Source organism: Chloroflexia bacterium SDU3-3, from assembly GCA_009268125.1.
Lineage (GTDB): Bacteria > Chloroflexota > Chloroflexia > Chloroflexales > Roseiflexaceae > SDU3-3.
This window is the reverse complement of record WBOU01000011.1, coordinates 1-57,671: the sequence shown is the minus strand read 5'-3', so window position 1 is coordinate 57,671 and position 57,671 is coordinate 1. Positions and strand designations below refer to the sequence as shown.

Below are 57,671 nucleotides of genomic sequence, written 5' to 3'. Positions count from 1 at the left end.
TGCACGATCAGCGTGCGGGTGGCGTTGTTGCCGCCGGTGGCGCGCACCGCGTTCACGAAGGTCTGCAGGTACGACTGCTGCACGGCGATGTTCTCGGCGGTGGGCGTGCCGTAGCCGTCGTGCACCTCGTTGGTGCCTGCGAACAGCAGCCGCTCGTCGTAGCTCTTGAAGTAGTTGGCGATCTGCGTCCAGTAGGACTGCTGCTTGGCGTTCACCGCTGTCTGGTACGAGTAGAGCGGGTGCTCCTCCAGCCAGCCGCCATCCCAGTGGATGTTGATGATCACGTACATGCCTTGGCCGTGGGCGTAATCTACCACCTCTTTCACGCGGGCCAGCCACGCGGCGTCGATCTGCATGGTGGTCTGGTTGGCGTGGCTATCCCAGGCGGCGGGGATGCGGATGGCGTTAAACCCGGCGGCCTTCACGCTGCTGATCAGCTGCTGGGTGACGGCGGGGTTGCCCCAGTTGGTCTCGCCGCCGGGCACCTCGAGCGAGTTACCGACGTTCCAGCCGACCTTGATCTGGCTGGCCACCTGCGCGGCGGTGGGCAGAGTCTGGGTCTGGGCGCTGGCTGCCGCTGGCAGCACCAGCGCCAGCAGGCACAGGCATGTGCGGAAGATTGATAGAAACGACGTTGTTCGCATAGTTGGCTCCTCTTCAACCAGCATAGCGTATCTGCTATCGCTGCTGCGTGCTGCTCTGCGACATGCGGCCACCTGCCCGCGCATAGCTCGCGCAGGTGGCCGCATGTCGCATGATAGGCACAGCGTAACGAGCGGATCTTAGCGATGGGGCGTCACGGCAGCGTCACGGCAGCGTCACGGCTGGGGTGGCATGCAGAAGGGCTGAAGGGCGGGCAACGGAACTAGGTGCGGGCTAGCGAGGGGGGCGGCGGCAGGCTTGTGGGGCGAGCCGCTGCTGACCGCCTTTATCTCGGGTGTTGCTGGAATGTTGTTAGGTAGTTGACATGCGTCGCCATAACGTGTAGATTCAAAAAGCCTTCCATACTAGGACAAGATGTAGCATCAACCTATCGTTTTCCTACGAGCGGCGTATTAGAAAGAGCGCTTTTCGCTCGTTCATGGAGCAAAGCGTGTGCTCTGATCTATGGGGCAGGGTGATGCTGTGAGGCTATGCCCCCAGCCACCCCGCTGCGCGCTTCGCGCGTGCGCCCACCACCGGGGGATGGTATAGCACCGCATAGCGAATCTGGCCATACTTGAGCGTTATAGCCGCAGATTCGCATCGTTTACGCGGCAGCATTGGATCATTTTGCCCCACCCGCCGCAGAAACCACTTGCAGAGCACGAGGCGGCTGATGTCTTTCGCCGCAGCAGCAAAGGAAGTAGACACAGGTATGTGTCTTCGTGGTAAGGGGGCCGAGGATGGCTGAGCTGTGTGTGCGACTGTTTGGCAGGATGCTTGTCCAATACTGCGGGGCGACGATCGCCGGCTTCGAGCATCGTAAGGTTCAGGAGCTGTTCTGCTACCTGGTGCTGAACCACCAGCAGATCCACGCGCGCGAGGTGCTGGCCACGCTGCTGTGGTGCGACAGCCCCACCGCGCAGGCGCGCAAGCAGCTGCGCCACACGCTATGGCAGCTGCAGACAGCGCTTGAGCAGGCGGGCACGGCGGGCACGGCGCTGCTGCTGGTTGAGCCAGAGTGGGTGCAGGTGAAGATCACGCCGCTGGTGTGGGTGGATGCGCTGGACTTTGGCGCTGCCGACGCGCGGGTGAAAGATACCGCGCCAGCGCAGCTGAGCGCCGCCGACGCACAGCTGCTCGATCAGTCGGTCCGGCTGTACCAGGGCGACCTGCTGGAGGGCTGCTACCAGGAGTGGTGCCTGTACGAGCGCGAGCGCGAGGTGATGCGCCTGCTGGGCATGCTCGACCGCCTGGTGCAGCACTGCCTGGCGCACGGGCGCTACGAGGCCGGGGTCGGCTACGGCGAGCGTATTCTGCGCCACGACCGCACGCGCGAGCGCACGCACCGCCACCTGATGCAGCTGCACTACCTCGCCGGGGATCGCAGCGAAGCGCTGCGCCAGTTCCAGCGCTGCTCGTCGGCGCTGGCCGATGAGCTTGGCATCGAGCCATCGCAGCAGACGCTGCACCTTGCCGACCAGATCCGCGCCGAGCGTCTGGAGGTGGAGCGCCCCGCCCCCATCGGTGCAGCGGCCCCGATCGGCCAGATCGTCGGCGATCTGCGCCAGATGTGGTCGGCGCTGAATGTGCTGCAGCAGCAGATCAAAACCTACATCGACGCTATCGAGCGCGCCCCGCGCGACCCACACTGACCATGGTGCAGGCGCTGGCCGCGGTATACTCGGGCAGGGCTGGCCCGAGCAGAGCCTGGATCTGCTGGGGTGCGCGGCGCTGCCAGCCCGCGCTGGCGGTGCGCTTCGGCGCGGTGTTGCCGCCGTGGATGAGGCCCACGTACAGGTGCAGGTCGGCCAGCGGCAGCAGGCTCCCCGGCGGCAGCCCCCACAGGAAGCGGGTGTCCTCGCCGATGCCGATCGGCGCGAAGGGGCGCTGCTGCCAGAGCGAGCGCTGGTAGAGCAGCGTGTTGCCCGCGACCCAGCGGCGGCCCGGCGCGGTGTGGCGGTAGATCCAGGCCGCCTCGCTCTGCGGGTCGTAGTAGAGCAGCTGGCTCATGCCGCAGGCCCCGGCCCCCTGGCGCAGCAGCGCGGCGACTTGAACCCCCAGCCGCTCGGGCGACATCCAGTCGTCGTCATCCCAGTGGCAGATCAGCTCGCCTTGGGCGGCCTGGCAAGCGATGTTGCGCTTCTGGCCCAGCACGGTGCGCTGCGGCAGGCGGATATAGCAGATCTGCGGATCGCCCCGCACAAGGTCGTCGATCGGATCATCGCCATCATCCACCACGATCAGCTCGCGGTGGGGGTAGCGCTGCCGCTGGAAGCTACGGATGGCCAGCGCCGCGAGGCCGCGCCGATCGGCGGTGGGCATGATGCAGCTGACCAGCGGGGTCGGCCCCGCCGCACCGGCCTGGGCGCGGGCCTGGTAGAAGGCGCGATCGGGCGCGAGCTGGGCTGGCTCGGCGGCGGGCAGCCAGCCGCCATCCTCGGGCGCGCCGCAGCGGAACGACCAGCTGTTGCTGCCGTGGCGCAGGTAGATGAACAGGCGCTCGCCATCAACGCGCTGCAGTCGCGCCCCATAGCGGATGGCCTGGCGCAGCAGCGCGGCATCCTCGGCCAGCGAGCGGTCGGGGTAGCGGGCGGTGCGCTCCCAGATCTGGCGGCGGTAGACCAGGGTGCCGCCGTGCACATCCTCGATAAACATGCTGCGGTGCAGGTCGGGCGAGCAGCGCCAGAACGACCATGTGCCTAGGTCGAAGACCTCGGCGGTGAGCAGCGCGGTGATGTCGGCCCGGCCAGCCGCCAGCGGGGCCACCTGGGCGCTCAGGCGGTCGGGGCTGTACCAGTCGTCATCATCCCAGTGTGCGATATACTCGCCGCTGGCCAGCGCGCAGGCGTGGTTGCGCTTGGCCCCAATGCTGCGCTGCTGGCTGTGGTGCTGGTAGCGGATGCGCGGGTCGTCAGGCAGCTGCTCGGCCAGGCCCGGCGCGCCGTCGTCGATGATGATCAGCTCGCTCTCGGGGTAGCTCTGGCGCTGGAAGTAGCGCACCGACTGCAGCACGTACTCGGGGCGGTTGCGCGTGGGCATGATGCAGCTGACCATGGGATGTGAGGGTGCCGATATGATCGCGCTCGCGCGGGCGGGCGGCGTGGCTGGGCCGGGCTGCGCGCCCTGGTGCCCAAAGAGCGCGTGCGGGGCGAAGTGCTCGCAGCTGTCGCCCCGGCAGTGCGGCTCGTAGTCGGCGCGCCGCCCGCTGAGCCGCAGCGCGCAGAAGGAGTCTTGGTAGCGGCGACGGCTCTCGACCATCCTGCGGTGGTCCTCGCGCTGCCTGCGCGGGGTGGGGGGCAGGCGGTGGACGTAGGCCCCGCGCACCCAGACGCCCTGGAAGCCCAGCCGCGCCGCCCGCACGTTGTAGTCCATCTCCCAGCAGGGGCCGAGGCCGTAGCCCTCGTCGGCGGGGCCGACCGCCCGCACGGTGGCGCGAGTGACGGCGTAGCAGAAGTCGGCGAGGCTGTAGAGCGGCTCCAGGGTGCTGGTGGCGCTGCCAAACTGCCGCTGGGCCGCCCGCGCGGCGTCGGCGATGGCCTGCGGGGTGGGCTGGGTGTTGGGGAAGGCGGCCTGCTCGTTCCAGCAGCGGTTGGTGGATGGCCCAGCGAGGCCGTGGCCGGGGCTGGCTTCGAGCGCGGCCAGCAGGTGATCGAGCCAGCCGGGGCCCACCAGCGCGCCGCTCTCGATTAGCACTAGCACGTCGGCCTGCGTCGCGGCGATCAGGCGGTTGAAGCAGGCGGCGGCGCCCAGCGGCTCGGCGGTGGCGTGCTGGGGGATGCCGCCCAGCCGGGCCAGCAGCGCCCTGGCGGGGGCGTCGGGGCCATCGGGCAGCAGCAGCAGCTGGGCGGCGGCGGGCGTGTGGGCGCAGAGCGCCCGCAGAGTGGCCTGCAGCTGATCGGGCTGGGCGTGAACCATCACGCCAATGCAGACGGTGCGCATAGGCGCTGCTCCTATCATCGCTATGTATCTATGTCGTGGCTACAGAAAGGTATCGGTGCCATACCACGCGAACGGGTGGACGAGGTGCAGGCAGCGCAGCCCAGGCACCTGGGCGGGTCGCAGGCCATGCTTCTCGCACTGCTCGATAAACAGGCTGTCGGCGTGGGCGAAGTGGTTGATATGCTGCGGGTAGGGCACGCGCTCAAGCAGGCGGCGCGGCACCACCTGCAGGTAGCCCCACGGCGCGCGGTCGACCCAGCTGCGGTGCGCGTGGCGAAAGAGCTGCGGGAAGTCGTGCAGGCCATCGGCCCGCCCGGCGAGCAGCGCGTCGGTCTGGGCCTCGCTCAGGTGGTAGCGCTCGCCGTAGTGCAGCGCTGGCCGGGCGGAGCGCAGGTGGGCGTGCAGGGTGGCCAGGGCGCTCGGCTCAAATAGGCAGTCGGCGTCGGTGAACAGCACCCAGCGCCCCCGGCTGCTGGCGACGGCGCGGTTGAGCATGGCCCCTTTGTTCATGGCCATCGCCTCATCGATAGGCACCTCGCGCAGGGCCACGTGGGGGTGGCTGCGGGCCACCGCGCCCAGGTGCTGGTAGCAGCCGTCGTCGCTAGGCGGGGCGGCCACCAGCACCTCGTAGCTGCCCATGGGCATGTGCTGGGCGCACCAGTTGCGCAGCGTCACCCGCAGGCGCTGCAGGAAGCGGTTGCACGTGAGGATGACCGAGATCTCGCAGGCCGTGGCGGGCAGCTGCTCGACCCGCACCTGCGAGAATTCGGCCTCGGCAGCGTTGTAGGCCTTGAGGCACAGCTCGCCATCTAGCAGGTCGGCCACACCAGCGATCTTCGCATCCCACCAGCCGCGCAGCTGCAGCTCGCCATCCACCAGAAACCGCCAGCAGCCGCTGCCCTGCTCCACCTCAAGCCGCAGGCGGTGCGAGCCACCATCCAGCGGGGTGAGGAAATCTTTGTAGGGGCCGAGGCTTAGCCCGGCTAGCTGAGCGTGGCCCGAGGCCGTGGCCTCGATGGCGAAGCTGCCAAGCGCGGCCATAGTCTGGGGGCCGCAGCTGCGCCAGGCCAGCGCGCTCCACTCGGCACCGCGCGCGGTGAGGCGGTCGCCGCGCCACTCCCACCCGCCGCCCTCGGCCACCTGCCAGCGCTGCTGGGCCTCGGGGTCGCCGTGGGTGGCGCGCCCCCAGGACTGGGCCAGCTGGTCGAATGTGCTTTCTCTGCTCAGGGCAAGGGCCATGGGCGGTGCTCCATTCTAGAAATCGCGCGATTGGCCGGGCCTGCGGTAGTCGCTGCCCACCACCGTGAAGCCAGAGAACATCGACTCGAACACCCGCATGTAGAGGGCTGTCTTCAGGTGGTGGCGTGGATCATTGTATGCCTGGGTGATGTCGGTGATCGCGATCCGCCGCGCTGCCAGGTCGATCTCTACAATATCGGGCTGCTTGTTGCCGATAGCGCCAGTCGTATCGCCAAACATGGCCATCCGCCCGCCCCGCTCGAACTGCCGCCAGTCGTTGGGAAATCGGCTCTTGATCTCATTGATGATAGGTGTGATCAGCGGGTCGTTGCTGGCTATGAGCTGCCGCAGATAGGTGCCAGTGTCGGTGTTGAGCACGTTGCCGTTGCCGGGCGGCAGGCTGGTATGGGCGGCGATAGCGCGGTTGATATAGCGGAGCAGCGAGCGCATGCTGATCGATGCGCGTGCGAAGGCGAACGCGGTGCCGCTAGCCCGGCTGCGCAGATCGGTCACGGGGCCGCCGAGCGCCTGCCACTGGTGCGCTAGCTCGGCCAAGTTCAGCGCCTCAAGCCAGCGCCAGTTCTGCGCAAGCTCGTGGGATAGTTCGGCATCGCTCATCGTGGCTGTGGATCGGCTGCCGGTCTGGGTTGCGCGCTCGAAGTGGCTGCGCAGGAATGCCGCGCCCGCTGCGGTGATCTGGCCGAGCGGATCGACGTAGCGGGCTGTCCCGCTCTGCACCATGCTCGCGTTGGTGCGCGGCGGCCTTTGTGGCGCGGGCGCGGCCTGTGCGGGTGCCGCCTGTGGCGCGGGCGCGGGCTGTGGCGCGGGCTGTGGTGCGGGCGCGGCCTGTGCGGGTGCGGGCTGCTGCGGTGCCTGTGGCGCAGCAGGTCGTGGTGCGGTCGACTCGATCAGGTGCAGCCGTATAACCGCCTGCGGTGCCCAAGTCTGCACGCCCGCGATAAATGCCTCGCGCACGGTATCGCGCACCCCGGTGGCCCGGCCCGCCGTATCGCGGATCACCTGATGCGCCATACCATTTGTCATGGCATAGTGAATCAGCATGCGGCTGATCAGGAGATCGGGCATGGCGCTGCCCTCGAACGCCGACCAGCGGCTTGAGGTAAACAGCCCGATCAGCGCCTGAATCTCGGGCGAGCTAGTGCCGAGCCCGGCCAGATGCTCGGCCAGCAGGATGCGGCCCCCATACTTGCAGGCGATCTTCACCCGTGCGCCGAGGGTGGTGCCACTGGCGGCCAGATGATGCTGCATCATGCCGAGGTTCTCCGAGGCCGCCGCAGCCGAGGAGGCGAGCCGATCGGTCGGCTGGGGGGCGTGTCGCTGATCGACCTGATCCAGCAGGGCGAAATCGGCGCGCACCTCGTCGAAGAGCTGCCGCTCAAGGTTTTCAAGATGATCGCGCGCACGCTGGCGCTCGGCCTCGGGGGCGGGTGGCGACTGGGCGTTCAGGTCGGCCAGGGCCTGCCGCGCCGCAGTGAGGCGCTGCTCAAGATCCTGGCGGCTGCGCTGGGAGGCCGCATCGCCCGCGTTCGCCGCTGCGGCGCTGCTGCCAGCGGCGCGGCGACCCTGCTGGTGCGTGACCGCCTGATCGATCGCCCCGCTGCTGACATAGGCATCGGTCTGGAACCAGCGGATCTGGGCCTGAAGCTCGGCGATGCGGGCCAGATCGGGCGGGGTGCGCGCAAACTCGCTGGCAAGCTCCGCCGAGTGTTGGCGGATGAGCGCCTCGCGGGTCATCCGATCGATCACGGCGCTGGTGGCGTCGGGGTGGGTGGCCTGTGTGGCCTCGCGGGTGCGGCTGTACTCGCCCTCGCGGGCGGCGGCGAAGCTGCGGGCCGACTCGACCAGGCCGCGCAGGCGGGCGGCGGCGGCCTGTCCCTCGGGCGTGGTGTCGCTGGCGAAGCGGGCGTTTAGCTCGCTGAGGAAGCGCGCCCATGCCTCTGGCCCCTGGCCGCGCAGCTGCGCGGCAAACCCGGCGACGCTGCTGGCGTCGGCCAGCGTGGCGCGGCCCTGGGGTGTGCTGGCCGCAGCCCCCATGTTGCCCTCGCCAGCATAGCCATAGATGTTGGTGTCGATCACATGGTCGATCTCGCCGCCCACGGTGGCGCGCAGCTGATCGGCGAAGAACTGCGCCGCCTCGGCGGCTGAGCGCAGCTGGGCTGCGGGATCGCGGGGCGTGCCCTGAAAGTCGGCGCGCTGCTCGATCGGCTTGATGGTGATGTCGATATCGCTGGTGAGCGCTATGGTGCCCGCATTGGTCATGTAGACATCGGGGTAGGCGCGAAGCACACGCTCGTAGACGTAGTCGATGATGCGCTGGCGGGCCTCGACCAGGGCGCTCGCCGCACGAGCGCGCTCGCCGCTATGCTCTATCCCCGCTAGCATGCGCCCGATGCCGCTGCGCCAGTCGCCGACGCTGCGGATGATCTCGCGCGCGGCGGCGTGCACAGGCGAAAGCCCAGCTGGCGGGTGCGGGCGGGCGGGCTGCTGCAGCTGGTAGAGCAGATCGGCGAGGGCGTGCTGGGCCGCCGGGGCCTCGGGGCCGGTGGCCGCGCCTGCCGGATGCTGCGCGGCGCTTGGCGGCGCTGCCGCAGGCGTGTCGCTATGGGGCTGCGCATGGCCTGGCTCGGGGGGCAATGTTCCCGCTGCGGTGCGCACGCCCGCATCGCGTCGCCGCGCATTGTAGTAGTCATCCAGGTCGTGGATCATCCAGCGATACGCGCTGCTCTCCGGGTCGATCGCGCGGTCGCGGCTGGTATACTCGGCCACATAGGCGTCGATCGAGTCGAATGTCTGGCGTCTCACCTCGCCCTCAGGCGTGTGATACTCTAGCGTGACCGCGCGCGTGCTCGGGTCGACGGTGACGGCGGTGGTGCGCCGCGAGCCATCGGGCAGCTGGGCCTCGACAAACTCGGTGGTCGGCCTGCCGTTGCGCAGTGCCGCCATCACCGTGTTCCAGACATCGGCGGGCGCTGGGTTGCGCAGGGTTAGGATGTTCTCGGGGTTGCGGTGGATGTGTAGCGTGCCCTGCCAGCCCTCGCCATCGGGCGAACGTACGGCGTGCTCGCTGCCGACGGTCACAGCGTACTCGCCGGTGTTGGGGTTGAACCACAGCCCAACCTCGCGGTCGCCCGCCCGCGCTACCGCCTGCTCGTATGCCTGATAGGCGTTGTCTGGGGTTAGGTTGCGCTGCTCATGGCCGCTCGGAAGCTCGGGCTGGCTTGAGCGTGCGGTCGGGCGCGACTCGCGCAGGCGCGCCCGACCGGCCTCGACAAAGCGCTGGTGGTCGGCCAGCCGCGCCGCGCGGGCTGGGTCGGCGGTGTCGGCGGGGGCCGCTGGCGGTCGGCTGGGGCTGGCCCCGGATGCCGTCCGCTGGTCGGCGGGCTGGGCGCTCTCACTCTGCGGCGCGGCCTGCTGGGGGGGCGGCTCTGCGGCGCTGTCGTGGGCGGGGGCGGGGTGGCCTGGCTCGCCATGGGGCTGGCTATCCTGCGGGGCGGGGTGGCCTGGCTCGCCATGGGGCTGGCCTGTGTCGGGGCGCTGGCGGCGCGGGTCGATATGCGGGCCGACCGAATCTGGTGCGTTGATCCGCTGGTGCATGCCCACGGCGAACTGGATAGCCCCTGGGATGGCCCCGGCGATGATGCTCGCGCGCTGGCCTGCGGCGGCGGCGTGGGTTAGCTCGCCCCGTGCCTCGGCGGCGTTGATCGCCATGATCTGGTCGAGCGTCACCAGGTTGCCCCAGACAAAGCCCACGTCGCCGATCAGGTTTTCCACACGCTGCATCGCATCCACAAAGCTTATCGCGCGGGTCATGGTCTGCTCGGCCTGCAGTATGCGCTCGGCCCCCACGCCCATATCGACCATAGTGAAGAACCGCGCGCTGGTGACGATCCGGATGCGATTCCCGATCATGCTCACGCCCATGGCTACCCCGCCCAGCACCGCCAGCAGATCGTTGATGCATGTCGCATCGAAGCGCAGCCGATGCTCGCGCCAGCGGCGCAGCAGGTTGTCGCCGCCCTGCACCGCGCCCAGGATTCCCGATGCCGCGCCCAGGACCGTGCCAGCGGTGGTGAGCGTTGCGCCAATCGCCAGCCCCGCCCCGGTGGCCAGCAGCCCGATAGCGGCCAGGGCCGCCACCACATCGCCGATGCGGCTGCGGGCGATGTTCTCGTCGCCGGGCCGGTTGCTAAAGTTGGTGCGGCTGAGCTGAAGCGAGGCCCCGCTTGGCATCACCACCACAAGCAGGCCGCGCCCATACTCGTTCTGCTGCGCGAAGTTGGCGACCGCCGCCGTGGCCGCAGCTGCCGCGCTGGACCCGGTGCCATGGCCCACCTGGCCATCCGGCGTGGTCACATCCGAGACCATGTACGCGAAGGCGGCCCCATTTTCGGCTGGGGTGTTCGATGGGCCGATCTGTAGCAGCAGCGGGAAGGTCTGGCCGGTCACGCGGCTGGTGAAGACCGCGCGGGGCCGGATGATCTGGCCTGCCACCATATCGCCGCCACGGTCTCTCAGCAGCTCAATCTGCTCGTCTAGGCGATCGATCCGGCTGGCCGTATCCCGTAGCTCGTGGCGTAGGATGAAGTCGACATGGTTCCCGCTCGCGATGATCGCGTCGATGTTCCTGCTGGTCATGCCGAGGTCGGCAAGCTGGCGCTTGATGTTGGTGATGGCTTCAGCGCTCAGGTTTTCGCGCTTGAGGTCATTGAGCAGCGAAAGCACCATCCGCGCATCCGCCAGCTCGGCATCGAGCATAGAGGCAAGATCGCCGCTGGTGCGCAGCACGGCTCGGGCGCGATAGCGACCCATCTGGGCCAGCTGCTCTACCAGCGCAGGCCGCAGCGGGTCGTCGGCGCTCATATGGCTCAGCCGGTCCTCCAGCTGGTGGATCTGGGCATCGCGCTGTTTGATGTCTGCATCAGGACGATCCAGCTCCTCCTGGGCCAGCCGCTGCTGCGAGCGCACCTCGACCAGCTTGACCTGCACGCTGGCCGCGCGGCGGTACTCGCCGCTAGCCTCGGGCTGGGCCACGCAGCGCACCACATACCAGCCCTCGCGGCGCGGCCAGGGGATGTCGCGCTCGGAGCTATCGTCGCCGATCATCGCGCCCAGATCCGAGGCGTAGGCCAAGAGGTGCTGCCAACCAGTTGAGATGGTGATCTCATTCTGGAGCAGCACCCGCCACACCGCGTGATTGCGCTCGACCGTGCGCATGTCCTCGCGGTGCGACCGGCTGATCTCGGCATGGCGGTAGTCGCTGCCCTCGGAGCGGTCGACCCGGCGCGGCGAGAGCGCGCCACGCCGGGCATCCTGCTGCAGCTCTTCGAGCGTGCGGGTTGCGTCGGTCTGCAGCGGCTCGGCGGGCGAGGGAGGCTGGATGCTCTGGTTCTGGTCGATCGACATCTGCTGCGAGATCCGCTGATCAGTGCGCCTGATGATCTCCTCGGGGATTCTGATCAGCTCCCAGCGGTAGTCGACAGAGCGCATCGCCTCGGCGACGCCGCCGATCGGCGTTGGGTCGAAGGTGTTGAAGGCGAGCTGCATGCGGTAGCTGCCCAGCCCCCCCGCTGGCTGCATGGCTGGGCCGATAATCTCGGCTGGGAAGGGCGGCAGGTTGGCCGTGCGGCTGCCGCCGCTGAACTGGCCATCGGCGCTGGCGTGCCGAGGCCGCGAGCGCCGGGGCGGCCCCTCCTGCCCACTGCCCTGCGCTCCCGAGTCGGCGATCGGATGGCCGGGCACCACCACCATGCCACGCTCGCCCAGCGCGCTCGCAAAGGTCTGTGCGTCAGCGCTGCTCAGCTGCTCGTTCAGGAATAGGTGCTGGCTGGCCTGCCCCTCGGCCCCCTGGATGGATGCGACTGCGGGGTCAATGAATGGCCGCCCATCGTTATGATGGTAGACGCGGTGCAGCAGATAGCGCTCGTGCTGCACATCGCCGAGGCCGTAGACATAGGTTCCGGCGGGTATCGAGCGCGGCGCACGAAATGGCATGCGCTGCGTGATCGGGCTGCCATTGCCGTTATAGACGCGGATCGCGGTGCCGTCGGTGATCGTGATGGCGGTGTTGGCCCGGCTATTGGGCAGGAGCAGCGCTGATGCCTGTGTGGCGGCGCTTTCGAAATCTGCGGCGATGATCTCGGTCGGGTGGACGGCGGAGCTGCCCTGCCCGGTGTCGCGCTGCACGCTGACCTGCTGGCTGGCTGGCGCGGCGGCAGGCGCGCAGGCCGCTGGCGCAAGCTGCAGCGCCGCGCGGGCCGCCTGCTCGAACGCGTCGCCGGGGCTGCTGACCGCCACGCCGCCAGGCCCCGGCACGCCTGCGACCGGGCCGCGCGCCTGCTGGATGGTATGGGCGGCTTCGTGGGCGATCAGCTGGCGGCCCGCGACCGTGCCGGGCGACCACGCCCCATGTCGCAAGAAGATATCGTGGCCGCTGGTGAATGCTCGCGCCTCAAGCTGCTGGGCCAGCCTGTCGGCCTCGCTATCGGTGTGGATGCGCACTTGGCCCAGCGGGCTGCCCAGGGCCGCCTCAAGGTGGCTGCGCAGGGCCATGTCGAGCGAGCGCCCGCCGCCACGGGCCTGCTGGATGCGCGTGGCCAGGTCTTCCTCGGGCGGCTGATCGCGCTGGCTGCCATCGGGCGGGGCGGCGCTGGCGCTGCCAACATCCACACGGCTGGCCCACGGCGGCCTGCTGGCTTCGATATGCGGCTCGCCCGCCTTGGCAGGTACAGCATGCGCCTGGCTGTGCGGTGCGGCAGCGGGCGACTGGGTCGGCTTTGCTGGTGCGGCTGTACGGGCAGGTGCGCTGGCTTTTTCCATAGCTGTTCTACCCAACGAAATATCAAGCCCGGCTAGACATAACCGGTACGGCGGTCTAGAACCTCACCGTGATCGTAAGCTGTAGCTCCTGGCCCTTTGGCACATCGGGCGCGCCGGGCGTGGAAAATGGCCCAGGCCCCGATGCCGTGATGCCGGGCACGATCTGAAACGGCTTGGCATCGGCGGCCCCGGCGATGCCCTTGGCCGCCGAGACTGCATCGCTCACGGGCTGGGTGTAGGGCTTGATCGCATCTTGGATACGCGAGATGTCGTTGAGGTTCCTGAACGTCATGCCCTGGGCGACAATCTTGCGCATCGACTGCTCGCCCTCGCTAAAGATCTTGCTGAGGCTGGCGATGCTGGGGATGGGATCTTTGAGCGAGAAAGTTAGCTGCATATCCCAGCGCTGCTCGGAGAGCTTTGCGGAGAAGAAGAGGCCCTTGTACGAGGTCTCGAAGGTCAGATTCATGGGAAAAGCGATCAGGCTAAAGGTCGCGCCCTTGGCCTGCAGCGAGGTGGTGAGGCCTGACACCGAGAGATTGGCGCTGGCTGGCCCTTTGCGGATCGTCACGCCATCGGTCGCGGCGGTGATCGCCTTCTTGACCCCCTCGATCAGGGCGCTGTCGGGCGATGCGGGCAGGGGCGGGATGACCAGCGGAGGTGGAATTGATGGCAGTAGCAGGGGCGGCACGGCGATGCTCTGCAGCAGCGGATTATTGAGCGAGCGCAGCAGCGCCAGCGCTGATTTCCGCTCATCCAGCTGCTTGCGCAGCTCGCTCTGCTGGTCGGTGCTGAGCGCGCTGAACAAGGGGGTGATCTTCTCCTCTTTCTCGCCAGTGACAATATACAGCGCGGCGAGCACCACCTGGTTGGTGCTGCCCTGCTGCCCTTTCAGATGCGCGATCAGCGGCGAAAAAGGGTAGGTGATATACAGGCTGTGGAGCATCGCGACCATGGCGCTGATCGAAAGCGTCGACAGCTGCGCGACGGCGCTGGGGTACTGCTGGTTGAGCAGGGCATCGCCGATACGCTCGCGCAGCTTGTCGGTGCCGGATGTCTGTGGCGTGCTGGCCGGGCTGCTGGTCGCCTGATCTTGCTCATGGTCGGTGGTCATAGCTTCCTCGTTTGTTTATCCCAGATCGCCAGCGAACTGCTGCAGCCGCCCAAGCTGCTTGGCCTGCGCGCTCGCGCCGCGCAGCGGGTAGGCCGCGCCCGCCTTGCGATACTCGCGCAGCAGCCCGGCCTCAAGGTGGGCATCCCCCAGCGGCGCGCCCTCGCCGATGGCGAGCAGGGTTGCGTGCAGGGCGGCGTTGCGGATCTGGCCGCCGGTGAGCGCGCAGCGCACCGCCACCTCGCCCAGCAGTGCGGCGCTCAGGGCGTGCTGCGCTGGCAGGTGCAGCCGCCAGATCGCGGCGCGCTCGCTGGCCTCGGGCGGGGCGAACTCGATGGTGGCATCTAGGCGGCGCAGGAAGGCCTGGTCGATCCGGCTGCTGGCATTGGTGGTGATGATCACGATGCCCTGGTAGCTCTCCAGCCGCTGCAGCAGATAGTTGGTCTCCAGGTTGGCGTAGCGGTCGTTGGCGCTGCGCACATCGGTGCGCGCGGCCATCAGGGCGTCGCCCTCGTCGAGCAGCAGCAGCACATCCAGCTCCTCGGCCCGGCTCAGCACCATGTTGAGGTTGCGCTCGGTCTCGCCGATGTACTTGTTTACCACTGCAGCCAGGTCGACGCGGTAGAGATCCATCTGCAGCGCGCCCGCCAGCGCCCGCGCCGCCAGGGTCTTGCCGGTGCCGCTGGGGCCGGTGAACATGGCGCGCACGCCGCGGTTGAGGCTGCTGGCGAAGGCTGGCCCGGCGGTGTCGCACAGCAGCTCGCGGGCGCGGCAGCGCGCCAGCAGCGCGCGCAGGTCGTCGCTGGCGCTGCTGGCGGCCACCACCGCATCCAGCCCCGCTATCGGCTCAAGGGCGGTGGCCAGGGTCTCTAGCTCCTGGCGGTTGAGCGTGCGCGCGGCCTGCTGCACGTCGGGCAGGTCGACGGATGTGCGGCCAGCCAGCGTGGCGTAGGCGCGGGCCAGCGGCGCGGCGCGGGCGATATGCCCGCCGTTGAGCAGGAAGCGCTGAGAGAGCTCGTCGAGCGTGGTTTCCGGCATGGGTAGGGCGGTGCGCACCCAGAAGCTGCGGCGGGCAGCGGCATCCGGCATGGGCAGGCTGAGGCCTAGGCTCTGGGCGACCAGCAGCCCGCAGATGCCGCCGCCCGCGCCGAGGGTGAGCGCCACCGGCCCACGGTAGCCGGGCAGCAGCGGCAGATCGAGCGCCACGCCTGGGCCGGGGTCGCAGCGCAGCAGCGGCAGCGCACCGGCGATGCTAGCCAGCGGCCCGATCAGCTGCCAGGCCGCGCTGTCTGGCGCGGCGCTCTCGCACACCAGCAGGTCGCGCCCGATCGCCCGCGCCACCGACCCGGCCAGGGTGCGCCGCCCGCTGCCGCGCATGCCGCGCAGGGCCAGCGCGCCCACCTGCCCCTGGGCCAGCAGCGCGGGCAGGCGGAAGACCTGCTGGTGGAGGGCCGGGGGCAGCACCATGTCGGCCAGGTCGGGGAACTGGCTGGCAGGGTGGCTGGCGACGCCTACGGCGGCCTGGCTGCCCGGCTGGCCGCGCAGCGCATCCCAGAGCGGCAGCGGCACCTGCAGCGCCCACTCGGCGCGCGGGCTGTCGCGGTTGGCCACGCTCAGCAGTCCGTGGTCGATCAGCGTGCGGCTGGCTGGCCATAGGTCGCGGGCGAGAGCGCCAGGTGTGGCCAGCAGCCAGCCAAGCATGCCTATCGATGGCCGCCGGATGTGGCTGGTCGGCTGGAGCGCAGTGAACAGCGAGCCGAATCGCACGTCCTCCTCGATCAGTCCGACAGCTAGCAGCAGCAGGCGCTCCTCATCATCCAGACTGAGCGCCTCGGCGAGGTTGCGCAGCGGCAGCTGGCACCGCTCGCCCTGCTCGTAGGCTGCGATCTGCTGCTGCCACCACAGGTCGCCATCCTCGGGGCCGAGCGCGGGCGGCATGATGCTGGCCAGCGCTGACTCGTACTGCGCCAGAAAAGGGAAGCTCTCCAAGGCGTTTGCGTCGTCGATGGCGCGCAGATTGGCGAGCATGCGGCTGATCGCGCGGTACATCCACAGGCGGAAATGGCCATCTGGCCCACTGGGCGCGGCTGGCTCGATCAGGATCTCGCGAGCTTCGCTAAACCGTTCGCTCATGGCAGCCAACTTTCAGTCATAGTGGAAGCGCACCAGCCGCCCCAGCTCGGCGACCCAGCCGGGGTCGCGGTCGAGCCCGACGCGGCGCGCGGCGATGTCGATGCTGTCGAGGGCCATGAACATGTCGACGTGGGTCGGCCCTGCTACCAGCCTGCCCGGCACGCGCAGGTGGGCGTATGCCCGCTCTTGATCTTGCTCATCCAGACGCGCCGCCAGCAGATCGCCCACCAGCCGCAGTTGGGCCTGCAGCCAGGCCTCCTGCGCGGCGTCGGCGGGCGGGTGGCCGCCCTCGGGCGGCGGGGCGAGCTGCTCCAGCGCATCCCAGAGCGGATCGGCGGCGGGTGCGGCGGGCAGCATGGCCCGCGCGAGCATGGCCAGCAGCCGCCAGCCGCCGATGGTCGCGGGGCCGCATGGATCGGGCGCATAGCTGGGCCAGCCAAGCTCGCCCAGCAGGTTGATCAGGTAGAGCACGCCGCCCAGCCGCGTGGCCACGCCCTCGTAGGCGTGGGGCGGCGCAGCTTCTGCGGCCATGGTCGGCATGGCCCCTGCTGCGGGCGGCGCGGCCTGGGCCGCAGGCGGTCGCGGCTTTTGCTTCAGCTCCGGCGGGCGAGCCGCGCTGGGCAGATGCGTCTGCCCTGGCCTGCCTACCCCCACCTGCGCGGCCTGCCACGCGGCGGCCTGGGCTGCGAAGCCCTGGCTGCGGGCCAGCTGCGGCGCGTGCCAGAGCGCCAGCGCGGTGCCGAGCAGCCGCTCGGCGGCGGGCGCGAGCTGGGCGGGCGCGGGCGGAGCCAGCCACTGCCGCCAGGGCGCAGGCGTGCTTGGGGCATCGCTCGGCGGTGTATCGTTGAAAGTTAGGCGGTAGGCCGCATTAAGCGCGGCAGCCACTGTGGCGACCTCCTCGCGGGGCAGCATGGCGACCGCGCGCGTGGCGGTGCTGCCAAGCTGGGCCATGGCAGCGGGCAGCGCATAGGCGTGCTGCCGCCACAGCTGGGCCATAGCCTGGCCGGGCCGCGTAGTGCCCGGCCCAAGGATCGCCCGCCAGTACCAGCGCTGCGCCGCCGATCCATCGGCCATGTCGCGCGCGAGGGTGGCCAGCAGCTCGGCGTGGTCGGCGAAGGCCACGTATGGCTGGGCCGGGGCCAGGCCACCAGCGGCGGGCCGTGCGGCGGCGTGGTAGCAGCGGGCGATATGCTGGCGGAAGGCCTCGACCTGCGCGTGGGGCATCACCAGCGCGCTCAGGTCGAGCCGGATGCGCAGCGTATCGATGATCAGCACGAGGCCGCTGGGCAGACCGGCGGGCAGCAGATCGGCGCTGCCCAGCAGGTGCTCCACGCGCATCTGCTGGGCGATCTGCTGGCCGGGGCGGGCGCGCAGCCGCAGCCGCTGGATCGTCAGGCTGGGGTCGGCCTGGCTCATTGCTCACCGCTTATCTGGCTGATCAGATCACGCTTGACAAACAGGGTTATCGGCTGAATCGGTGTGAGATTCACGCTTTCGACCGGCACCCTGCGCAGCTCGGCGATCTCCTGCAGCAGGATGGGCGTGGCCAGGCTTTGGATGAGCGCGGCGCTGATGCCAAACCGGCTAAGATCGGCGGTGACGATGCCGACGCCGTAGAGGATCTCGGGCGCGAGCAGCTGGGCGACGTCGGTATAGGCCACATACAGATCGATCGGCGCGCTAGACGAAAAGGCATTGTGGTACCACGACGCACGCAGCTTGTCGTCGATCGTGTCGGGGTCGACCAGGGTGTAGAAGATATTTTCGCGCCCGAAGAAGCTGTAGTGGCTTAGCCCGCTCTGGTTGGTGTGCTCGCTCGCCAGCTGCGCGCACTGGCTGATCATATGCTCGTTCCAGGGGATCTGGGTCGAGAAAAACGGGAACATCGCATTCACTACGCCGCTCAGCTGCCAGATCAGCCGCTGCGCGAGGCGGTAGGCCACCTGGTAGAGGGTGCCGTATGGGATCTGCAGCTGGACCAGCCCGGCTGGCGGCAGCATGGGGAACACGCTGGCCGCACTGACCGTGCCGTTCACGCTGTCGGCGATCACCGCCTGCAGGTGGCTCTGGAACTGGGCGAGGCGGGCCTGGCCCTCGGCGGTGCGCCTGTCGCCGAGCAGCGGGGCGTACATGCTGAGCGCGCCCGACTGCACCAGCCTGCGGCGCACGCTCCACAGGTCGAGGTCGCGGATGCTGCCGCCTGTCCAGTAGAACACGGCGAGCGGCAGGTCGCAGCCCGACACATCCTGCCCGCCGAGCTGGGCCAGCAGGCCGTACTCCTGCGGCTCGGCGAGGTAGGCGCTCTCGATCTGCTGGAAGGTGAGGCTGCCGAGGCACCAGTGGGCCAGGCGGTTGCGGCGGTTGGTGTCATTCACACCCTGCTGTGCGTCGAAGCCATCCAGCCGGATGGCGCGGAACTGCAGGCCCTCCACCTCCCACTGGGCGGCGCACGCGGGTGCGGCGGCGCTGCCCGCAGCGGCTTTGAGCGGCGCGCTGCCCTCCAGCCGCGAGATCGGCGCGGCCACCAGCAGGTATGCGCCCTGCACCGGCGTGCCCGCCGCCCCACCGCCCAGCGCGACGGCGCAGTCTTGGAAGCGCCCGCCGTCGATGGCCGCCGCGCCAGCGCTGCTGGGCGTGGTGAAGGTCAGCTGGGTGGCCTGCGGCAGCCGCACCGGCTGGCCGCCCTTGGTGAACCCCAGCCCGGCGGCGACCCGCAGCGTGGCTCCACCCAGCAGCTCGACCCCCAGCCCGTGCACCACGCCGTAGCCCACCGCCTGGCCCAGCAGGGCCAGCCGCGCCAGCGCGGCCTGCTGATCGGCGTGCAGATCCTCGGCGGTGAGCAGGCGGCGGTTGGTGTAGTGCGGGGCCTTCAGTCCTTCCTCATAGGTGCTGCCGAGAATCTGGCTAGCGGTCATTGTTGGCCTCCTGATCGGGCAGACGGTAGTAGATGACCACGCGCTGATCTTCACCCGCCCTGCCGTAGCTGCCCGCGAAGGTGAAGGGCAGCTGCTCGCCGAGCTTGCTGAGCGAGGTCTGCTCGTCGCCGACGTTGACCATGATCTGCTCGCTGAAGAAAATGAAGCGCAGCCAGCGCGATCCTCTGCTGATATCTCTCCAGCTATTCTGGTTGATAAACAGATGGAAGACATTCGGCTGCCCTGGCTCAACGCCGATCTGCTGCGTGACGTCACCCATCTCGCCGATCTCGCTGAATTCTGCAAGTATGCGGAACTGCTCGGTGCTGAAGCTGGGGTCGATCGCCACCTTGTTCGACTCGGGGTCGGGGCTGGGGTGGAACCATAGCTCAAGCACAAAGTAATCGGCGTTGGCGCTCACCTGCGAGATCGTGGCGAGCGGCAGCGCTGGCTTTTGGCTGGCCTGGGGCAGCCTGCTGAGCGCATCCTGGATAAGCCTGCTGACCTCTTCCTCGGAGAGGCCGGGCTGGATGGGCGGCGACACGATGTGGTAGGCGCGGATGCTGCCGATCCCATCGTGGCCAAGGTAGCTGAGGTTATACTCGGCGATCTGGTCGGCCAGCACGCGGCCGTCGCCCAGGTGGATGTCGTAGGTATCGAACTGGAAGGTCAGCACGTCGCCCGCGTTCAGGCGTAGGTTTGTGGGCGGCGCGAGAACCCAGAAGAACTGCATGCCGCTGCGGGTGGTGGTGGGCACCACGCTAAAGCGGTGCTGGGTGGCGCTGTCGCCCACCCCGCGCTGCACGGTGATGGTGTTCGGCAGAATGATCGGCGCAGGAGTGTGGAACCACACCCGGAACCGCAGCGCGCCATCGATCAGCACGCTCTGCACCGTGGCGAACTCCTGGGCGGGCGTGCTGATGGCGGCGGTGTCGCTCACCACGGTGTAGGCGGTGATCAGCCCGCCCGCGCGGCCAAGGTAGTCGACCGCCTGGGTGTCGATCGTCTCGATCAGCGGCAGGCCGAGCGCGGCCACCTCGGCCAGCACAAAGCCGAGCGCCACCAGCGCGCCAGGCCGCAGCGGCGGCCCCTGGGGCGACTCGCTCACCTCGGCTGGCTCGATTAGCAGGTCGAAGATGTTCGGCCCGACCGGCACGATCTCGCGGAGGGACACCGGCCCGCCCTCGACGGTCAGCTCCAGCGCGCTGGCCGCCGGAAGGTCGACGATCTCGGGGTAGTGCAGCCACACCCGCAGCGTCGAGCCATCGCGCGCGGCCAGCGTGGCGAACGGGCGCTTCTCGGTGGCCGCGCCGGGCGTGCGCAGCTCCTGGATGAGCTGGGTGTGGAGCAGGAAGGGCCTGCCCTCGGCGCTGGGCTGGGCGGGCGCTCCGCTGGCATCCAGCGGGTAGGCGATGGCGGGCTGCTGCGGGTCGAACGGCTCCTCGGGCAGGAAGTCGATCTTGGCTAGCAGCACCCCGGCCTCGGCGGGCGGCTCGGGGGCGCTCAGCTCGGGCGGCAGCCCTTGGCGCGGGCGCACCTCGCTGGCCCAGATGGTGTAGAGCCGGTCAAGCGCGGCGCTGGCATCCTCGGCAGGCAGCCGGAACAGCTCGCGCGGCGCGTCGGAGAGCGACCCGGCCAGCATGGTGTCGAGCGCGCTGGCGAAGGCCTCGGGGTCGTCCAGCAGCCGCACCAGGTCGGCCAGCAGGGCCTCGTCGGAGTAGATCGGCGGCAGGCCGGGCACCGCGCGGATCAGGCCGGTGAGCGCCCCGAAGCGGCGCACGGCATCCCATGCGGGCATGGCGGGCGGCTCCCAACGCAGCTCGATCGCGAACGAGTCGCGGATGCGCGAGGGGGCCATACTATCGGCGGCGCTGTCGCAGGGCTGGCCGGGGATGGGCACCAGCGCGTCGGCGCACTCGGCGTAGCGCAGCACCACATACAGCGAGAGATCGCCCGATATGCCCGCCCGCTGCCGCTCGATCAGCCCTGGGTCGGCCTGCACCTGCTTGGCCAGCCACGCGCCCAGCCGGGCGCACTGGCTGCTGCGCACCACGATCGCGCGGCCATACTGGTCGATCGCCATGCCAGGCTCGACCGTGATCTGCAGGTCTTCCTGGCTGCCCTGGGGCGGTGCCACCAGCACCCGCAGCCCGTAGACTGTCCCAAAGCCATGTAGGCCACGGTTGTGCTGATACTCCTTCTCAAGGAAGTAGAGCTGCTCCTGCCGGAAGTCATCCACCCCCAGCACCATGCCGAACTCGTAGCTGACGCGCTGGTCGGGGCTGAGCGCGCCAGACGCCAGCGAGACGCAGCGCTGGGTGACGCCCTGGGTCGCCGCGATGCTCTCCGCCGCCTGGCCGATGCTGACCGATCCTGAACAGTTATTGCACGCGCACATCGCCTTCTCCTCATAGCGCCGGTAGCTCGCCGAGCATGTCGCGGTCGCTGATCATGCGATCTTCTAGGTCAAACGGGTACGAAGCCTCAAGGTAGGTCTCGGCCAGATAGCCCGCGCCGAGCAGCGTGGCGACAAAGCTGCCGCTCTCGCCCAGCGCGGTGTCGACCCCCAGCCGCGCCTCGCCGACGCGGAACAGATCCCAGTAGCGCTTCAGCTCTACCATGGTGTGGGCGGGCTGCTCCAGCGCCACGATCCGCTCGACCATGGCCAGATCTTGGGCGGGCAGGTCGTGGGGCACCAGCAGGGTGAAGCGGTGGGCGCTGGCCGCCACATGCGCGGGCGTCAGCGGCACCAGGGTCGGGTCGCCGCCCTCGGTCGGGTCGCCGTAGGCCAGGCCGCCCACCCCGCGCGTGCGGAAGCGCTCGATCACCCGCACGCGCACGCCCTCGGCCCCAGCTTCGTCAAAGATCCGCTCGTCGACCGCGCAGCCTAGGTAGAGCCGCACCGCGCTGAGCAGCCCGGCCACGGTGCCGCGTGTGCGGTAGAAGCGCTCGGCGTGGCGTATGAAGAAGCGCTGGCGCTGCTCGTTCTGCTGCTCGCTCCACAGCGGGTCGAAGCTGATGCCCAGCCACGACCCGAGCCAGCTGAGCGTCTCGGGCGGGGCGCTGCGCGGGTCGAGCAGGGCGGCGCTGTGCTCGATCTTCTCCTCCAGGGCGGTGTAGAAGCCTTCAAAGTTGGCCAGGAATCGCTCCATGAATGACGCCGAGCTTGGCTCTTCGCGGTAGATGGCGGGCAGGTAGCGCTCGGCGTAGGAGAAGCGCGGGAACCAGGCCCGCAGCGCCCGCAGGGTCGGCGTGGCTCTGCCGCTGCCCAGGATGGTGAGCCGCAGCTGGATGTAGCGCCCGCGCAGCTCCTGAAACAGCAGCTCCCATGTGCCGGCCTGGTCGCGCTCCTCGGCGGCGGCCCCGCGCAGGTCATCCCATGGCGCGTAGAAGGGCAGCTCGGCCCCATCGCCGCGCAGGTAGGGCGTGGGCTGGGGCAGCCAGAGCATCTGCTCCAGCAGGGCCAGGTCGTCGGCGGCCCGCGCCTCGATGCGCACCGCCGTCCCGGCGGGGATCTGGGCGTCGAGGGTGAGCCGGTGCCACACGCAGCCAATGGTGGCGCTATCAAACGGAGCGCCGGGGATGTCGGCTGGCGGGAGCGCGGTCTCGATCACCGCGCGCTGCTCGTAGTGGCACTCGACGAACGGGGCCAGCGGCACCCAGCGGTCGCGGAAGTCGTAGAACACCAGATCGCCCGCCGCCACCAGGGCCTTCGCGCCCCAGCGCCGCAGCGGCAGATACTCGCCGCTGGCGGGCGGCACTTCGGTGGGCGGCGCGGCGGTGTCCCAGTCCTTCTGGTCGAGCGCAAAGGCGAACACCTGGTTGCCGCTCTGCTCGGCCACGTACAGCGGGTAGGCCATGTCGCCCTCGGCCTCACACTGGCCGCAGCCGCAGCCACAGCCCGCGCTGGGCGGCAGGTAGGCCATGTCGTGGCCGCGCACCGAGAAGGCACGGCTGCCATCACCTCCGGGGCTGTCGTCGGCCACCTCCACCGCATCCTCAAGCGAGAGCACCGCCGCCAGCGCACCCTGCTGCAGCACGTAGATCTGCGAGAAGCTGCGCGATGGGTGGCTATCGAGCAGCAGCACGCTGCCGCCCGGCCCTGGCTCGATGCTGATCAGATCCATCGCCACCCCTGGGATAAGCGCATCGACCTGGGTGGGCCTAGGGAAGGCCTGGTCTGGCTGCTCGCTGCGCGGCAGCGCCGGGTCGGCGGGCTGGAACAGGGCCTCGCCGCCATCGATCAGGTCGGCCACGACCCGAAAGTTCGGATCGAGCCGCCAGATCTGCTGGTGCTCGCGGTCGAGGATGAGCAGGCTGCTGTCGGGGGTGGCCGCGATATCCCAGGGGGCGAAGGGCTGGTCGGCAGGCCAGCGCAGCAGCAGCGGCTCGCCGCCCCCGTGCAGGTCGAAGAGCAGCAGGCCGCGCTGGGCTAGGTCGCCCACCACCAGATAGTGGCGGGCAGTCACCGCCAGGCCGGAGAGCAGGCGCGGCACAGGGCTGGCCGGGGTACAGCTGGCGAAATCGGCACCCACCACGCAGCGGGCCGCCTCGGCCTGCGGCTGGCTCCAGAACGCCCGCGACTCGACCGCCCCCGCTGGCAGAAAGCGGATGCCCTGGCGCGCGGGGTCGATCCAGTACCAGTGGCCGTAGCGGTCGCGGGCCGCGCCGCGCCGCGCCTCGGGGGGCAGGGGCGAGCTGGCCCGTGGCGCGCGGAAGTGGCTGACGCGCGAGGCCAGCCGCACCGCCCGCCGCGTCGCATCCCAGGCCAGCGGCGGCGGGGGCGGGCGGCTGGCCGGGTCGCTGGCCTCGCTTTGCTGCGCCCAGCGCTCGCCGAGCGTGGCGGCGTCGCCCGCGATGCGGCAGCGGCCCCAGTCGCCCTGGCCAGCTATCAGGTGAAACTGTGTCTGGTTGATGTCCACTCGCGTCCTCTATCGTGTGAGTCTGCGCGCCTAGCACTTGCGCGGCAGCACGGGCACAGGAAAGATCTTGCCGGTCGGCGCGGGGCGCAGGCCCAGCAGGCTGGCGGGGTCTTCGGGCGCGCCCTCGGTGACGCTCAGCGCCACCATGTAGGGCAGCTGCAGCCCGGCGATCGCCACGCGCTGCACGTCGTTGGCCAGCGGGCCGCCGGGCGGCTGGGCCGCCATCCGCACCCCGGTCACATAGCGCACACCGGGCACGCGTGTCATCGTGGCCTCCAGATCCTGCTGGCGCACCTCCAGCCCCAGCGGCCAGCCAGCACCGCGCTGGGCGCAGGGGCCAGCGTCGGCGTGCCCGCACACCGGCGGGGCATCCTCCACCGGCGGTCCGCCCACCAGCGGCGAGAGGAAGTCGCGCAGGGCCTGCTGGATATCCCGGCGCACCAGCTCGCGCATGCGGCCTGCGGCAAACTGCACGCCCACCGTGACCCAGATCGGGATGTAGGCTGGCCCGCGCACGTAGATCTCGGTGGTGATCAGGCGGCGCGGGTCGATCCAGCGGCAGATCGCATCGAGAAACAGCTTGTCGGCGCGCGGCGCGCTGGGCTGGCCCTGGTCGTAGCAGGGGATGGCCAGCACCGTGACGGTGCCGGGGAACTGCTGCGGCGTGTCGGGCGTGAACGCGTTGGGGTTGAACAGCGGCAGCACCTCGACGCGGCCCACATCCACGCCCGGCGTGCGGCGCACCACATCGCGGAAGTCCTCGGCGGTGACCAGCCGGTCGCGGTGGCGCAGGTAGCGCGGGATGCTGCGCTCGCCCTCGGCCACGCTCTCGCCCGAGTCGGCACCCCATGTGGCCAGCGGGTTGCCGATCGCGAAGCCCGCCGGGATGCCGGGGCTTTTGCTGATCGCCCCGATCGCCACGTTGCCCTCCGGCCCGCCGCCGTACTCGTAGCTGGCGCGGATGCCCGCCCCCAGCGGCGGGCGCAGGCCGCGCAGGCCATCGCCGAAGCGGATGATCCCCGACTCGGGGTCGACCATGTACACCGCGTCCTCGCGGCCCGCCGCAAATAGGTCGTCGATCTGGGCCCATGTGCGCCACGCGCCATCCTGGCCCTGGATCTCGACCACCAGGCTGGCCTCGGGCGGCGCACTGCTGGCCGTGTCCTGGGGCTTCACCACCAGCGGTATGTTGGCCAGGCGGAAGCTCTGATCGGGCGTGCCGGTGCCCACGCCAAGTCGCTCGTTCACCACCGGCAGTGCCTGGATGACCCGCGCGGCGTTGGTGCCCACCCAGGTGATGCGGGCCTGCTGGGCCGATGTGGCCGCCGCCTCGCTGGCCGCCACGTCGGGCAGGCGCACGCGCAGCCAGGCGGCCACCCGCGCAGCGACGCTGGCATCCTCGATCAGGGGCGGGTAGTCGCCGGTGCCCTCCTCCACCGGGTCGAAGTTCAGGTTCTGCGGGCTGTAGCGGGCGATCTCGGCGTAGCCGGGCAGCTGCAGCTGCACCACGCCGGGCGCATCCAGCACGTTCTCGGCATACACCACATCAAGCCTGCGGTAGCTGGCGGGCACGTACTCGCTGGCCGCAGCGGCGTCGGGCACCAGCAGCTCGAACACCAGCCCAGGGTCGGGTATGGCCTTGGGCGCGTAGCTGAAGGGCCGCAGCTCGCGGGCCGCGCCGCTGGGGTCGGGCGCGATGCCCAGCGTGAGGATCTGTCCGGCCAGCGCGGCCTGCACCTCGGTGCCCAGCCGCCCCTCGGGCGCGAGCAGCGCCACCCACAGCGAGCGGTCGATGGTGCCCGCCAGGCTGTCGGCCAGCTCGACGGCGGGCAGCGGCTTGCCGATCTCGGGCTGATCGAGCGGCGTGGTGCGGTAGAACGTGAGGTCGCTATAGTCGGCGGGCTGGCCCGACTCGCCCAGGAACGGCTCGTAGAGCAGCTGGTAGCGGGCTTTCTCGTCGTCGCTAGGCGCGTGCGGGCGCTTGTAGAAGCAGCGCGCCTCCACGGGCAGCACGCACACCGCCGTGCGGGTGCGAAACGGCACGCGGCCCGCCCGCACCTCTAGCCCCACATCCAGCGGCAGCGCCGCCAGCGGGCCGCGCTCGTTGCGCACCGCGATCAGGCCCTGCCCCGGCGCGGCGGCCCGCAGCCCGATCCCCAGCAGGGTGAGGAACTTCTTGTGGTTCAGCTCGGGGATGCGGTTGCTGCGGTAGAGCAGGTTCTCGGTCATGAACGCGAATAGCTCGACGATGGTGATGCCCGGGTCGCTCTCGTTGAAGTTGGTCCACTCGGGCGTGTGCACCGGGATGCGGGCGCGCGCCTCGGCGACAAGCTGCTCGAAGCTGCGGTCATCTAGCTGTGGCACCTGTAGTGGCATTGCGCCCCCCTATACCTGTAGCGCCAGCGTCAGCCCCATCCGCTCGCGGCGCTGGGTGGCGATCAGCGTGTACACAATCGTTATCTCTACGGCGCGCTCATCCTCGGCGCTGGTGGCCACGCGGATGTCGTCGAGGCTGACGCGCGGCTCCCAGCGGGTGATCGCCTGCTTGATCTCCTCCTGGATGAGCCGCAGGGTCGCGACGTTGTTCGGCTCGTAGAGGTAGCGGTCAAGCCCGCAGCCAAAGTCGGGCCGCAGCAGGCGCTCGCCAGGCCGGGTGCGCAGGATGATCGCGATCGACTCGCGCACGTTCAGCTCGCCCGTCGACCAGACCAGCTGGCCATCCGGCGCGATCCGTGGCGGGAAGCCGATCCCGCGCCCATAGAGATCTGCATGGTCCATAGCGTCCCTCATTTCCCTTTGACTGGGATCGGAAAGCAGATTTTCAAGAAGGGCAGCCACCAGAAGATCAGGTTGAAGGCGATCAGGAAGATGAACATCACGATGATGGCGACCAGGAAGATGATCTGCAGCGAGAACGAGCAGATCATGCCCAGCTGCCAGCCAGCCCCGCTGGCCAGCCCCTCGTCGTCGAGCATGCCCTTGTGCACGCGGTTCATCACATCGCGCAGCTCGGGCGACATGGCGATGCCCACCCCGCGCTTGTACTTGCGCAGGTCGCGCGGCTTGATGCTGGGGGCTTCGATCCGGATGTGCCGCGCCGGGGCGTCGGGGTCGTAGAAGGGCGCGAGGCTGACCGGGCCGCTGGGCGCGCTGACCACCGGGCAGCATGGCGCGTGGTCGTAGATCATGCGCAGCACGTAGCTCGGCTCGGGGCCGGTGTCTACCGGCACCACCTGGTCGCGCAGCAGGCCTAGCCGCTCTTCGGTCGGCGGCGGCAGCCAGCTCTCGCCGCGCTCGGCCTTCTCCTCGGCCAGCGCGGCGGAGAAGAGCTGGTGCAGCTGGCCATTCGGCAGCAGGAAGCCCTTGGATGTGTTGCTGGCACCTTTCAGCATGTACCGGCTGGCGTAGTCCTGGTAGGTCGCGTCGCTCACGCTGCTCTCGTCGGCCCCATCCTGTACCAGCGCCAGCAGCCCGTTATCGCGCAGCTGATCGAGGATGTCGGTTAGGTTCTTGCTCGGCGCACTTTTCTCCACGGTGGTGATCGTGCGCAGCCGATCAAACAGCGCGCGGCGCTGGCTGCCGCTGGCGATGCCGCCGCCATCGGTGCCGAGCGCGGTATAGAGGCTGGGCAGATTGCGCCGCAGCACATCGGCCATGTCGAGCAGCAAGTACAGCGAGAACGGCTCAAGCGGCGCGCTGCCGTCGGGCGGCGCGGGCGAGTGGTCGGCCAGGCTCACCGGGTCGGCGTACATGCTCAGCCAGGGCGAGATCACGCGGCTGTCGACCTCATCCATGCGCGGGTCGTGGCCGGGCTCGCCCGAGGCCACCACCGAGTCGACAAAGGCGCGGAACTGCGCTGCCGGGTCGGCCCCGCTGTTGATCGGGATGCGCTCGGCGTACTTGCCACGGTTGCCCACCGGCACATAGCCGTAGTAGACCGACCTGCGGCCACAATCGGCCAGCCCGAAGGCGCAGGCGAACGGGTTCTCGCCCTTGGCGTAGGATGCGCATGCCTCCACTGGGTGCATGGGCAGGCGCTCCTCGCCCTGGTAGGGCTGGGCGGGGCTATCGACCAGGTGCCAGCCGCGCTGCGGGCCGTCGTCGACCCAGGCCTCCTCGCCGCCGGTGAGCGTGCCCTGGGCGCTGCGCTGCAGCCGCCGGATCACGAAGCTCACCCGCTCGCCTGCGGCGCTGGCCACGGCGCGGTCGGGCAGGCCCACCTGCCGACACACCAGCGAGCCGACCAGCAGGTAGTAGCGGCCATGGGCTGGCTGAAACAGCTTCTGTGTGCCCGCCAGCGGCAGCAGCGCCTCGGCCATGGCGCGGGGCGTCTTGCCCGGCGTCTTTCCCTGCATCAGCTCAAGAAAGCTGTCCAGGAAGCTGTCGCCGCTGCACGCCACCAGCCGGGGCCGCAGCGCGGCGGGGCTAGAGATCAGGTCTCGATTCCAGATCGGCGCTGGTGCGCGCCACTCGATTGCGCTCATGCGTACCTCTACCAGATATTGCCCGCGCCCGGCGTGTAGCTCGCGCCCACCACCGTGCTGGCGATCAGGGTGTCGCACTGCACCACCCCGCTGAACCGCGACATGCCCGCGTCGACGGTGACCATGCCCGCGCTCACCGCCACGGTGGCGGCGTTGACCGTGACCTTGGCCGCTGCGGTGATGGTGATGCCCGCGCTGTCGAGCTTGACCGAGTTGCCGTTGCTGTCGACGATCTCGACGCTGCCGGGGCCGTCGCGCAGCGTCACCTTCTGCCCGCCGGGCGTCTCCAGCACCAGCTGCTCCTGGCCGTCGCTGTCGTCCATCGTCACCACCACGCCGTTGCGCGAGCGGATGCGCTTGGTGGTGTTGCGCGACGCGCCATCCATGCTGGCGGGCGGCGCGTCGCTGCCGTTCCAGAGCGCTCCCACCACATAGGGGCGGCGCGGGTTGCCCGCCTCGAAGGCCACCAGTACCTCGTCGTCGATGTCGGGGATGAACCAGCTGCCGCGGTTGTTGCCCGCCATCATGGTGGCCAGCCGCGCCCAGGCCTCGTAGCTGCCGCCGTCGGGGTCGGGCGACCACGGCAGGCGCACGCGCACGCGGCCCTGGCCGTCGGGATCGTTCAGATCGGTCACGAGCGCGGTGTAGACGCCGTAGAAGAGTCCGCCTGGGCCGGTGGCGGCCCGCTCAAGCTGGGCGAAGGTGTCGATCACTGGTCTGCCTTTCCGGATGTCGCTTGCTGCTCGGGCGCGGGCTACGATCCGATCCCGGCGCGCTCGACATCAAACTCGGTCTTGAAGCCTTGGTCGAGGTCGAAGCTGTGGCAGGCGCGCACCACGTAGTAGCGGCCATCGAACATGGCCCCTAGGCCGCTGAGCTCCGCCGTGCAGCCCACGCGGATGCGGGGGTCGCCCTCGGCGAAGCCGTGGCCGCACACGAAACGCCTGGCCCGCTCGCGGTAGCGCACCTGGGCGATGGCCCGCGCCTCGCTGCTGGTGAGCGGCACGGTGTGCACCACCCGCTCGCGGCGCGGCGCGAAGGCCTGCTCAAGGATCTGGCTGCCGCCGGTGTCGCCGCCCAGCTCGCTGCTGATCTCGCTGCGGGCCGCCACCTCGCTGATCGCGGTCTTGCCCGCCACATCCCAGCCGCTCACCCCCACCTCGCTGCGCTGGTGGGCCAGGTCGGCGCGCACCGTGAACTCGATCAGGCCGACGCCGTAGGCCAGCCGCACATTCCCCGCCGCGCGGTCGCTGCGCCGGGCCGCGTGCAGCGTGCTGCCCTCGACCCACACCTCGGTGTCGCAGGCCCGCGCGCGGTCGCGGATGAAGGCCAGGTCGCTCTGGTTGACCTGGGCCACCACGGCGTGGGTCGGCCCATCCAGCTGGATCTGTGGGGTGAGGCTGTGCTCGCCCGCGATCCGCCGCAGGATGTCGCTGTCGCTCATCTGCTCGAAGCTGCGCGTCCGGCGGGTCATGCGCAGATCCTGCAGGCGGTCCTCGGCCAGCACGGTGAGCGTGGAGGTGCCGCCGAGGCTATAGCTGGCCTCCAGCGCGCTGATCCGCCCCTCGAAGATCTTGACATCGGCGCGCGGCGGGCCGAACGAGATAGCCAGCGCTGTGCCGAAGTCGAGCTTCTGGCGGTCGAGGTACAGGTAGTCCATGCGGCTGCGATTGGGGCCGAAGTTGCTGAGCGTGATCTCGCAGCGGTACAGGCCATCGCTAGTTTCCTCGACGATCATCGCGATGATGTTGGCGGCCAGATCGCGATCCTCGCTGCCCGCGATCGCGATGTGCGGCAGCGCGCTGTAGGCGGTGGTCTGAGTCATCGGCTGGCGCTCCTAGTCGGCGTGCAGGCGCTCGCGGCGCTCGTGCTGCCGTCGGATGATCCGCAGCACATCCCTGGCCGACTGCGGCTGGCTGGGCTTGGGGGCCTGCGGCTGGCTGGGCTGCTTCTGCTCGTCGTTGGGCAGAACCTCGACATCGTTGATCACGACTGACATAAGCCCTCGCTATTCGCTGCTGATCTTGGCGGATGCGCGCGCGTTCACATCCAGAACGGTGCCCGCCGCTACCTGGCGCGGGTTATCGATCCCGTTGGCGCTGGCCACGGCCTTCCAGTCGGCCCCGGCCCGCGCGGCGATGCCCTGGATGCTATCGCCCGCCTGGGCCAGCGTGAGCGGCGTGGTGCCGACGCCCGCCGAGAAGCCCGCGCTGACGCCCGCCGAGGCCCCGGCGCTGATGCCCGCCGAGAAGCCCGCGCTGGCACCTGCCGAGAAGCCCGCGCTGACGCCCGCCGAGAAGCCCACGCCTGCGGCAAAGCCGGACCCGGCGGCGGTGTTGCCGCTCAGCTCGGTGCCCGCCATGGCCAGCTGCACCGACGACCGCAGCGGCACGCCCTGGTCGGAAAAATAATCAATCGTCTCGCTGAGGCTGGTGAGCGTGCCGTTGAACAGAAAGGTGCCCCAGCTGAAGCGCACGATCGGCGACTGCTCGCTCGATGGCCGCAGCAGCGCCGCGATCTTCATGGTGGTGTTGCGCACATCCTCGCCGCTCTCGGTGGTGTCGAACACGAGGTCGAAGCGCAGGCTTGAGGTCAGTGTGGTGCGCTGCACCTGCTGGTTCTGCGCCGGGTCGGCGCTGGCCCCGTTCTGCGTGCCTGCGCTGCCCGAGGCGTTGTACGAGAGCGAGAGCGTGGACGGGTTGAACTGGGCCTCGATCGCATCGGCGTCGCGCGGCTGCGGTGGCTGGGCGGCGCTCATCGGTGTGAGTTTTGCTTTGACAAGCCCCATAGCGCATGCTCCTTACAGCAGATCGAGGCTGGCGCTGGCCGAGACCCCGCCGCTCAGGCTCACGCCACCGCTGACGCTGGCCCCCACGCTGACGCCCGCCGAGAAGCCCGCGCTGATGCCAAAGCCCGCGCCCCCGCCAAATGAGAAGCCAATCGTGTCGCCGCCAGCGGGCCGCACCTCCATCGAGGTGTAGATCATGCGCAGCTCCTCGACGGCGATCTCGCCATTTTTAGCGTTGAGCGAGGGGCCGTGCAGGCTGGTGGGCAGGCACTGGCTCAGCACAAAGCTCACCTGCGGCGCGCCCTGGGCGTCCCACATCGTCACCACGCAGTCGGCGCTGCCTCGGCCAGGCTGGCTGGCGGCGGTGAACCAGCGCCACAGGTCGAAGTTGGCGGTCATGCCGCGCTTGAGTGTAAGCGTGCCATACTTAACCGGGCCGATGCGGTGCTGCTGCTGGATGTTATTGCCGCCCTCGGTGATCTGCTTTGGCTCCATGTTCATCTCTAGGCCAGCGCACTCGGAAAATGCCGCGCTGCAGAGCGGGCTTCCGCTTCCTGGTGCGGTGATCACCACCTCGAAGCGGAAGGTGGTGAACGGCGGCGAGGTTGCCTCTAGGGCTGGGTTCGGCATGGCTAGTTCTCCTCTACGGCCAGCAGGCCCTCGCTTGAGCGCAGCAGGGTGACGGTGATGAACTCGACCGGGCTGACCGGCGCGACCTTCAGGGCAATGATAAAGCGGCCATTGTCATAATCGTTGGGCGTGTTGATGCTGCTGTCGGCGAGCACCTGGTAGGCGGCCAGCGCGCCCTGCTGGGCGATGCGCGCCAGCATGCGCTCGAAGCTGCCCTGCACCTGCTGGCGAAACCGCTGGTTGTTGCTCTCGAACACGTACTGCTGGCCGCGCCGCAGGGCCGCCTTGCGCAGCAGAATGAGCAGCCGCCGCACGCCCAGCTGCCAGTAGATCCGCTCGGCGCTGAGCGTGTGGGCGCTCAGTGCCACAAACCGCCCCGGCTGCTGGCGCAGCACGTTGATCTGGGTCGGCATGTCGAACAGGCTTCCGGCCTCGGCCTCGCTGAGCGCTGGCCCCAGGCCCACCGCGCCGCGCAGCGCGATGCCCGCCGGGGCCACCCACACGCCGCGCTCGCGCTCGCGGGCGGCGATCATGCCGCAGACCGCGCCGTCGGGCGGGGTGGCGCGCAGCGGCGCAAGCTCGGGGGTGGCTGGCTCGGTCTGCCGCACCCAGGGGTGGTAGGCCGCCGCATAGCTGAGCGGCTGCGCGGTCGGCAGCCCCACCTCCAGCTCTAGGCGGTCGCGCCACTCGGCGGCCTCGCGCTGGCCGTAGAAGTCGGCCAGGCTGAGCACGGCGGTCATATCGCCACGGGCGGCGCACAGCCGGATCATGGCCGCGTGGGTGCTGGCCAGCTCGTCTGGCAGATACTCCTCGCGCGGGCGCAGCTGGGGCAGCTGGGCCATGCGGCGCTGGGCCTCGGATGGGCTGCTGACGGCCAGCCTGCTCTGCATGGCGGCGATCGCCCAGCGCTCATCCTGCCGCAGCAGCGTGAACTCGGTGTGCAGCTCGACGCCGCTCAGCAGGGTCAGCGTGCCCAGCAGTGCGGTGCTTGCTTCCCCATGGGTGCTGCAGGGCGGCTGGCTGACGCTGAAGCCCACCCCGGCCTCGTCCGCGCCGATGGCGGCGGGCAGGGCGATGCCCTCCAGCTGGGCGCGCAGCTCGGCGGTCAGCAGCAGCCGCGCGCTCTCATCCAGCCCTGGGGCCTGGTCGCCCGCGCTGATCGGCAGCAGGTAGCCGTAGAAGGCCCGCACGATCTCGTCGGGGCTGGCGGATGTGGGCGCAGGCACCGCGCAGTCGCGGAACCCCGACCAGTCGGGCGGCGCGGCGGGCGGTGGCGCGGCGGGCGGCGGGTCGACCGGCGGCGGCAGCGTGGTGGCGGGCCAGCCGCGCTGGGCCAGATCGGGGATGGCCACGATGGCCACCTCCTCCACCGGGATGAGGCTGTGCAGCCCGCGCAGGCGGGCGGGCGGGTTGCTCAGGTAGATCAGGCGCTCGGCCTCGGCCATCAGGGTGCGCTGGCCGAACCCCTGCAGGGCCGGGTCGAGGAATAGCGCCTGCGGGCTGAAGCTGGCCAGCCCTTCGTCGCCCAGCTGGTGCGGCCCGATGAAGGCATCCGGCCCTGGCAGGGCGGGCATGCCGATCGGCAGGTAGCGCTGCGCCGCCGTGGCGGTGCCCCGCAGCAGGGCCGAGCGCCCGGCTGGCAGCAGCGGCGCGCTGGCCGGGCTGCGGTCGGGCCAGTCGCAGAGGATGCTGCGCCAGCCGCCCACGCCTGCGGCGAACCCAAGCGCGTCATAGCGCTCGCGGGTGCGCTCGGCCTCGCGCACGCGCATGGCGAAGCGCACCAGCTCGACCCCGGCCAGCTCGCCGGGCGGCGGCAGGCTTTCCAGCTGCCACACCGGCTCGGCGCATGTCGCGCGGCCCTCGCTGGCCTGGGCTACCGCAAATAGCAGCGTCTGGCCATCTGCGCAGCGGATGCGCAGCAGGTCGCCCGCCCGCACCGCCTGGTCGCTTGGCAGCCCAAGCGTGTAGCCAGCGGCCCCGGTGCTCAGCGGGGCTGGCCCATCCACCAGCGTGGCCGCGCCCGCCTCGCTCAGCCGCTCGACCTTGGTGACGGCGGGCAGGCTCGCCACGCTCTGGCGAAAGCCCCAGAGCGTGGCCTTCGACCCGCTGGCCGCCACCGGCACCCTGGTGAGGGCTGTGCGCAGATCCTGCTGCGCTACCACGCTGTCGATGCTGAAGTAGGCCAGCGCGCCGCCGTGGTAGCGCAGGCGCAGCAGGTCGCCTGGGGCGATGGTGCTGATGCTAGGTAGATCGAGGTTTATCGTTAGGGTTTCGCCGCCGAGCTGCGCCACCGCATCGATCAGCCTGAGCGGGTAGGCCAGCAGCTGGGTCCACAGCGCCAGCCGGTCGCCCCAGCGGCCCGCCCAGGCGGCCTCGACGCTGGCGGGAGCCAGCTGGCCAGCGTTTAGCCCCGCCAGGCCGGGCACCGCCAGCCGCGCCCTGGCCGCCGTAGCCCCGGCCACGCGCACGGCATAGCAGCGCCGCCCGCCGTTGTCGAAGAAGGCCCGCACCGCCGAGGGCAGCGCGGCGTAGATCGGCGTGCCGCCCTCGCGGGCTACGGGCAGATCGCCGCCGAACACCGTCGCGTACTGGGCCACGTCCTCAAGCGCCACGGGCGTGTCCAGCGGGCCGCGCTCGGCGAAGCCCACGAACCCGGCGACATCCAGCCGCAGCGGCGCTGGCTCGTTTGGGAGCGCGGTGTTGACCACCACGCCGGGCAGACGCCCGTTGTAGCGCAGTGAGTTGCTCATTCGATGGTTAGATCCTCGCATGAGAGCACTAGCTCTTCGATCGCGATATCGGTGCCGGTCTTGGCGTTCAGCGATGGCGCGGTGTACTTGATCGGGCGGGCATTGGTGAGCCGCCAGGTCATCACGGTGTTGCTGCCCGCCTCGTCGCGCAGCTGGATGGTGATGTTGCGCCGCACGGTCTGGTCGCCGCTGCGGGTGGCGGTGATCCACTGGTACAGATCCAGCGCGCCGATCATGCCGCGCTTCAGCGTGATGTCGCCAACCTTGTACATGGTGTTGATCTTGCGCACATGGTTGACTTTCTCGTTGCCGTTGCGGTACTCTGCGCTGCTCACCTCGATATTCAGCCCCGAGACCTCTTGGAAGCCCGCCTTGATGCTGCCGGTGTCGCCGGTGCCCAGGTCGACCAGGAAATTGAAGGTGCTATAGGGATTCTCGCGCTCGGTTGCCATAGCGTCTCGCTCCTCGCGTATGCGGCTTCACTAGCCGCGTGCGGTGGCCGTCCACTGGCCGATCCGGAAGATCACAAACTCGGCTGGGCGCACCGCCGCGACGCCGATCAGGCAGACCAGCCGCCCGTTGTCGAGATCGTTTTGGGTCATGGTCGAGAGGTCGCAGCGCACAAAGTAGGCCTGCTCGGGCTTGTCGCCCAGCATCGCGCCCGACTTCCACTCGTTGAACAGGAAATCCTCGATCGTGCGGCGCACGTTATCCCAGAGCGGTCGGCTGTTGTTCTCGAACACGGCCCACTGGGTGCCCTGGTCGATCGAGCGCTCAAGGTAGGCGAAGTAGCGGCGCAGGCTGACATACTTCCACTCGGGGTCGTCGCTGATCGTGCGCGCGCCCCACACCAGGTGGCCGCGCCCGTCAAAGAAGCGCAGGCAGCTCACGCCCTGGGGGTTGAGGGTTTCCTGCTGGGCCTTGTTGAGCCGGATCTCGAAGTCGATGGCGAGCCGCACCGCCTCGTTGGCGGGGGCCTTGAACACGGCGTGCTCGATATCGTTGCGGGCGTAGATGCCTGCGATGAACCCGCTGGGCGGCAGCTTGAGCCGCCCGCTGCCCTGCGGGTCGGCCACCACCACCCAGGGGTAGTAGATCGCGGCGTACTTCGAGGATCGCTGGTTGCGGAAGCTCAGGGCCTGCTCGGGCAGGTAGTTAGGCGGCGTGTCGAGCACGGCGATGCGGTAGCGCAGCTTCTCGGCGTGGCTGATCAGCGCGGCGTGGATGCCTGCCAGCTCGGTGGCGCTGGTGGTGGCCGTGTAGCCCGGCGCGGCCACGATCGAGATGTCCTCAATCGCCTCAAAGGCCACCAGGCCGTTCTTGGGCTTGGCCAGCGCGTCGTTGATGTAGTCGGTCAGCGCGCTGACGCCGGTGTAGTCGCCAGCGGTCGGCTGGCTGCCGTCGTCGCCTTTCGTGAGGGTGATGCTGGTCTGGAGCTTGGCAGCCGCAGGCGAGAGCTTGAGCAGCTCCGTCTTGATCTCGCTGGCCAGCAGCGCGCGGGCCAGCGCCAGGCCCTGCCTTGCTTGGTTGGCCTCGGCCAGCTCGAAGGCGAAGGGCGCGGTCAGCGCATCGAGCCTGGCCCCGGGCTGGCGGGTGAAGGTGGCCAGCAGCGAGGCCGCGCCGCGCGCGTCGAAGCCAAATTCGCCCAGCAGCTCGGGCGGGTTCGGGCGCAGCGGGTCGGCGCTCGGGCGGATGACCTGCACGATCACGCTCAGAGGGCGCACCTCGGCGCTGGCGAACCGGCTGTCGCTGAGCGGCAGATCCTGGTCGGCACTGGCCGCCGAGGGGTCGCTCAGCGTCCATACGCCTGTGACCGTGTTCTGCGAGGCGATGCGCAGCCCATCCGAGCCGGAGATGATTGCGGTGCCTGGGGTCGCATCGTTGGCGGGCGTGGTGCGGATCAGCACCAGATCATAGGGCCGCACCCGCTGGAGCGTGCGTGCGCCCTCGATGGTGGTCACGCTGTTTGGCCCGAGCCGCAGCGAGAACAGGATGGTCATGTTCCCCGCCGCGCCGGGGAAGCGCGCGATGATGCGGTAGGGCGGGGTTTCGCCGCTGGGCACGAACTGGCCGTAGTGGTTGGCCGGGATGCCCGTGGTGAAGCTGAAGGGCGTGCCCCCCACGCCGTACACGCGGCTGACATACAGCCGCCGCCCGCCCTCTTCAAAGAAGGCGCGCACGCCGTGGGCTAGGTAGTTGGGCTGGCGCACGCCGCCCAGCAGCAGGTCATCCAGCCCGCCGAAGATACGCTCGAAGTCGGCGAAGCTGGTGAGCAGCGTCGGCTCGCCGCTGATCGGGCCGTAGCGCGCAGGCCCGACGAATCCCGCCGTGCTGGTGCTCACGCCCTCGATCGATTTCGCGCGGAAGCTCACCTCTTCGACATAGACGCCAGGTGCAAGATATTCAGGCATGTCTGCTCCTCCCAAGTGTGGGCGGGCGTGTGCTCCCGCCGTGTCGGCCATGGTGCGCCCGCGCGCACTATGGTGGGGCGCGCTGCGCTAGGGCGCTGGCTCGATCAGCAGCCGGGCTGCGCTGCCGGTGGCCGCCCGCAGGTCGCTGCCGAAGCGGATCGGTCGGGTGATGCTGGCCACGGCTGCGGCGTCGGGGGCGCTGTCGCGGATGCCCGCCGTCGCCTGCTCAAGGATGGACCGCATGTCGGGCGGGCCGTCGGCGGGGCTTCCGGCCACCGAGCGCTGCACCGACGGCTGGTAGCGCACGCCGATCGCCAGATCCCATGCCAGCTGATCGATAGAGGTGCCGCCCAACGATGGAAGCGCGCTGGCGTAGGGCAGCGAGACCGCGAACATGCCGCGCGCGTCGGCCATGCCCACATAGGTGGTGCCCGGCTCGGGGCTGACGCTCACGATCGCCCAGCTGGCCGGCCCGCCCGCCACCGGGTCGTAGATCTCGCCGCGCACCACGCCGCTGCCCGGCGGCGGCGGGCGGGCCGGTGCCGAGAACAGCGGGACTTCGACCAGGTGCTCCTTGGGCAGGCACATCTGCATCACCTGGGGCAGAAAGCGCCCCAGCGTGTCGCTGATCTCCACCGCAAAGTTGGCCGACACCGGCGTGCTATTGGCCTCCACCAGCGCCAGCAGCGGCGGCAGATCGTGCAGCGCCTCGCCGCTGGGAGTCCCGCCGTCGCCGGGGTCGGCGCACCAGTCGCTGGCGGGGGCCTGGCCCTGCTCGTAGCTGCGCAGGCCCGGCAGCGCCCGAAAGCCGTAGATGCCCGACATCGGCGAGCGCTGGGCGACCCGCCGCAGCGCCGGGCCGCCCAGCGGGTAGGCTGCGACCATCAGGCCGTCGGTCACGTTCAGGCCGCGCGCCAGATCCAGGCAGCGCAGCCCCAGCGGCGCGCGGCGGCTCAGCGCCTCAAGCGGAAGAAATCTCATGGCTCTCTCAATGTTCCGAAGTTCAGATCGCGCTGCAGCACTGGCCCGCCGTCGCTCTCTTCGATCTCCGAGTCGATCCGCACCAGGCGGGCGATATACGGCACCGAGACATGAAACTTCTCGTCGACCACATCCCAGATCCGAAACAGCTCCTCGTTGCTCAGCTCGCTAGGTATCAGCTCTACCGTCTCGTCGGCGTGGAACACGCCATCGGCGGAAGAGTTGAGGATGCCCGAGGGGATGATCGGCGTGCTCTCCAGCGTGCGCAGCATCCACCCCAGGATCTCCTGGGCCAGCGAGGCGTCGGTGGCCCATGGCGTCAGCAGCATGTGCAGCTCCAGCGGCAGCTGGCTGCGGCGCGGGCGGCCATCGGGGCCTGGCCGCGAGGGCGGCGTGCGCTGCACGCGGCTGACGCTCACCCGGTAGAGGAACAGCGAGACCCCAAAGCTCATCGGCGATGTGAAATCGGCGGTCTGGTAGACCTCGAACACCAGATCTTGGTTGTCGAACAGCGGCTTGCTCCACGACTGCTTGAGCAGCCGCATCACCGCCTCGCAGGTCGAGGCGACCGCGCGGTATGTTGCCATCATCACCTCTTGCTGCGGCCCAGCAGCGCTAGCAGCCAGCGCAGCCGCCAGTATGCCGATACGGTGCCGCCCATGCGCTCAAGGTAGGGCACGATGCCGAGCACCAGCTGATCGAGCGTGCGGAACGAGATCTGCGGCGCTTCTGCGAATCGCCGTTCGGGCTGAACCACGGTCAGCCGACCGTGCCAGGGGCGTCGCCCGGCGGCTGCGCTGCGCTCACACCATATCCGCACCACAAACGATAGGCTCGGGGGTGCGGGCGGCTCATCATCACCAGCAGGGAGATCTGATCGCATTTTGCACCACTCAGACGCTATGCGACGCGATCTCCATGGTGGCATGGCACATCGGTGCGCGGATCAGCTGCCATTGGTTGCTCGGATGCAGGGAGTGTAGCAGCCGATCGTCTCGGCGGCGTCTGCTGGCGTGTCGGACTGGCGTCTTTTTTGCGGGGATTTCGCGGAAGCCTAGCCAAAATGAAGCGGCACGCCTTTGTGGGGCGTGCCGCTTATGTGGGCGTAGAAGCGACGCTCTACGCCGCGCTGATGCAGTGGGGGCTACCGCGCCAGCAAGGGCAGGTAGATCACGCTCGTGCCAGCCGCCGGGGCGGGTGTGGCCCGCACCGGGCCGTAGGCGTGGGCCTTGCCGCGGGTGTCCACCTCCACTAGCCAGTAGTATGCGCCCTCGGTCGGCGCGGTATCCAGCCACGTGTAGCTGGCGGGCCGCTGGCCGCCCGTGGCCGGGATGAGCGCGCCGCTCACTTTGGCCGCCGCCGCGAAGCTGCTGGTCGCGCCTCGGTAGATCGAGAACCCGGCGGTATCCTGCTCGGCGCTGGTGGCCCAGCCCACCAGCACGCCGCCAGCGGCCTGGCGCGTGGCCGTGAGCGCGCTGAGCGTGATCGCGGTAGGCGTCTTGAAGGTGACGGGCGTGGGGGTGTCCTCGCCGGGGTCGCCCGGGTTGCTGTTACCGTTGGGGTCGGGGTTGGTGCCGTTTTGCGAGAGATCGGTGGTGGGGATGCCGCCCGAGGTGGTGCCGCTGGCAGTCACCTGGTTGTTATATGGTCCGGCCAGGGTGCCTGGCGTCACGCGCACGGTCAGCTGCACGGTGCCGCTCGCGCCGATGGCCAGGGTGTCGGTGCCCTGCAGCAGGTTGATGTTGGGCGCGCGACCCGTGTAGGCGCTCTGGGTGGCCAGGGTGGGGCTGGATGGCGCGCTCACCACCTGGAAGGCCTGTGCGCCCGCGAAGGTGGTGGCGAGGTTGTCGCTCAGCTGCACCTGCTGCAGCGCCACATTGCCCAGGTTGCGCACCAGCACCTCGTAGGTCACATCAAAGGTACCATCGTGGTTGTCAACATTGGAGAGCACCCGCTTAGCCACGCCGATCTGGGGCGGCGGCGGCAGGGTGAATGTGACAGGGGTGGGGGTGTCCTCGCCGGGGTCGCCGGGGTCGCCGTTGCCGTTGGGATCGGGGGTATTGCCATTCTGCGAAAGGTCGGTGGTGGGCGTGCCGCCCGAGGTGGTGCCGCTGGCGGTCACCTGGTTGTTATACGGCCCGGCCAGGGTGCCCGGCGTCACGCGCACGGTCAGCTGCACGGTGCCGCTCGCGCCGACCGCCAGCGTGTCGGTGCCCTGCAGCAGGTTGATGTTGGGTGCGCTGCCAGTGTAGGCGCCCTGGGTGGCCAGGGTGGGGCTGGATGGTGCGCTCACCACCTGGAAGGCCTGTGCGCCCGCGAAGGTGGTGGCCAGGTTGTCGCTCAGCTGCACCTGCTGCAGCGCCACGTTGCCCAGGTTGCGCACCAGCACCTCGTAGGTCACGTCAAAGGTACCGTCGTTATTATCGATATTGGAGAGCACCCGCTTGGCCACGCCGATCTGCGGGTTCTCGGCCACAGTGGCGATGTCGGTGGCGGTGTTGTTGGTCAGATTCGGGTCGGTCACGTCGTTCGGGCGAGTGACGGTGGCGGTGTTGCTGATCGTGCCAGCGACCGAGGGCGAGAGCGTGCCAACAATAGTGAAGGTCGCAGTTGCGCCCGTGGCCAGATTCACCAGCGTGTCGATCGCGTTGCCGCTGCCGGTGGGCGACGTGCACGCGCCAGTGCCCGTGGTGACCGCGCACGACCAGGTGACCCCGGAGAGCGCGGCGGGGACGGTATCTTGCACCCGCGCGCCGGTCACATCGCTGGGGCCTGCGTTGTGCACCGTCACGGTGTACTGCATCTGCTGGCCGGGCACCACGGTGGCCGGGCTGTGGGTCTTGGTGATCTGCAGATCGGACTCGCGCAGGGCCAAGGGCTGGGCCAGACCGACCTTCTGCGAGGGGTAGTAGACCCAGGTATCAATACCGCGGATGTTGCCGAAGTTGTCGCTGTAGGCCTGCGCGCCAGTGGTGCTCAGCACGCCCGCGCGGGCGCTGCGCGGCGTGGGCGCGATGCCGTAGCAGCCGCCGCTGAAGATGTTGGCCGCCGCAGGTGCGCTGGGCGTCTGCCCCTGCGCGCAGAGGCTGTAGTCGTAGGTGTTGGTGCCGTCGTAGTAGTAGGTGTCGTCGTAGTACACCTGGTAGGGGTCGGGCGGGCTGGCGGTGGTGCCGGGGTCGACTACGCGCTCGATGATGATGCCGTTGGGGTTGTGCTCGGCGTCGAAGAATGGGAAGTGCACCTCGCCCGCGAACAGCTCGATCTCCGCGCCGTAGGTCATATTGCCCGCAGGCAGCTGCATGCCGTTGGCATCGCGGCCATCCCAGGGCACGGTGTTGCTGCCCGCTGTGGCGGTGCCCAGCAGGATGCGGTCGTTGGCGTTGCCGTAGATGCCGTCGCCATTGGCGTCGATGATGATCGAGTAGCTGCCATTGTTCGGCGTGTCAAACGAGAAGTTGCCATTGAGCGGCGAGGTGCCTGCGGCGCCTGGCGTGCCCTCGCTGCCGGTGAAGATGAAGTTGCTGGGCGTGGGCGGGGCCACTGGCGCAACCAGCAGCCATGTGGTGCCGCTGGGCGAGGAGGCCTGGGCGGGCAGATCGCTGCTAGGCGTCTCGAAGAAGATCTTCTGGGTGATGTCGGTGGCCGTGTCGGGCGTGCCCGGCAGGTGCAGGTCGACCGTCGACGGCAGCTGGCCGGGGTTGGCGCCGGTGAACTGCACCGAGCGGTAGAGCGCGTTGCCGGTCGCGAGATCGCGGAAGCCCTTGTTATTCGAGAAGAAGATGAAGCCAAATGGGTCAAGGTTATTCAGGTCAATACGGTAGCGGTAGCCATCCGAGGTCTGGATGTACATCTCGGAGCTGACGCCCTGGGTAGGATTGCCAAAGTTGGCCCCCATGTTCATGGCCAGATAGCTGGTGAACACGCGCCCTGGCTTGGCTGCCCCGCCGCTGTCGCGCACCGTGATGTCCCATGCGGCCACGGTGCTGGCCTGGTTGGCGTTGGCAGGGAAGGCCCCCGTGACCGCTATGGCAGGCGTGGGGTTGCCCGAGCCGGGGCTGTGGAACTCGACCTCGTAGATGCCGGTCTCGGCGGCGGTGATCGTGCAGGGCGTGTAGCCACCTGCGTTCGGCAGCGGGCCGGCGCTCTCCTTGGCTACGGTGTCAATGAAGGCGTAGCCCCCGGCCAGCACATCGCAGGTGCCGTTCTGGGTTCCGGCGGGGCTGCGGTAGACGATGTCCTGGCCATCCGAGCTGGTGGTCACGCTCGATCCCAAGTTGATGGTCTCGCCCGCGTTCACGTAGACGCTCAGAATAGTCTTGCGCTCAATGTTCCCGTTGTAGGTTCCTGGTGCCCACTCGAGGTAGGGGCGGTAGCCACCGCTAGAGGCGAGCGAGCCGCTGCCCTCGGCGTGCGCCGAGGCCTGGGGCAGCAGCGCCGCCAGCAGCAGGAGCACCACCACAGGCAGATGGTTCCTCGCCCGTGTGATGCGGTGGGGGGAAGTTGGTTGCAACACAGATGCCTTTCCTAACTAGAAGCGAGATCATGCCGGTTTTGTATCAGAATGAGAACAGAGCGTGCCCACAGATAATCAATATCATAACAAGAGGATCAAAAGGTGACGGTGGCCGTAACTTCAGTCTACTTGTTTCGGTAGCATTAGCTACCCTCATAATCATACCAAAGATTTTCACAGCTTTGCTAGAGAATAACGGCGAAAAGCGCAAAGATCGGTCAGAAAATGCCACACCATGGTGATTCTGCTGTATTTATAACCGAATTTTTACTTTTTAGCGGGCCGAGTCTTTATTTACGGCGTTGCTATGTTCGTGGTCTGGTAGGGGTTGTTCATGCTGTCATTCCTGGCAGGCAGGCCCTTGCAGATCAGCAAGAAGGCATTGGTCCTATGGCGATCACGAGCAACACCTTTGTCTCATAGTTCCGTCTCGACGGAGCTTGCGCCCCAAACTCAATCCGTATTTCTCTTTGTGGTGCAGCCTTTTTTTGTTGACAATGGTCTGGATCGCGCTATCATGATACTAAGGTAACTTGATAATAAAGGAGCCTGATAATGGAAGAGGCAAGGCCATGAGCCAGCGTTGGACCCACGAGCAGATCGCCGACGAGCTGATCGTGCTGCTGCCCCTGCTGAATCGGATTGTTGCGGGCGCGGTGCGGCGCGAGACAGGCGAGGAGACCACCATGCCGCAGTTTCGCGTGCTGGGCCTGCTGGCCGAGGCGGCCCAGACATCCTCGGCCCTGGCGCGGCGGCGGCGGGTCAGCCTGCAGTCGATGGGCGAGCTGGTGCAGGCGCTGGTGCTGCGCGGCTGGGTCGAGCGCTTCCCTGCGCCCCACGACCGCCGCCAGCAGCTGCTACGCCTGAGCGAGCTTGGCCGCGCCAAATATGCGCTGGCCCAGCAGCAGACGATGCGCAGCCTGCTGCCGCTGCTGGCGGCCTTGCGCGATGATGAGATCGACGCAGTGCAGCGCGCGCTTCCTGCGCTGCACCGCATACTGACGCAGGACGAAGGGTCGCCTACCGATGGCACGAATGAAACTGACAACCCAGGCGGCGTCGAGCGCGCCTGATAGCCCCGACGCCAAAGGCGTGTCGCCAGCGCTGGCCACCTTTCTGCGTGGGTTTCGCGCGCTGCGCATCCGCAACTATCGCCTGTTCTGGTGCGGGCAGCTGATCTCGCTGATCGGCACCTGGATGCAGTCCACCGCCCAGTCGTGGCTGGTGCTCCAGCTCACGCAGTCGCCGCTGGCGCTGGGCCTGGTCACCATGCTGCAGTTCCTGCCCGCCATGCTGCTCTCGCTGTTTGGCGGGGCGATCGCCGACCGGCTGCCAAAGTACCGCGTGGTGCTGGGCACCCAGACCGCCGCGCTCATCCAGGCGGCGCTGTTCGGCGGCCTGATCGTCTCGGGCACGATCCAGCTGTGGCACGTCTACATCCTCGCGCTGGCGCTGGGCGTGATCAACGCGCTCGACACGCCGACCCGCCAGGCCTTCGTGGCCGAGCTGGTGGGGCGCGAGGATATGGCCAATGCGGTGGCGCTTAACTCGCTGCTATTCAATGGGGCGCGCATTATCGGGCCTGCCGTGGCGGGCGTGCTGATCGCCAGAATCGGCATGGCCCCAGCGTTTGTGCTCAATGCGGTCAGCTTCGTGGGCGTGCTGGCGGGCCTGCTGATGATGCGCCCGGCGGAGTTCCGCGCCGCGCCCGCCCGCCCTACGCTCTCGGTTGGCAAAAGCATCGCCGAGGCGCTGCAGTATACTTGGCGAACCCCCGCCGTGCTGCTGGTGATGCTGGTGATGGCCTTCATCGGCACGTTTGGCTACAACTTCAATGTGGTGCTGCCGCTGATCTCGGGCTTTGTGCTGCATACCAACGCCGAGGGCTTCGGAATCCTCTCGGCCTCGCTGGGCGTGGGGTCGCTGCTAGGGGCGCTGGTGGTGGCCTTCGCGGGCGAGGTGAACAACCGGCGGCTGCTGGGCGGGGCCGCGCTGTTCAGTCTGCTGCTGGGCGGGGCCGCGCTGGTATCGAACTTCTGGCTCTCGCTGCTGCTGCTGGCCGCGCTGGGCTTCGCGGGGATCATCTTCACCACCTCGGCGAACACGCTCATCCAGCTGGCGGTGCCCGATGCGCTGCGTGGCCGCGTGATGAGCCTGTACTGGCTGCTCTTCGCGGGCAGCACGCCGATCGGCTCGCTGCTGATCGGCTCGCTCTCGGATCATGTGGGGGTCTCGGCCACGCTGGTGCTGTGCGCGGCGCTGTGCATGGGCGGGGTAGGGCTGGCCACGCTCTACGAGCGGCGCATGCGAGCGCGCTAGAGGTGGGCCAGGCAGGGGCGGGGCGCATAGCCCCGCCCCTGCTTTTTTGTGGCTTGATCTGCCACAGCTGCCGACCCTGCTACTACGATAGAGGGTCGTTATTTCGCATTTCAAAGCGATAGAGCGTAATAGGGCCGTTACAGCCGCTTGCTATAGTCAGCGCCAGAGCCGTTCATAAATAAGAAGGGTATTGTGCTGGCACGAAAGGCATGAGGCTGTGGTAACGACCTACCATATCATTGTCACCGACGACACCGACAGCGTCCGGGGAATTATTACACGTATTATTGCACGCACCTACCCATCGGTGCGCATCTCCGCCGTGGCGGATGGGGCGGATGCGCTGGCGGTGTTCGACCACGAGGGTGCCGACCTGATCATCACCAATAACGAGATGCGCCGGATGGGCGGCCTAGAGCTGATCCGCGCGGTGCGCCTGCGCAATGATCGCATCCCGATCGTGATGGTTTCGGGCAACCACAGCGCACAGGATGATGCGTTTGCGGCGGGCGTCACGCTATTTGTCGAGAAGCCGTTCTCCACCGCCGAGCTGATCCGCATTCTGCAGAGCCTGCTGCCGATCAACTAGGCATCCAAGCCATGGTAGAAGGCGTGGGGCAGCAGCGCCCCACGCCTTTTTGCGTGGCTAGAGCCTGGATGCTACGCGCTGGGCGATCTCGCGCCGCTGCTCCTGCAGGGGCCGGGCCTGCTCGATCACCTGGGCCAGCAGCTCGGGGCGGGCGGTGGCGGGCGTGCCGCCTGCGAAGGGCGGCGCAGGGTCGTACTCGACCATCAGCTGGATGCGCTGGGCCACGTCGCGGCCATACAGCTCGGCGGCCACGGCCAGGGCAAAATCCACCCCCGCCGTCACGCCGCCGCCGGTGATGCGGTCGCGGTCCACCACATAGCGGGCCTCGCACGGCTCGGCCCCAAATAGCGGCAGCAGATCAAGCGACATCCAGTGGGTGGTGGCGCGGTAGCCGCGCAGCAGCCCCGCCGCGCCCAGCAGCAGCGCCCCGGTGCACACCGATGTCGTGTAGCGCGCGCCAGCGGCCTGGGCGCGCAGGAAGCCCAGCGTCGGCTCGTGCTCCATCAGCGGGGTGACACCCGGCCCGCCCGGCACCATGATCAGATCGAACTGCCCGGCCTCGTCGAAAGTCTGCTGGGGCAGGAGGCTGAGGCCGCGGTCGCTGCGCACCGGCGCCATAGTCTCGCCTAGCAGCGTGATCTTGGTGTTTGGCATGCGGGCGAAGATCTCGTAGGGGCCAGTCAGGTCGAGCTGGGTGAGGTTGGGGAAGAGCAGCATCCCGACAGACAGTCCGTGGGTCGTATTCATGATCGCTCCTTTGCATCGGTGGCTACGGGTCTCTAGTGTAGCGCATGCGACGCCAGCGGGAAACTGCCAACAGGATGGTGCGCGGGCTTTCGGGCGCGTGCTTATGTGGTTCTGAACGCAACGGCCCCGCTGGCGAAAGCTGCCAGCGGGGCCGTTGCCCACGCTGGCTAGGCGGGTAGTGTGTGGGGCTGCTGCTGCGGTGCGGCGGGCTGCTGCGGCGCGCTCGCGGGCGGGGCCAGCAGCGTGTCGAGCTGGGCGATCTGATCGGGGCTGCCGATCACGCCCAGGATGTCGCCCTCGCGCAGGCTGGTGTCTGCGGTGGGGTTGGGCATGGCCTGACCCTCGCGGATGATCGCGATCACCGATGCGCCGGTCTTCGCGCGCATGTCGGCCTCGGCGAGGCTCTGGCCCAGGGCCGGGCTGCCCGGCTCAAGCTGCCGCCATGCCACATCCAGGCCGCGCATGGCCTTGCGCAGCGTGTCGAGCGAGCGGCGCTCGGCGTCGGTGGAGAGTGTGGTGTCGTACTGGTCGTGGCGCACGGCGTCGGTGTAGGCCTGCACCTGTGTGGCGGGGTAGCCCAGGGTCAGCAGCGTGTGGCGCACCACCTCTAGCCCGCCCTCAAGCTCGGGGTGGATGACATCCTGCACGCCCTGCGCGCTCAGCCGCGTGATGCCCTCCTGGGTGGCGGCGCGGGCGATGATCGGCAGGCCGGGTGCCTCGCGGCGGGCTAGCCCCACCACCATCTCGGCGGCGGCCTCGTCGGGCAGGGTCACAACCAGGGCGCGGGCGTGGGCCAGCCCGGCGTGGCTCAGAATCTCGGAGTTGGCGGCGTCGCCGTAGAGCATGGGCACGCCCTGCTGGGCGAAGTCGGCGGCGCGCCGGGCGTCGCTCTCCAGCACCAGGTAGGGCATCTCCAGCCGCTGCAGCACGGTGACGATGTGCGCGCCCACACGGCCATAGCCCACGATCACCACGTGGTCGGCCATGTGCGGGGCCGCGAGGTCGGGCATCTGGCCCTGTCGGTCCAGCCTAGCCCACAGCCAGGGCACGCGCTGGATCAGGGCCTCGGCGCGGGGCTGCAGCTTGAACAGCAGCGGGTTGAGCACGATCGCCAGCAGCGAGCTGGCCAGGATGAGCGAGTACTGATCTTGGGAGAGGATTCCCAGCCCCACGCCCGCCTGGCCCACGATGAACGAGAACTCGCCGATCTGGCTCAGGCCAGCGGCCACCACCAGGATGGTGCGGCCCGAGCTGGGCAGCACCAGGCCTAGCAGCATGGTGATCACGGCCTTGCCCACCACCACCAGCGCCGTGAGCGCCAGTACCTGCCCGGCGTTGGCCACCAGGTAGCTGGGGTTCACCAGCATGCCCACCGACACGAAGAATACCACCGCGAAGATCTCGCGGAAGGGTAGCACCTCGGCCCCGATCTGGTGGCTCACCGACGACTCGCCCAGCACCACGCCCGCCAGGAAGGCCCCCAGCGCCAGCGACACCCCGAACAGCTCGGCGGAGCTGATGGCCGTGCCCACGGCGGCGGCCACCACCGCCAGGATGAACAGCTCGCGCGAGCCGGTGAAGGCGATCCGCGTCAGCAGCCAGGGCAGCAGCTTGCCGCCGATCAGCAGCATGGCGGCCACGAACACGGCGGCCTTGAGCAGCGGCACGCCCGCCGACTGCCACGTGATCCCGCCCTCGCCTGCGAAGAGCACCGGCAGGAACACCAGGATCAGGATGGTGGCCAGATCCTCCAGTACCAGCCAGCCCACCGCCACCTGCCCGGCCTGGGTGTTGAGCTGGCCGCTGTCCATCAGCCCGCGCAGCAGCACCACCGTGCTGGCGATCGAGATGGCTAGGCCTAGCACAAGGCTTGCAGGGATGGACCAGCCCCACAGCTGGGCCATCCCAAAGCCCAGCGCGGCGGCTATCCCCATCTGAAGTAATGCGCCAGGGATGGCGATCGAGCGCACGGCCCACAGGTCGCGCAGCGAGAAGTGCAGCCCTACGCCGAACATCAGGAAGATCACCCCCAGCTCGGCCAGCTGGCTGATGTCCTCAATATTGCCGACAAAGCCGGGGGTGAAAGGGCCGATGGCCATGCCGGCCAGCAGGTAGCCCACGATGGTGGGCAGGCCCAGGCGGCGGGCCAGCAGCCCACCGGCGAAGGCTGCGACAAGCGCCATGGCGATGTCGATCAGCAGTTGGAAGTGGTGCATAGGGTTCTCCTTCTGTCGATGGGCACGTCGGTGCAACGGCGGTCCACGGCGAAGGATTCTCCTACCCCGCAGCAATCAGCGGCCTATGGGTTGGGTGCCACTATCGCCTCACTGTTGCCAATAGTCCGTGCCAGTTCTTGTGCACAAGCGCACAGCCGAGCCTCGTCTAGCGTCTCTGGCTTGCCCAGGTAGAGCTTGTAGATCTTGCCGTGGCAGTGGCGGTAGGCCGCCCAGTAGTGCCCGCCGCGCTGCCGCCGCTCCTTGCGGGCGGTGAAGTCGCCCGCCCTGTGGGAGAAGTGGAACGAGCAGTGGGCATCCTCGGCGAGCCAGGCGAACCATGCCGCCGACCCAACGTCGATACTGATATGCTCAAGCGGGATGTGGAGGGTGCCCTGTGAAACCACAGGTGTTTTCCAAGCCATAGAGATACTCTGCGTGTGCGTGGCAGGCCGCACCATATGGGCGGCTGCCTATCGGATAAAAGTTACCCAACATTCATGGCTAGTATACCATGTGTTGGGTAACTTTCGCAAGCGGATTGGCTGCCCTTTTTGTGCTGAAATAGCAGATCGAGCCATGGCGCATGCAGATCTATAGGCTGTTGTAGAGCAGATCGAGCCAGTTAGGCTGCAAGGTGCTGCGCCGCTCGGGGGGGGCTTGTTGATTGAATTGGTAGAGTGGCACGCCGGTGATCTCATCAAAGTAGAACACCAGCTCATCGGTGATATAGTTGATCTGATCGAGCGTAGCGCGGCTGAGCGGCACCGCCGTGATGGACTGAATAAGCCCGCGCTCGATCACAACCTCGGCCCAATTTGGCCCGCTGGCGCAGCGCCCGCAGGTCCATACCTCCAGCAGATGCATTGCGGTGTGCGCCTGGGCTGGGCGCACCGCAAGGTAGCCATTGTTGGCTGGCCCGCCAGGGGCAACATCTACGCGATCTCCGACATAGAGAAGCCTGCCGCTTGGGTCGGCCTGAATGCGCGTCTGCATCAGGGCAAGCATGTCTCCCGATGCGATGGTCTGGCAGGTGGGGCAGCGCAGCTCGGCTGCAAAGGAGTCGAATTCCATGTGCTACTCTCGCGCTATCATGCGGTTCGGCTAACGTAAGAAGCTGACCCGTAGGCTGAAGGATCGGCCCTGCACGGTGATGGCGACGGTGAAGGGATTGGCCTGCGCAACCTGCGGGTTGATGTTGGCAATCCGGGCCAGCCCATTGACAATCCCTCGGTCGAAGGTCACAAAGTCGTTGGGCGTGCCGCGCTGCGATACCGCAAAGAAGGCATCGGCCACCGCGCTGCGGTCGCCCGCTGCGGCGGCGGCATCGCCACCCCCCACGGCGTTTCGCTCAAGGATGGCGACAAGGTCGGCATAGGCCTGTGTCTCGCGCGCTCCCGGCGGGATGGCGAGCGCGCTGCGGCCTGGCGCTTGGTTAAAGGATACCCCACGCCGCACCGAGTGCTCGCCAACCTCGGCGATGGTCTGGTTGGCCACCCGCAGATCAAGGTTGGGGCCATGGGTTGCCACCAGCTGATTATAGTAGTTGAGCGCGGTCTGCTCGGGCTGCGTTGGGATCTGCCCACGCGCGATCTTGTCGCGCGCATAGTGCACATACTCGATAAACTGAGTGTCGACGGTGACGCTAGTCGCCGTGAGCGCCCTCGGCGGGCCGCCCGCCGCCTGCAGCGCCTGCCCGTAGCGGGTCAGGTAGTCAAGCTCGCCTCGCCCCTGGCGGAAGAGCGCCTGCCGCCGCGCCGACTCGGCCCCCACGGCCATGCGGAACTCCCACAGGTGCTGGCCCGACACGCTTGGCGCGAGCTGGTTCAGCAGCGCTGGCCGGTAGTCGCTCAGCAGAAGCCTTGCCTGGCTGCTGGTGATCGTGCGTAGCCCAGCGGGGACGGGTGTGCTGAGCTGTGCCAGCAGCAGCGAAGCCTGCCTGCCTACGAGGCCCTCGGCTGCCCAGCGGACGGTGTCTGGCCCATAGGTGCCCACCAGCGCGCGCACCTCTGCCCCATTCAGATCGGTGCCGAGGCTGCGCAGCGCTGCCAGCCCCAGGAATTGTGGCTGGGCAAAGATCTGCAGCTCGGCTGCGCTGCTATTGGTGAGCAGGCGCTTGAGCCGATCGATCTCGATGGCGGCGATCAGCGCGCGCAGATCGTCGCCGCCGAAGGCCGTGACCAGCATGCCCACATCGGGGATCTCGCTCAGCAGCCGCCGCATGATCGGCAGCCCAAGCTCATCGACAAACTGGGCGAAGCCTCGCCCTCCCAGCATCGCGTTGAACTCAAGGAAGGCTGCCAGCTCGGCGTCGCCCATGGTGCGGGCCATGGCGAGAAATGCGGCGACCTGGGGGTCGCTCATTGCGCCCAGGGCGGCCTCAAGCTCGGGCAGGCTGCGGGTGCCGCGCACCAGCCGCTCAAGCGTGTTGAGCATTTCGCTGGAGAGCGGGGTGCCCGATTCGGCCATGCGCAGCAGGGTGGCTGGCGAGACAGCGGTGCCGCGGTCGCGCAGCGCATCCAGCAGCGGCCCGCGCAGCTCCTCGCGCAGCCGCCCCAGCCGCTGCGCAAACAGCTCGGCTTGCTCGGCGCTGGCGCTGAACCGCCGCAGCAGCGCGCTGATCTCGGCAGGGGGGCGCGTGCTGCCCAGGCCCAGCAGCGTCTCGGCCTCGGAAAGGATGCGCAGCTGGTTGTTGGTAATGATCTGCTCGATCAGGGCGTTGTCCGAGGCGCCCAGCACGCTCAGAAACGCGTTGGCTCGCCCAGGGCTGCGGGCGGCCGCCCGCAGCAGGTTCACCAGCGCGTCGTTGGTCAGCCGCCCGGCGTTGGCGGCCAGCATCCGCTCCAGGCCAGCCACCGCGCCGCGCGAAAGCTCGATCTCGGCCAGCTCGAAGATCTGGCGGAAGATGGTGACGCGCACCCCAGTCACATAGTTGTTGGATACCTGCAGGATCTTCTCGGCGATCACGCGCTGGATCTGCTGAGCGATGTCGGCATCCAGGTTGGCAAAGAGGAACCCCCGCAGCCGCGAGAGCGCGCCGGTTGATTCGGCCAGCCACTGGGTTGGCGTGATGCGGTGTTCGCGCAGCTGCAGCACAACAGCCTCGATCGTCTGCAGCGACGTTCGGCCACCGGCGCGGAAGATCGGCGCGAGCAGCAGGCTGCCTGCCAGCTCGAAGCCGATGCCGAGCACGAAGCCTAGCGCGGCGCTGCCCAGGTAGGCGCGGAGCGAGGAAAGCCCGCCGCCGTGCATAAGAATGCGCGCCAGATCCTCGACGAACAGAGCCGCTGGTCCACCCACCAGCCCGGTGAGCCCGCCCACCGCCGCCCGCGAGAGCAGCCACGCGCTCGCCAGCCGCAGGAACGAGGCCTCGGCGAGGGTTGCGGGCAAGATCCAGCGGCCCACCGCGCCGCCCACTGGCGCAATCAGGCGGAACCCGACGGCGGCCAGGTAGCCCTGGATTCCCGCTACAATAAAGCCCTCAACCGTCCAGTGGTCGTGGGTGACCATGTAGATCAGCGCCGAGATCGAGATCGAGGCCCCCACCGCGATCGGGCCGCCGCCAAGCTCGATCAGAAACGCCAGCGCCCCTAGCTCCCAGGCCAGCAGCGCCACCGCCCCAAACGAGACGATCAGCGCGGTTGTCTGGATCACATCGGCGTTCTGCGAGAAGCGATACATGAACAGCCGATACTCGAAGTCGGAGTCGCTATGCCAGCCGCGCGAGTCGGCGATCTCATTCCACTGGCCGCCATTTTCGCGGTACACAGTCACATACTCGACCTCGTATTTCTCGACGCCATCTACTGTGATCTGGCGCACGCCGAGCAGCCGCACGCTCTCTTCATAATCGATTGTCTCACGGTCTTCCTCGCGGATGCCGCCGATGGCCCGCACGGCGTCGCCGGTGATCTTGCGGGCCAGCTCCTCCTGGGTGTAGGTGGCGGTGTCCTCGCCGGATGCGATGCGGCCAGCCTGCAAGATCGACTGGCGGCTCATCTCCTGCGATAGCTCGGCCTGGCGGGCGGCCTTGAGCCGCTCGACGCTTTCGTCGCGCAGGTAGGCACCGCGCACGTCGCCTGCGACCTGCCCCACGGCCAGCTGGTCGGTGCCATCAAGCAGCACCGCAGGGGTCTGGCCGATGACGTAGCGATGCTCCTGGTGGCTCTGGCGCATGGTGTTGAGCTGGCGGATGGCGGCCTGCACCCGCGCATCGCTGCGGTAGCGCGTGTCGAGCGCGAGCCGCACGAGCAGCGCGATCGTGGTGAAATGGTTGCTCTCCCCCACCTGGGTGAAGAGCCGCGAGACATCATCGCCGGTGCGGGTGGCCAGGTCGTCGAGCACAAGCTCGAAGAAATGGGCCTGGCCGAGGAACTCGCGCAGCACGCTTTCCACCGAGAAGGCCCAGGTCAGCCGGTCGTGCGGCCCATCCATCAGCGCCACCAGGCGGTCGGCGCGCTGCCGTGCGGCGGTCTGGTTGTTCTCTTGGATGGCCTGCTCACGTGCCGCGCGGGCCGCCAGCACTGCGGCCACGGCCTCGGCGCGCCGCGTCTCGTCAAGGGCGGGCAGGTAGTACAGCGCCACCAGCCCAGCGTAGACATGCCCTGGCGTGAGCACCTGCTGGGTGGCGAGCTGGGCCTGCACCTCGCGCCCGGTCTGATTCTGCGGCAGCTGGATGCCCAGCGTGCTGGTCATGTCATCGACCGCCTCGGACAGGATGGCGCGAAACCGAAAGTACGCCGCGTGGGCGGGCTTCCGCTGGGCGCTCTCGTAGGTGCGCTGCTCGTCGAAGGGGTGGAGGAAGGCTCGCTCGACGCGCAGGATGGCGGCGGTGCCGCTGAGGCTGGTGCCGCCATACACGCGGGAGAGGATCTCGAGCCGATCCTCGCGCGTTATACCCTCGGGCGTGCCGGTGGGGAAGAGCAGGCGATCAATGGTCTCGCGGTCGCGCTGGATCATGTAGAAGTTCGACCGGTAGAATCGCAGCACGGCCTCGCTGCTTGCCCTGGTCGGCCACTGGGCGATGATGCGCGGGCGCAGCACATCGGCCAGCGCGTTTACCGTTGCGAGCGCGGTGCCCCGTGGGTTGCTGGTTGCCCACGCGATGTCGAACCCCGCCCCCTGGATGGCAGGTATGTCGGCGGCGTACTCATCCTGGTGCTGGGCGATCTGTCGCAGCACCAGGAAGGTCCGTGGTCCAAAGATTCCATCGGGGTCGAGGCGGCTATGGATGGTGCGCTGGTCAAGCCTGCGCGAGCGCAGCAGGCGCTGCAGCTCAAGGGTGCGGTTGGCGTAGGCGATCGGCTGTTCGGTCGGGTTGTAGGTTCGGATGATCTGAAGGCTTGCTAGCTCAAGCCGATTCCACCAGAAGACATTGCGCTCGCGCGCCACCTGCATCCGGATCGCGCGGTTGGGCGTGGCTTCGTCGGCGGTGGCTGGGGCCGCGCCGCCGACGCTCTGCCGCTGGATCGGCGGGCGCGGCACGCCCGCGCGGCCCTGCTGGATGACGTGGGCAAGCTCGTGGGCGAGCAGCCTGCGGCCCGTGGGCGAGCCGGGCTGGAACTGGCCGGGGGCGAAGATGATCTGGTGGCCGACGGTGTAGGCCAGCGCGCCGAGGTCGCGGGCGGACTGTGCGGCCTCTGTGCCGGTGTGCACGCGCACCTGGCTGAAGTCGGCCCCCATGCGCGGTTCGAGGTGCGAGCGGACGGCGGCGCTGAGCGGCTGGCCCGGGCTGCGCAGCGCGGCGGCGACTGTGGCCTGCGCTGCGGCGGCGCTGGCAGTGGCCCTTGCGGCGCGGCGGGCCTTGCAGGTGGCGCACTCGCCGTCGGGGCCGATCTGGCCGCCGCAGGCGCAGCGCTGGATGTGCGGCTGGGCTGGGGCGGCCTGCGTGGCCTGCTCGGCCACGGCCTCGGCCTCGCGCTCGTCGGCGTCGCCGGGCTGGCTGATCGCAAGCTTGGCCTGGATGGGCGCAGTTGCCATGTCGGTGGCCAGCGTAATTCCCCCGGGGCGGCTCTCGTTGGCTGGCCCTGCCGCAGCCGAGGGCAGCCGCGTCTGCGCGCCACCGCCATCTTCCGCCGCGCCATCAGGCGAAATATCTGCGATCGGTGTCTCGCTATCATCGGCGCTGCCGGGTGAGGCAGCTTGCTCGCCTGCGTCGTCTCGCGCAGCGCCGCTCTCGACCTGCGGGTCGGGGGATCGCATCACCCGCTCGGCCACGGCGTCGGCCTCGCGCTCGTCGGGGTCGCCTGGCTGGCTGACTTCGAGCTTGGCCTGGGCGACCGGGCTTGCCGCGGCGTCCCCCTGCGCTATGGCAGATCTTTCTTGCGCGGGGCTGGCCTCCGGATCGTTTGCGGCCAGTGCAGGCACCAGTATGGGCGATAGCTCGGGGAAGAACGCGATGATCAGCGCGATCAGCGCGGCGACGGCGGCGAAGAGGGTGACTTTTAGCCAGTCGGTGCGGATGCACAGCTGGTACACGATCAGGCCCGATCGGTATCGCCACACGCCCAGCGAGAACTCGACCGGCACCCCCCCAACGCTTGTAGAGCCGATAGGTATGTGCGATGAAGGCGTATACGATGTGCCATAGACATAGGGTAGGGCGATCAGATTCATGTAGAAGTCGATGATGGTGAGATCCCTAATGCCCGAGGTTACTCCCGAGAGTGATGCGGGTTTAACCTCCTCGTACTCCTGCCGGGTAGCATCGTGGATGAGCATGTCTGGCCGCTTGAGTGTGGTGGCGATGAAGGCGCGCGCGAATCGCCCCATGCCCGGATTCTTGCGTTTGATGAAGCGGCTGAATTTCGGATCGATCGGCCCAGCAAACGAATCATCGAAGTACACATCGGATGCTCCAGCACCCATGCGAGCGAGGTAGTCGGCGGCTATGAGTTTGTGCGCAATGATCCCGAATGCCGAGGCGAGGAGGGGGTTGGGCGCAAATGCATGGCCAGGATTGTAGCAGAGCGTGCCCATCGCGCGCTGGATGCGCGGCGTGGCCCGCCGCACCACGAGCCTGCTGTGGGCCGCGCCCTGCTGGATGACGTGGGCAAGCTCGTGGGCGAGCAGCCTGCGGCCCGCGTGAGAGTCGGGCTGGAACTGGCCGGGGGCGAAGACGATCTGGTGGCCGACAGTGTAGGCCAGCGCGCCGAGGTCGCGGGCGGACTGTGCGGCCTCTGTGCCGGTGTGCACGCGCACCTGGCTGAAGTCGGCCCCCATGCGCGGCTCAAGGTGCGAGCGGACGGCGGCGCTGAGCGGCTGGCCCGGGCTGCGCAGCGCCGCCGCGACCGAGGGCGGCGCGCCACTGGGGATGCTGGCGGCGGGTGTGGCGGTGCGGCGCTGGGCTTTGCAGGCGGCGCACTCGCCATCGGGGCCGATCTGGCCGCCGCAGGCGCAGCGCTGGATGTGCGGCTGGGCTGGGGCTGGCTGCATGGCCTGCTCGGCCACGGCATCGGCCTCGCGCTCGTCGGCGTCGCCCGGCTGGCTGATCGCAAGCTTGGCCTGGATGCCTTGCGCTAGGCCAAAGAGCGGCGCAGTCCACAACGGGTGTATGGCGGGTATGGCCTGCGCTATGCGCGGCTGCGCAGCCCGCGCCGGAGCCGTGTCATGGCTGGGCGCGCTTGCGGTCGGGTTTGCTTTGGATGGGCTGGGGGAGGTGCTGGCTGCACGTGCTGCGCTTTTCGACATAGCGCCCCTCTGCTGGCAGTGTTATCGGTGGATATGTGCGGTACACGCTATGGCGTGCTGAGTTTATCGATATGCTGTTTGGCTCGGCTGTGTTGCCAGCTGATCCTAGCAAGCGGGCGTCTCTGGGGTGTCTTGCAACGGTCTTAGAAAGGTCTTTTGCATAGATATTTTCGAAGACAGAATATGAGGTGGAAGGATTTGTCGTGGTGGTGGAGCGATGCGCCGTGGTGGTGGATGGACGACCGCTGGGGGTGGATGGACGACCGCTGGGGGTGGATGGACGACCGCTGGGGGTGGATGGACGACCGCTGGGGGTGGATGAACGACCGCTGGGGGTGGATGAACGACCGCTGGGGGTGGATGAACGACCGCTGGGGGTGGATGGACGACCGCTGGGGGTGGATGGACGACCGCTGGGGGTGGATGGACGATCGCTGGGGGTGGACACACGCCTGCTTGGATGTGGCCCAAGCAGGCGTGTTGCTCGTGGGTGCTAGGCCAGCGTGATCGCGACCTCGCTGACGCCCGCCGCCGGGGTGAGCAGGGTATCATTGCCCTCGGTGGCCAGCGCGCCGCCCTGGGCCGCCGTGGCGGCCTGGCCCACCAGGCGCAGCGCCCAGCCCGCCGGGCCATCCCAGGCCACGGTCAGGGTGTCGCCGGTGCGGCGCACCGTCGCAGTGGCCGCCACCTCGCCGGTGGTGGTCGGGATCGTCACCGTGCGCGCGTCGCCGTCGGCGAAGGCGTAGACCGCCAGCGTCACGCCCTCGGCGTAGGCGTAGGCGGGCTGCTGGTCGTTCGCGCCCAGCGGCAGCACCGTGCCGGGCCGCACCAGCAGCGGCAGGCTCAGCACGCCGTGCGTCTCGGTGCGCCACGCTGGGCCACTCAGCTCCTCGCCGCTCAGCAGGCTGGTCCAGCGCCCAGCGGGCACGTAGTACGTCACCTTGCCCTCGGCGCTGAACACCGGCGCCACCAGCAGCGCGTCGCCCAGCATGTACTGGCGGTCCAGCGTGGCCGAGGCCGGGTCGTCCGGGAACTCCAGCAGCATCGCGCGCATCACCGGCACGCCCTGCGTGTGGGCCTCCACCGCGCGGGCGTAGAGGTAGGGCATCAGGCGGCACTTCAGCGTGGTGAACTGCCGCAGCACGTCGACCGCCTCCTCGTCGAACAGCCAGGGCACGCGGTAGGAGGACGAGCCGTGCAGGCGGCTGTGCGAGGACAGCAGGCCAAAGGCGATCCAGCGCTTGTAGAGCGCGGTGTTGGGCATGCCCTCGAACCCGCCGATGTCGTGGCTCCAGAAGCCGAAGCCCGAGAGGCCCAGCGAGAGGCCGCCGCGCAGGCTCTCGGCCATGGAGGGGAAGGTCGAGTCGTTGTCACCGCCCCAGTGCACGGGGTACTGCTGGCCGCCCGCCGTGGCCGAGCGGGCGAACACCACCGCCTCGCCCTTGCCGCGGCCTTCCTCTAGCACATCAAACACCACCTGGTTGTAGCGCTGGGTGTAGTAGTTGTGCATCTTCTGCGGGTCGGCGCCGTCGAAGTACACGGCGTCGGTGGGGATGCGCTCGCCGAAGTCGGTCTTGAAGGTATCGACGCCCATGGCCATCAGGCCGCGCAGCTTGTCGGCGAACCAGGCGCAGGCGGCGGGGTTGGTGAAGTCGACGATCGCCATGCCGGGCTGCCAGAGATCCCACTGCCAGACGTCGCCGTTGGCGCGCTTGATCAGGTAGCCATTGGCCGCGCCCTCGGCGAAGAGCGGGGAGCGCTGGGCGATGTAGGGGTTGATCCAGGCCGAGATGTGCAGGCCGCGGGCCTTGAGGCG

At 68.8% G+C, this 57,671-nt stretch carries 35 protein-coding genes (1 of these 35 running past the window's edge); 5 read left to right on the top strand and 30 right to left on the bottom strand.

Annotation, left to right across the window (positions count from 1 at the left end; genetic code table 11):
* Positions 1-749, bottom strand: partial view of a glycoside hydrolase family 5 protein gene (locus tag F8S13_17895; GenBank protein KAB8141617.1) — the 5' portion only. Its footprint begins 886 nt before the window's first position; 749 of the gene's 1,635 nt are visible here — the first part of the coding sequence; its start codon is at positions 747-749; its stop codon lies off the left edge, out of view.
* A gap of 636 nt (positions 750-1,385) precedes the next feature.
* On the opposite strand from F8S13_17895, the gene F8S13_17890 reads away from it, so the two are divergent.
* Entirely contained in the window at positions 1,386-2,297 is a 912-nt protein-coding gene (locus F8S13_17890; GenBank protein KAB8141616.1) for a hypothetical protein, read from the top strand.
* Here the strand turns inward: F8S13_17890 and F8S13_17885 are convergent.
* The 23 genes from F8S13_17885 to F8S13_17775 all read right to left on the bottom strand — a co-directional run bounded on the left by F8S13_17885 (position 2,266) and on the right by F8S13_17775 (position 42,244).
* Positions 2,266-4,584, bottom strand: a complete 2,319-nt coding sequence (locus F8S13_17885) for a glycosyltransferase (protein KAB8141615.1) — start codon at positions 4,582-4,584, stop codon at positions 2,266-2,268. The two genes, F8S13_17890 and F8S13_17885, sit on opposite strands and share 32 nt — an antisense overlap.
* 39 nt (positions 4,585-4,623) lie before the next feature.
* Positions 4,624-5,823 carry a glycosyltransferase family 2 protein gene (locus tag F8S13_17880; protein ID KAB8141614.1) on the bottom strand — a complete coding sequence of 400 codons (1,200 nt, stop codon included), beginning with the start codon at positions 5,821-5,823 and terminating at the stop codon, positions 4,624-4,626.
* Between the two features lie 15 nt (positions 5,824-5,838).
* Positions 5,839-12,660 (bottom strand): DUF4157 domain-containing protein, encoded by a 6,822-nt coding sequence (locus F8S13_17875; protein ID KAB8141613.1) that lies wholly within the window; start codon positions 12,658-12,660, stop codon positions 5,839-5,841.
* Positions 12,661-12,715: 55 nt separating this feature from the next.
* Positions 12,716-13,774: a hypothetical protein gene (locus F8S13_17870; GenBank protein ID KAB8141612.1), complete on the bottom strand. Its 1,059-nt coding sequence runs from the start codon at positions 13,772-13,774 to the stop codon at positions 12,716-12,718.
* A 15-nt stretch (positions 13,775-13,789) separates the two neighbouring features.
* A complete protein-coding gene (locus F8S13_17865; protein KAB8141611.1) occupies positions 13,790-15,904 on the bottom strand; it encodes an ATP-binding protein in 2,115 nt (704 codons plus the stop codon).
* Between the two features lie 12 nt (positions 15,905-15,916).
* The gene (locus tag F8S13_17860) at positions 15,917-17,320 is read right to left on the bottom strand and encodes a hypothetical protein (GenBank protein ID KAB8141610.1); all 1,404 of its coding nucleotides are present in this window, start codon (positions 17,318-17,320) and stop codon (positions 15,917-15,919) included.
* Positions 17,317-18,819, bottom strand: a complete 1,503-nt coding sequence (locus F8S13_17855) for a hypothetical protein (protein ID KAB8141609.1) — start codon at positions 18,817-18,819, stop codon at positions 17,317-17,319. Before F8S13_17855 ends, F8S13_17860 begins: the two co-directional genes overlap by 4 nt.
* Positions 18,809-21,217 (bottom strand): hypothetical protein, encoded by a 2,409-nt coding sequence (locus tag F8S13_17850; GenBank protein ID KAB8141608.1) that lies wholly within the window; start codon positions 21,215-21,217, stop codon positions 18,809-18,811. Before F8S13_17850 ends, F8S13_17855 begins: the two co-directional genes overlap by 11 nt.
* Positions 21,218-21,227: 10 nt before the next feature.
* On the bottom strand, positions 21,228-23,741 hold the full coding sequence (locus tag F8S13_17845) for a hypothetical protein (GenBank protein ID KAB8141607.1): 2,514 nt from the start codon (positions 23,739-23,741) through the stop codon (positions 21,228-21,230).
* Positions 23,742-23,771: 30 nt separating this feature from the next.
* Entirely contained in the window at positions 23,772-26,117 is a 2,346-nt protein-coding gene (locus F8S13_17840; protein ID KAB8141606.1) for a putative baseplate assembly protein, read from the bottom strand.
* A gap of 9 nt (positions 26,118-26,126) precedes the next feature.
* The gene (locus tag F8S13_17835; protein ID KAB8141605.1) at positions 26,127-26,519 is read right to left on the bottom strand and encodes a GPW/gp25 family protein; all 393 of its coding nucleotides are present in this window, start codon (positions 26,517-26,519) and stop codon (positions 26,127-26,129) included.
* An 8-nt stretch (positions 26,520-26,527) separates the two neighbouring features.
* A complete protein-coding gene (locus tag F8S13_17830) occupies positions 26,528-28,225 on the bottom strand; it encodes a hypothetical protein (GenBank protein ID KAB8141604.1) in 1,698 nt (565 codons plus the stop codon).
* 8 nt (positions 28,226-28,233) lie between these two features.
* A complete protein-coding gene (locus F8S13_17825) occupies positions 28,234-28,938 on the bottom strand; it encodes a type IV secretion protein Rhs (protein ID KAB8141603.1) in 705 nt (234 codons plus the stop codon).
* Between the two features lie 41 nt (positions 28,939-28,979).
* A complete protein-coding gene (locus tag F8S13_17820; GenBank protein ID KAB8141602.1) occupies positions 28,980-30,050 on the bottom strand; it encodes a phage late control D family protein in 1,071 nt (356 codons plus the stop codon).
* A gap of 183 nt (positions 30,051-30,233) precedes the next feature.
* The gene (locus F8S13_17815; protein KAB8141601.1) at positions 30,234-31,013 is read right to left on the bottom strand and encodes a LysM peptidoglycan-binding domain-containing protein; all 780 of its coding nucleotides are present in this window, start codon (positions 31,011-31,013) and stop codon (positions 30,234-30,236) included.
* 12 nt (positions 31,014-31,025) lie between these two features.
* Positions 31,026-31,643, bottom strand: a complete 618-nt coding sequence (locus tag F8S13_17810; protein ID KAB8141600.1) for a phage tail protein — start codon at positions 31,641-31,643, stop codon at positions 31,026-31,028.
* A 2-nt stretch (positions 31,644-31,645) separates the two neighbouring features.
* Positions 31,646-34,393 (bottom strand): phage tail sheath family protein, encoded by a 2,748-nt coding sequence (locus F8S13_17805; GenBank protein ID KAB8141599.1) that lies wholly within the window; start codon positions 34,391-34,393, stop codon positions 31,646-31,648.
* Positions 34,390-34,845, bottom strand: coding sequence for a phage tail protein (locus F8S13_17800; GenBank protein KAB8141598.1), 456 nt, complete (start codon positions 34,843-34,845; stop codon positions 34,390-34,392). Before F8S13_17800 ends, F8S13_17805 begins: the two co-directional genes overlap by 4 nt.
* 30 nt (positions 34,846-34,875) lie before the next feature.
* On the bottom strand, positions 34,876-36,804 hold the full coding sequence (locus F8S13_17795; GenBank protein KAB8141597.1) for a hypothetical protein: 1,929 nt from the start codon (positions 36,802-36,804) through the stop codon (positions 34,876-34,878).
* Positions 36,805-36,891: 87 nt separating this feature from the next.
* Entirely contained in the window at positions 36,892-37,785 is an 894-nt protein-coding gene (locus F8S13_17790; protein ID KAB8141596.1) for a hypothetical protein, read from the bottom strand.
* Entirely contained in the window at positions 37,782-38,375 is a 594-nt protein-coding gene (locus tag F8S13_17785) for a DUF4255 domain-containing protein (GenBank protein ID KAB8141595.1), read from the bottom strand. Before F8S13_17785 ends, F8S13_17790 begins: the two co-directional genes overlap by 4 nt.
* Positions 38,375-38,668: a hypothetical protein gene (locus tag F8S13_17780; protein KAB8141594.1), complete on the bottom strand. Its 294-nt coding sequence runs from the start codon at positions 38,666-38,668 to the stop codon at positions 38,375-38,377. Before F8S13_17780 ends, F8S13_17785 begins: the two co-directional genes overlap by 1 nt.
* A 261-nt stretch (positions 38,669-38,929) precedes the next feature.
* Positions 38,930-42,244 (bottom strand): DUF11 domain-containing protein, encoded by a 3,315-nt coding sequence (locus F8S13_17775; protein ID KAB8141593.1) that lies wholly within the window; start codon positions 42,242-42,244, stop codon positions 38,930-38,932.
* 626 nt (positions 42,245-42,870) lie between these two features.
* Here F8S13_17775 and F8S13_17770 point away from each other — a divergent pair.
* From F8S13_17770 to F8S13_17760, 3 genes are all read left to right on the top strand, one after another.
* On the top strand, positions 42,871-43,371 hold the full coding sequence (locus tag F8S13_17770; GenBank protein ID KAB8141592.1) for a MarR family transcriptional regulator: 501 nt from the start codon (positions 42,871-42,873) through the stop codon (positions 43,369-43,371).
* Entirely contained in the window at positions 43,325-44,617 is a 1,293-nt protein-coding gene (locus tag F8S13_17765) for an MFS transporter (GenBank protein KAB8141591.1), read from the top strand. Before F8S13_17770 ends, F8S13_17765 begins: the two co-directional genes overlap by 47 nt.
* Positions 44,618-44,795: 178 nt before the next feature.
* Complete coding sequence (locus tag F8S13_17760) at positions 44,796-45,206, top strand: response regulator (GenBank protein KAB8141590.1); 411 nt, start codon at positions 44,796-44,798, stop codon at positions 45,204-45,206.
* 57 nt (positions 45,207-45,263) lie between these two features.
* Here F8S13_17760 and F8S13_17755 read toward each other — a convergent pair whose 3' ends face one another.
* From F8S13_17755 to F8S13_17735, 5 genes are all read right to left on the bottom strand, one after another.
* Positions 45,264-45,953 carry a DJ-1/PfpI family protein gene (locus F8S13_17755; GenBank protein KAB8141589.1) on the bottom strand — a complete coding sequence of 230 codons (690 nt, stop codon included), beginning with the start codon at positions 45,951-45,953 and terminating at the stop codon, positions 45,264-45,266.
* Between the two features lie 167 nt (positions 45,954-46,120).
* On the bottom strand, positions 46,121-48,169 hold the full coding sequence (locus F8S13_17750) for a sodium:proton exchanger (protein KAB8141588.1): 2,049 nt from the start codon (positions 48,167-48,169) through the stop codon (positions 46,121-46,123).
* 83 nt (positions 48,170-48,252) lie between these two features.
* Positions 48,253-48,573, bottom strand: coding sequence for a hypothetical protein (locus F8S13_17745; protein ID KAB8141587.1), 321 nt, complete (start codon positions 48,571-48,573; stop codon positions 48,253-48,255).
* Between the two features lie 187 nt (positions 48,574-48,760).
* Positions 48,761-49,240 (bottom strand): hypothetical protein, encoded by a 480-nt coding sequence (locus tag F8S13_17740; protein ID KAB8141586.1) that lies wholly within the window; start codon positions 49,238-49,240, stop codon positions 48,761-48,763.
* A 30-nt stretch (positions 49,241-49,270) separates the two neighbouring features.
* Positions 49,271-55,855 (bottom strand): DUF4157 domain-containing protein, encoded by a 6,585-nt coding sequence (locus F8S13_17735; GenBank protein KAB8141585.1) that lies wholly within the window; start codon positions 55,853-55,855, stop codon positions 49,271-49,273.
* A gap of 314 nt (positions 55,856-56,169) precedes the next feature.
* Between F8S13_17735 and F8S13_17730 the strand changes: the two genes are divergently transcribed.
* On the top strand, positions 56,170-56,352 hold the full coding sequence (locus F8S13_17730; GenBank protein KAB8141584.1) for a hypothetical protein: 183 nt from the start codon (positions 56,170-56,172) through the stop codon (positions 56,350-56,352).
* On the opposite strand, the gene yicI is transcribed toward F8S13_17730, so the two are convergent.
* On the bottom strand, positions 56,349-57,671 hold a 1,323-nt coding region (gene yicI / locus F8S13_17725; protein ID KAB8141583.1), incomplete at its 5' end, for an alpha-xylosidase. The genes F8S13_17730 and yicI overlap by 4 nt on opposite strands.

Bases quoted from the DNA above. Each gene is read 5' to 3' on its own strand.
- F8S13_17890 (KAB8141616.1), top strand. From the start codon at position 1,386: ATGGCTGAGCTGTGTGTGCGACTGTTTGGCAGGATGCTTGTCCAATAC.
- F8S13_17885 (KAB8141615.1), bottom strand. From the start codon at position 4,584: ATGCGCACCGTCTGCATTGGCGTGATGGTTCACGCCCAGCCCGATCAG.
- F8S13_17880 (KAB8141614.1), bottom strand. From the start codon at position 5,823: ATGGCCCTTGCCCTGAGCAGAGAAAGCACATTCGACCAGCTGGCCCAG.
- F8S13_17875 (KAB8141613.1), bottom strand. From the start codon at position 12,660: ATGGAAAAAGCCAGCGCACCTGCCCGTACAGCCGCACCAGCAAAGCCG.
- F8S13_17870 (KAB8141612.1), bottom strand. From the start codon at position 13,774: ATGACCACCGACCATGAGCAAGATCAGGCGACCAGCAGCCCGGCCAGC.
- F8S13_17865 (KAB8141611.1), bottom strand. From the start codon at position 15,904: ATGAGCGAACGGTTTAGCGAAGCTCGCGAGATCCTGATCGAGCCAGCC.
- F8S13_17860 (KAB8141610.1), bottom strand. From the start codon at position 17,320: ATGAGCCAGGCCGACCCCAGCCTGACGATCCAGCGGCTGCGGCTGCGC.
- F8S13_17855 (KAB8141609.1), bottom strand. From the start codon at position 18,819: ATGACCGCTAGCCAGATTCTCGGCAGCACCTATGAGGAAGGACTGAAG.
- F8S13_17850 (KAB8141608.1), bottom strand. From the start codon at position 21,217: ATGTGCGCGTGCAATAACTGTTCAGGATCGGTCAGCATCGGCCAGGCG.
- F8S13_17840 (KAB8141606.1), bottom strand. From the start codon at position 26,117: ATGCCACTACAGGTGCCACAGCTAGATGACCGCAGCTTCGAGCAGCTT.
- F8S13_17835 (KAB8141605.1), bottom strand. From the start codon at position 26,519: ATGGACCATGCAGATCTCTATGGGCGCGGGATCGGCTTCCCGCCACGG.
- F8S13_17830 (KAB8141604.1), bottom strand. From the start codon at position 28,225: ATGAGCGCAATCGAGTGGCGCGCACCAGCGCCGATCTGGAATCGAGAC.
- F8S13_17820 (KAB8141602.1), bottom strand. From the start codon at position 30,050: ATGACTCAGACCACCGCCTACAGCGCGCTGCCGCACATCGCGATCGCG.
- F8S13_17815 (KAB8141601.1), bottom strand. From the start codon at position 31,013: ATGGGGCTTGTCAAAGCAAAACTCACACCGATGAGCGCCGCCCAGCCA.
- F8S13_17810 (KAB8141600.1), bottom strand. From the start codon at position 31,643: ATGCCGAACCCAGCCCTAGAGGCAACCTCGCCGCCGTTCACCACCTTC.
- F8S13_17805 (KAB8141599.1), bottom strand. From the start codon at position 34,393: ATGAGCAACTCACTGCGCTACAACGGGCGTCTGCCCGGCGTGGTGGTC.
- F8S13_17800 (KAB8141598.1), bottom strand. From the start codon at position 34,845: ATGGCAACCGAGCGCGAGAATCCCTATAGCACCTTCAATTTCCTGGTC.
- F8S13_17795 (KAB8141597.1), bottom strand. From the start codon at position 36,804: ATGCCTGAATATCTTGCACCTGGCGTCTATGTCGAAGAGGTGAGCTTC.
- F8S13_17790 (KAB8141596.1), bottom strand. From the start codon at position 37,785: ATGAGATTTCTTCCGCTTGAGGCGCTGAGCCGCCGCGCGCCGCTGGGG.
- F8S13_17785 (KAB8141595.1), bottom strand. From the start codon at position 38,375: ATGATGGCAACATACCGCGCGGTCGCCTCGACCTGCGAGGCGGTGATG.
- F8S13_17780 (KAB8141594.1), bottom strand. From the start codon at position 38,668: ATGCGATCAGATCTCCCTGCTGGTGATGATGAGCCGCCCGCACCCCCG.
- F8S13_17770 (KAB8141592.1), top strand. From the start codon at position 42,871: ATGAGCCAGCGTTGGACCCACGAGCAGATCGCCGACGAGCTGATCGTG.
- F8S13_17765 (KAB8141591.1), top strand. From the start codon at position 43,325: ATGGCACGAATGAAACTGACAACCCAGGCGGCGTCGAGCGCGCCTGAT.
- F8S13_17755 (KAB8141589.1), bottom strand. From the start codon at position 45,953: ATGAATACGACCCACGGACTGTCTGTCGGGATGCTGCTCTTCCCCAAC.
- F8S13_17750 (KAB8141588.1), bottom strand. From the start codon at position 48,169: ATGCACCACTTCCAACTGCTGATCGACATCGCCATGGCGCTTGTCGCA.
- F8S13_17740 (KAB8141586.1), bottom strand. From the start codon at position 49,240: ATGGAATTCGACTCCTTTGCAGCCGAGCTGCGCTGCCCCACCTGCCAG.
- F8S13_17735 (KAB8141585.1), bottom strand. From the start codon at position 55,855: ATGTCGAAAAGCGCAGCACGTGCAGCCAGCACCTCCCCCAGCCCATCC.